The sequence below is a fragment of the Glutamicibacter sp. NPDC055354 genome (genome assembly GCF_053644955.1).
This window is the reverse complement of sequence record NZ_JBSHMB010000003.1, coordinates 286,564-343,837: the sequence shown is the minus strand read 5'-3', so window position 1 is coordinate 343,837 and position 57,274 is coordinate 286,564. Positions and strand designations below refer to the sequence as shown.

55 protein-coding genes, 4 tRNA genes and 2 riboswitches (2 of these 61 running past the window's edge) are annotated in these 57,274 nt (G+C 60.5%); of the genes, 24 read left to right on the top strand and 35 right to left on the bottom strand.

What is annotated here, in order from left to right; genetic code table 11:
* Positions 1–1,340, top strand: the 3' portion of a protein-coding gene (locus ACWICV_RS14885) for a peptide MFS transporter (protein WP_105658644.1). Its footprint begins 118 nt before the window's first position; 1,340 of the gene's 1,458 nt are visible here — the last part of the coding sequence; the start codon falls outside the window, past its left edge; it ends in the stop codon at positions 1,338–1,340.
* Between the two features lie 63 nt (positions 1,341–1,403).
* On the opposite strand, the gene ACWICV_RS14880 is transcribed toward ACWICV_RS14885, so the two are convergent.
* Entirely contained in the window at positions 1,404–1,742 is a 339-nt protein-coding gene (locus ACWICV_RS14880; protein WP_105658645.1) for a DUF4190 domain-containing protein, read from the bottom strand.
* Positions 1,743–1,798: 56 nt separating this feature from the next.
* Here ACWICV_RS14880 and pgm point away from each other — a divergent pair, with 56 nt between their 5' ends.
* Positions 1,799–3,397 (top strand): phosphoglucomutase (alpha-D-glucose-1,6-bisphosphate-dependent), encoded by a 1,599-nt coding sequence (pgm, locus tag ACWICV_RS14875; RefSeq protein WP_332726969.1) that lies wholly within the window; start codon positions 1,799–1,801, stop codon positions 3,395–3,397.
* Here pgm and ACWICV_RS14870 read toward each other — a convergent pair.
* The 3 genes from ACWICV_RS14870 to ACWICV_RS14860 form a co-directional block, all read right to left on the bottom strand.
* Positions 3,394–4,842, bottom strand: coding sequence for an amino acid permease (locus ACWICV_RS14870; RefSeq protein ID WP_105658647.1), 1,449 nt, complete (start codon positions 4,840–4,842; stop codon positions 3,394–3,396). The two genes, pgm and ACWICV_RS14870, sit on opposite strands and share 4 nt — an antisense overlap.
* 79 nt (positions 4,843–4,921) lie before the next feature.
* Positions 4,922–6,355, bottom strand: coding sequence for an aldehyde dehydrogenase family protein (locus tag ACWICV_RS14865; RefSeq protein ID WP_105658648.1), 1,434 nt, complete (start codon positions 6,353–6,355; stop codon positions 4,922–4,924).
* 64 nt (positions 6,356–6,419) lie between these two features.
* Positions 6,420–6,650 (bottom strand): hypothetical protein, encoded by a 231-nt coding sequence (locus ACWICV_RS14860; protein WP_041648259.1) that lies wholly within the window; start codon positions 6,648–6,650, stop codon positions 6,420–6,422.
* Here ACWICV_RS14860 and ACWICV_RS14855 point away from each other — a divergent pair.
* From ACWICV_RS14855 to ACWICV_RS14825, 7 genes are all read left to right on the top strand, one after another.
* A complete protein-coding gene (locus ACWICV_RS14855; RefSeq protein WP_454091159.1) occupies positions 6,637–7,974 on the top strand; it encodes a hypothetical protein in 1,338 nt (445 codons plus the stop codon). The two genes, ACWICV_RS14860 and ACWICV_RS14855, sit on opposite strands and share 14 nt — an antisense overlap.
* Complete coding sequence (locus ACWICV_RS14850; RefSeq protein ID WP_105658650.1) at positions 7,971–8,339, top strand: GntR family transcriptional regulator; 369 nt, start codon at positions 7,971–7,973, stop codon at positions 8,337–8,339. Before ACWICV_RS14855 ends, ACWICV_RS14850 begins: the two co-directional genes overlap by 4 nt.
* Positions 8,340–8,373: 34 nt before the next feature.
* Positions 8,374–8,468: riboswitch (TPP riboswitch) on the top strand.
* Complete coding sequence (gene thiM / locus ACWICV_RS14845; RefSeq protein WP_454091160.1) at positions 8,458–9,252, top strand: hydroxyethylthiazole kinase; 795 nt, start codon at positions 8,458–8,460, stop codon at positions 9,250–9,252. It overlaps the preceding riboswitch by 11 nt.
* Positions 9,245–9,886, top strand: a complete 642-nt coding sequence (gene thiE, locus ACWICV_RS14840) for a thiamine phosphate synthase (RefSeq protein ID WP_105658652.1) — start codon at positions 9,245–9,247, stop codon at positions 9,884–9,886. The genes thiM and thiE overlap by 8 nt, the downstream gene beginning before the upstream one ends.
* Positions 9,883–11,307 (top strand): bifunctional hydroxymethylpyrimidine kinase/phosphomethylpyrimidine kinase, encoded by a 1,425-nt coding sequence (gene thiD, locus ACWICV_RS14835; RefSeq protein ID WP_454091161.1) that lies wholly within the window; start codon positions 9,883–9,885, stop codon positions 11,305–11,307. The genes thiE and thiD overlap by 4 nt, the downstream gene beginning before the upstream one ends.
* 27 nt (positions 11,308–11,334) lie before the next feature.
* A complete protein-coding gene (locus tag ACWICV_RS14830; protein ID WP_105658654.1) occupies positions 11,335–12,618 on the top strand; it encodes a uracil-xanthine permease family protein in 1,284 nt (427 codons plus the stop codon).
* A 215-nt stretch (positions 12,619–12,833) separates the two neighbouring features.
* The gene (locus ACWICV_RS14825; RefSeq protein WP_454091162.1) at positions 12,834–14,240 is read left to right on the top strand and encodes a sugar porter family MFS transporter; all 1,407 of its coding nucleotides are present in this window, start codon (positions 12,834–12,836) and stop codon (positions 14,238–14,240) included.
* 82 nt (positions 14,241–14,322) lie between these two features.
* On the opposite strand, the gene ACWICV_RS14820 is transcribed toward ACWICV_RS14825, so the two are convergent.
* On the bottom strand, positions 14,323–17,505 hold the full coding sequence (locus ACWICV_RS14820) for an HAD-IA family hydrolase (RefSeq protein ID WP_454091163.1): 3,183 nt from the start codon (positions 17,503–17,505) through the stop codon (positions 14,323–14,325).
* Positions 17,506–17,597: 92 nt separating this feature from the next.
* On the opposite strand from ACWICV_RS14820, the gene ACWICV_RS14815 reads away from it, so the two are divergent.
* Entirely contained in the window at positions 17,598–18,575 is a 978-nt protein-coding gene (locus ACWICV_RS14815) for a hypothetical protein (protein WP_332486985.1), read from the top strand.
* Between the two features lie 9 nt (positions 18,576–18,584).
* On the opposite strand, the gene ACWICV_RS14810 is transcribed toward ACWICV_RS14815, so the two are convergent.
* The 9 genes from ACWICV_RS14810 to uriH form a co-directional block, all read right to left on the bottom strand.
* Positions 18,585–19,304, bottom strand: a complete 720-nt coding sequence (locus ACWICV_RS14810; protein ID WP_332594765.1) for a glycerophosphodiester phosphodiesterase family protein — start codon at positions 19,302–19,304, stop codon at positions 18,585–18,587.
* A complete protein-coding gene (locus tag ACWICV_RS14805; RefSeq protein WP_105658659.1) occupies positions 19,301–20,095 on the bottom strand; it encodes an HAD family hydrolase in 795 nt (264 codons plus the stop codon). The genes ACWICV_RS14810 and ACWICV_RS14805 overlap by 4 nt, the downstream gene beginning before the upstream one ends.
* A complete protein-coding gene (locus ACWICV_RS14800; RefSeq protein ID WP_133833739.1) occupies positions 20,096–20,995 on the bottom strand; it encodes a PfkB family carbohydrate kinase in 900 nt (299 codons plus the stop codon).
* A gap of 9 nt (positions 20,996–21,004) precedes the next feature.
* Positions 21,005–21,670 (bottom strand): alpha/beta hydrolase, encoded by a 666-nt coding sequence (locus ACWICV_RS14795; protein ID WP_454091164.1) that lies wholly within the window; start codon positions 21,668–21,670, stop codon positions 21,005–21,007.
* 14 nt (positions 21,671–21,684) lie between these two features.
* Positions 21,685–22,473 (bottom strand): enoyl-CoA hydratase/isomerase family protein, encoded by a 789-nt coding sequence (locus ACWICV_RS14790; protein ID WP_105662190.1) that lies wholly within the window; start codon positions 22,471–22,473, stop codon positions 21,685–21,687.
* 42 nt (positions 22,474–22,515) lie between these two features.
* Positions 22,516–23,232 (bottom strand): LysR family transcriptional regulator substrate-binding protein, encoded by a 717-nt coding sequence (locus tag ACWICV_RS14785; protein WP_332594767.1) that lies wholly within the window; start codon positions 23,230–23,232, stop codon positions 22,516–22,518.
* Between the two features lie 88 nt (positions 23,233–23,320).
* Complete coding sequence (locus tag ACWICV_RS14780) at positions 23,321–23,752, bottom strand: universal stress protein (protein WP_038992696.1); 432 nt, start codon at positions 23,750–23,752, stop codon at positions 23,321–23,323.
* Between the two features lie 54 nt (positions 23,753–23,806).
* Positions 23,807–24,505, bottom strand: a complete 699-nt coding sequence (locus tag ACWICV_RS14775; protein WP_105658664.1) for a dienelactone hydrolase family protein — start codon at positions 24,503–24,505, stop codon at positions 23,807–23,809.
* Between the two features lie 87 nt (positions 24,506–24,592).
* A complete protein-coding gene (uriH, locus tag ACWICV_RS14770; protein ID WP_332498245.1) occupies positions 24,593–25,564 on the bottom strand; it encodes a uridine-preferring nucleoside hydrolase UriH in 972 nt (323 codons plus the stop codon).
* 150 nt (positions 25,565–25,714) lie between these two features.
* Between uriH and ACWICV_RS14765 the strand changes: the two genes are divergently transcribed.
* Positions 25,715–26,764, top strand: a complete 1,050-nt coding sequence (locus ACWICV_RS14765) for a LacI family DNA-binding transcriptional regulator (RefSeq protein ID WP_454091165.1) — start codon at positions 25,715–25,717, stop codon at positions 26,762–26,764.
* A 3-nt stretch (positions 26,765–26,767) separates the two neighbouring features.
* The gene (locus tag ACWICV_RS14760; RefSeq protein ID WP_166650740.1) at positions 26,768–26,935 is read left to right on the top strand and encodes a hypothetical protein; all 168 of its coding nucleotides are present in this window, start codon (positions 26,768–26,770) and stop codon (positions 26,933–26,935) included.
* Here ACWICV_RS14760 and ACWICV_RS14755 read toward each other — a convergent pair.
* A complete protein-coding gene (locus ACWICV_RS14755) occupies positions 26,924–27,460 on the bottom strand; it encodes a YdeI/OmpD-associated family protein (RefSeq protein WP_105658667.1) in 537 nt (178 codons plus the stop codon). The two genes, ACWICV_RS14760 and ACWICV_RS14755, sit on opposite strands and share 12 nt — an antisense overlap.
* A 78-nt stretch (positions 27,461–27,538) precedes the next feature.
* Between ACWICV_RS14755 and ACWICV_RS14750 the strand changes: the two genes are divergently transcribed.
* Positions 27,539–27,994, top strand: a complete 456-nt coding sequence (locus tag ACWICV_RS14750; RefSeq protein ID WP_105658668.1) for a DUF523 domain-containing protein — start codon at positions 27,539–27,541, stop codon at positions 27,992–27,994.
* An 84-nt stretch (positions 27,995–28,078) separates the two neighbouring features.
* Here the strand turns inward: ACWICV_RS14750 and ACWICV_RS14745 are convergent.
* A tRNA-Leu gene (locus tag ACWICV_RS14745) sits at positions 28,079–28,162 on the bottom strand.
* 283 nt (positions 28,163–28,445) lie between these two features.
* Here ACWICV_RS14745 and ACWICV_RS14740 point away from each other — a divergent pair.
* Genes ACWICV_RS14740 through pknB form a run of 7 tightly spaced genes read left to right on the top strand, consistent with a single transcriptional unit; the run spans position 28,446 to position 37,704 of the window.
* Positions 28,446–29,261, top strand: a complete 816-nt coding sequence (locus ACWICV_RS14740) for an FhaA domain-containing protein (protein ID WP_181148929.1) — start codon at positions 28,446–28,448, stop codon at positions 29,259–29,261.
* Entirely contained in the window at positions 29,258–29,737 is a 480-nt protein-coding gene (locus ACWICV_RS14735) for an FHA domain-containing protein FhaB/FipA (protein WP_105658670.1), read from the top strand. Before ACWICV_RS14740 ends, ACWICV_RS14735 begins: the two co-directional genes overlap by 4 nt.
* A 3-nt stretch (positions 29,738–29,740) precedes the next feature.
* The gene (locus tag ACWICV_RS14730) at positions 29,741–31,135 is read left to right on the top strand and encodes a PP2C family protein-serine/threonine phosphatase (protein WP_402472071.1); all 1,395 of its coding nucleotides are present in this window, start codon (positions 29,741–29,743) and stop codon (positions 31,133–31,135) included.
* Positions 31,132–32,529: an FtsW/RodA/SpoVE family cell cycle protein gene (locus ACWICV_RS14725; RefSeq protein ID WP_400289682.1), complete on the top strand. Its 1,398-nt coding sequence runs from the start codon at positions 31,132–31,134 to the stop codon at positions 32,527–32,529. Before ACWICV_RS14730 ends, ACWICV_RS14725 begins: the two co-directional genes overlap by 4 nt.
* Positions 32,526–33,986, top strand: a complete 1,461-nt coding sequence (locus tag ACWICV_RS14720) for a peptidoglycan D,D-transpeptidase FtsI family protein (RefSeq protein WP_400289684.1) — start codon at positions 32,526–32,528, stop codon at positions 33,984–33,986. The genes ACWICV_RS14725 and ACWICV_RS14720 overlap by 4 nt, the downstream gene beginning before the upstream one ends.
* Positions 33,983–35,788, top strand: coding sequence for a protein kinase domain-containing protein (locus ACWICV_RS14715; protein WP_434690004.1), 1,806 nt, complete (start codon positions 33,983–33,985; stop codon positions 35,786–35,788). The genes ACWICV_RS14720 and ACWICV_RS14715 overlap by 4 nt, the downstream gene beginning before the upstream one ends.
* Entirely contained in the window at positions 35,785–37,704 is a 1,920-nt protein-coding gene (pknB, locus tag ACWICV_RS14710) for a Stk1 family PASTA domain-containing Ser/Thr kinase (RefSeq protein WP_400289687.1), read from the top strand. The genes ACWICV_RS14715 and pknB overlap by 4 nt, the downstream gene beginning before the upstream one ends.
* 9 nt (positions 37,705–37,713) lie before the next feature.
* Here the strand turns inward: pknB and ACWICV_RS14705 are convergent, their stop codons facing one another.
* Together ACWICV_RS14705 and ACWICV_RS14700 are read right to left on the bottom strand one after the other, a co-directional pair.
* Complete coding sequence (locus tag ACWICV_RS14705) at positions 37,714–38,358, bottom strand: anthranilate synthase component II (protein WP_400289688.1); 645 nt, start codon at positions 38,356–38,358, stop codon at positions 37,714–37,716.
* A 175-nt stretch (positions 38,359–38,533) separates the two neighbouring features.
* Positions 38,534–39,307: a class E sortase gene (locus ACWICV_RS14700; protein WP_400289689.1), complete on the bottom strand. Its 774-nt coding sequence runs from the start codon at positions 39,305–39,307 to the stop codon at positions 38,534–38,536.
* A 221-nt stretch (positions 39,308–39,528) separates the two neighbouring features.
* On the opposite strand from ACWICV_RS14700, the gene ACWICV_RS14695 reads away from it, so the two are divergent.
* Positions 39,529–39,786 (top strand): cell division protein CrgA, encoded by a 258-nt coding sequence (locus tag ACWICV_RS14695; RefSeq protein ID WP_105658678.1) that lies wholly within the window; start codon positions 39,529–39,531, stop codon positions 39,784–39,786.
* A 59-nt stretch (positions 39,787–39,845) separates the two neighbouring features.
* On the opposite strand, the gene ACWICV_RS14690 is transcribed toward ACWICV_RS14695, so the two are convergent.
* Together ACWICV_RS14690 and ACWICV_RS14685 are read right to left on the bottom strand one after the other, a co-directional pair.
* Positions 39,846–40,163 (bottom strand): DMT family transporter, encoded by a 318-nt coding sequence (locus ACWICV_RS14690; protein ID WP_105658679.1) that lies wholly within the window; start codon positions 40,161–40,163, stop codon positions 39,846–39,848.
* An 11-nt stretch (positions 40,164–40,174) separates the two neighbouring features.
* A riboswitch (guanidine-III (ykkC-III) riboswitch) is annotated at positions 40,175–40,240 on the bottom strand.
* A 5-nt stretch (positions 40,241–40,245) separates the two neighbouring features.
* Positions 40,246–41,124: an ArgP/LysG family DNA-binding transcriptional regulator gene (locus ACWICV_RS14685; RefSeq protein ID WP_133833754.1), complete on the bottom strand. Its 879-nt coding sequence runs from the start codon at positions 41,122–41,124 to the stop codon at positions 40,246–40,248.
* 76 nt (positions 41,125–41,200) lie between these two features.
* Between ACWICV_RS14685 and ACWICV_RS14680 the strand changes: the two genes are divergently transcribed.
* Entirely contained in the window at positions 41,201–41,818 is a 618-nt protein-coding gene (locus ACWICV_RS14680) for a LysE/ArgO family amino acid transporter (protein WP_400289691.1), read from the top strand.
* Positions 41,819–42,299: 481 nt separating this feature from the next.
* Here the strand turns inward: ACWICV_RS14680 and ACWICV_RS14675 are convergent, their stop codons facing one another.
* Positions 42,300–43,019, bottom strand: a complete 720-nt coding sequence (locus ACWICV_RS14675; protein WP_332594768.1) for a rhomboid family intramembrane serine protease — start codon at positions 43,017–43,019, stop codon at positions 42,300–42,302.
* 237 nt (positions 43,020–43,256) lie between these two features.
* Positions 43,257–43,802 carry a peptidylprolyl isomerase gene (locus ACWICV_RS14670; RefSeq protein WP_105658683.1) on the bottom strand — a complete coding sequence of 182 codons (546 nt, stop codon included), beginning with the start codon at positions 43,800–43,802 and terminating at the stop codon, positions 43,257–43,259.
* Between the two features lie 171 nt (positions 43,803–43,973).
* Here ACWICV_RS14670 and ACWICV_RS14665 point away from each other — a divergent pair, with 171 nt between their 5' ends.
* The gene (locus ACWICV_RS14665; protein ID WP_105658684.1) at positions 43,974–44,180 is read left to right on the top strand and encodes a hypothetical protein; all 207 of its coding nucleotides are present in this window, start codon (positions 43,974–43,976) and stop codon (positions 44,178–44,180) included.
* A 6-nt stretch (positions 44,181–44,186) separates the two neighbouring features.
* Here ACWICV_RS14665 and ACWICV_RS14660 read toward each other — a convergent pair whose 3' ends face one another.
* Both ACWICV_RS14660 and ACWICV_RS14655 read right to left on the bottom strand, forming a co-directional pair.
* Entirely contained in the window at positions 44,187–45,053 is an 867-nt protein-coding gene (locus ACWICV_RS14660) for a DMT family transporter (protein ID WP_105658702.1), read from the bottom strand.
* A gap of 129 nt (positions 45,054–45,182) precedes the next feature.
* Positions 45,183–46,154: a bile acid:sodium symporter gene (locus ACWICV_RS14655; protein WP_434689995.1), complete on the bottom strand. Its 972-nt coding sequence runs from the start codon at positions 46,152–46,154 to the stop codon at positions 45,183–45,185.
* A 109-nt stretch (positions 46,155–46,263) separates the two neighbouring features.
* Here ACWICV_RS14655 and ACWICV_RS14650 point away from each other — a divergent pair, with 109 nt between their 5' ends.
* Positions 46,264–47,406, top strand: coding sequence for a glycosyltransferase family 4 protein (locus tag ACWICV_RS14650; RefSeq protein WP_286134352.1), 1,143 nt, complete (start codon positions 46,264–46,266; stop codon positions 47,404–47,406).
* A gap of 67 nt (positions 47,407–47,473) precedes the next feature.
* On the opposite strand, the gene ACWICV_RS14645 is transcribed toward ACWICV_RS14650, so the two are convergent.
* From ACWICV_RS14645 to dnaA, 11 genes are all read right to left on the bottom strand, one after another.
* A tRNA-Ala gene (locus tag ACWICV_RS14645) sits at positions 47,474–47,546 on the bottom strand.
* Between the two features lie 95 nt (positions 47,547–47,641).
* Positions 47,642–47,714, bottom strand: a tRNA-Ala gene (locus ACWICV_RS14640).
* Between the two features lie 7 nt (positions 47,715–47,721).
* Complete coding sequence (locus tag ACWICV_RS14635) at positions 47,722–47,841, bottom strand: DLW-39 family protein (RefSeq protein WP_219844366.1); 120 nt, start codon at positions 47,839–47,841, stop codon at positions 47,722–47,724.
* A gap of 31 nt (positions 47,842–47,872) precedes the next feature.
* Positions 47,873–47,946 (bottom strand) — tRNA-Ile (locus ACWICV_RS14630).
* A 122-nt stretch (positions 47,947–48,068) separates the two neighbouring features.
* Complete coding sequence (locus ACWICV_RS14625; RefSeq protein ID WP_133833758.1) at positions 48,069–48,677, bottom strand: DUF3566 domain-containing protein; 609 nt, start codon at positions 48,675–48,677, stop codon at positions 48,069–48,071.
* The gene (gene gyrA / locus ACWICV_RS14620) at positions 48,674–51,301 is read right to left on the bottom strand and encodes a DNA gyrase subunit A (protein ID WP_400289696.1); all 2,628 of its coding nucleotides are present in this window, start codon (positions 51,299–51,301) and stop codon (positions 48,674–48,676) included. Before gyrA ends, ACWICV_RS14625 begins: the two co-directional genes overlap by 4 nt.
* A 57-nt stretch (positions 51,302–51,358) precedes the next feature.
* Positions 51,359–53,362 (bottom strand): DNA topoisomerase (ATP-hydrolyzing) subunit B, encoded by a 2,004-nt coding sequence (gyrB, locus tag ACWICV_RS14615; RefSeq protein WP_454091272.1) that lies wholly within the window; start codon positions 53,360–53,362, stop codon positions 51,359–51,361.
* Between the two features lie 343 nt (positions 53,363–53,705).
* Positions 53,706–54,263, bottom strand: a complete 558-nt coding sequence (locus ACWICV_RS14610) for a DUF721 domain-containing protein (RefSeq protein WP_400289698.1) — start codon at positions 54,261–54,263, stop codon at positions 53,706–53,708.
* Positions 54,256–55,419 (bottom strand): DNA replication/repair protein RecF, encoded by a 1,164-nt coding sequence (gene recF, locus ACWICV_RS14605; RefSeq protein ID WP_400289700.1) that lies wholly within the window; start codon positions 55,417–55,419, stop codon positions 54,256–54,258. Before recF ends, ACWICV_RS14610 begins: the two co-directional genes overlap by 8 nt.
* A 58-nt stretch (positions 55,420–55,477) precedes the next feature.
* Positions 55,478–56,605, bottom strand: a complete 1,128-nt coding sequence (gene dnaN / locus ACWICV_RS14600; protein ID WP_105658692.1) for a DNA polymerase III subunit beta — start codon at positions 56,603–56,605, stop codon at positions 55,478–55,480.
* Between the two features lie 466 nt (positions 56,606–57,071).
* Positions 57,072–57,274, bottom strand: partial view of a chromosomal replication initiator protein DnaA gene (gene dnaA, locus ACWICV_RS14595; RefSeq protein ID WP_105658693.1) — the final stretch only. Its footprint extends 1,234 nt past the window's final position; the window shows 203 of its 1,437 coding nt (coding positions 1,235–1,437); its start codon lies off the right edge, out of view — the gene reads right to left on this strand; the stop codon is at positions 57,072–57,074.

The following is a 57,274-nucleotide window of genomic DNA, read 5'->3' as shown; positions in this document are numbered from 1 at the left end:
AGGGCTTGCTGGCTTACTACATGTACTACTCGGTCACCGACGGCGGCCTGGGCATGGACCAGGGTCTGGCTCTGTCGCTGGTCGGCGCCTACGGCGGCGCTGTCTACCTGTCCACCATCCTGGGCGCGTGGCTCTCCGACCGCCTGTTCGGCTCGGAACGCGTCCTGTTCTTCTCGGCTATCGCGATCATGATCGGCCATATTGGCCTGGCGCTCCTGCCCGGCTATGCCGGACTGGTTATCGGCCTGATCTTCGTTGCCGTCGGTTCCGGCGGCCTGAAGGCCAACGCTGTAGCCCTGGTGGGCTCCCTGTACTCCAAGGAAGATCCGCGCATCGATGCCGGCTTCTCCCTGTTCTACATGGGCGTGAACATCGGCGGGCTGCTCGGCCCACTGCTCACCGGTTGGCTGCAGGTCCAGTACGGCTTCCACATCGGCTTCGCCGCTGCCGCGGTCGGCATGGCTATCGGCCTGGGGATCTATGCCCTTGGACGCAAGAAGCTGCCGGACTCCGGCCGCATCCCAAGCAACCCGCTGCCTGCCTCTGAGCGCAACCGCTATGTGGTCATCTTCGCTGCCGTGATCGTTTTGATCATTGCCGCTTTCGCATCCAAGATCGTGACTCCGGAGAATTTGGCAAGCACCATCGCCTACGTGGTGATCGCCGCTTCGATCATCTACTTCGCGTTGATCCTGCGCAGCAAGAAGGTTGACGCCACCGAGCGCAAGCAAGTCTGGGCATTCATTCCGTTCTACATCGGTTCGGCTGCCTTCTGGGCCCTGTTCCAGCAGCAGTTCACCTTCATTGCCGCTTACTCGGATCAGCGCCTGGACCGCCACCTGGGCAGCTGGGAAATGCCACCGAGCTGGGTTACCTCGATCAACCCGGTCTTCATCATCATCTTCGCCGGTATCTTCGCCGCATTGTGGACCAAACTGGGCAAGCGCCAGCCACGCACTTCAATGAAGTTCGGCCTGGCACTGGTGGTTGTGGGTGCGGCCTTCTTGCTGTTCATCCCGCTGGAATCCTTCGTGAAGACCCCGCTGCTGGCGCTGGTCGGCATCCTGCTGCTGTGCACCTTTGCCGAGCTGCTGCTCTCGCCAGTGGGCCAGGCAATTGCCACCAAGCTGGCTCCGGCCGCCTTCGGCACCCAGATGATCGCCTTGTTCTTCCTGTCGGTTTCGCTGGGCACCACCCTGTCGGGTGTGCTGGCCGGCTACTACACCGAGGGCAACGAGATCCCGTACTTCATCGCCATGGGCGGCACCGCTGTTGTCCTGGGTATTGCCATGATGGCAGCTACCCCGGCCTTGAAGAAGCTGATGGGCCCGATCCTCTAAGCGTTCGAGCATGCGAAAAGCGGTTGGTTCATTTGAACCAACCGCTTTTTTCATGCCCGGGGGTTATCGAAGAAGCCCTTGTGAGAAGGTCACGTTGTCGTAATACGAGTCGTAGCCGAACCCGGTTGACAATGCCCAGAAGAACCAGATGGCTACCGCATAAATGACTATGGCTAGTGCCAATCCAATCCATGAGGTAATTAGCCCGGCCAGGCTCAAGCCCCGGGAGCTGGGTTCACGCCGGTAGGCCAGGTGCCCGGTAATGACTCCGGCCAGCGGAACAAGGATAATGACAGTGAAGCCTAGCAACGACAAGATGCCAAGCACCAGGGAAGCCACCGAGAGGCCGGCGGATTCAGGCGGTCGTTGGTAGGGGTTCTGCGGATACTGGTAGTAGCTCATTTGCCTACCATTCTTCTACGAAACTGCGATAAGCGCATCAATCTGAAAGGCAATCTGTGGCACACCTCCGAGCTGGCCAGCCAGCCCAAGAATCAGACCTGATCAATTTGCAGGAGGTACTCGATGCCTACAGCACCCTGGTTCCTTCCAGCGGCAACCCCGACCAGGCCGTCATTTTCGGCACCTCGGGACATCGCGGAAGCTCCCTGAACACCACCTTCAATGAAATGCATATCGCTGCGATCACCCAGGCCGTGGTCGACTACCGCAACGGTGCGGGGATCACCGGCCCGATGTACGTGGGCAAGGACAGCCACGCACTCTCCGCGCCCGCATACCGCACCGCCCTTGAAGTCTTGGCAGGCAACGGCGTCACCGTGCTCGCCGATGACGGACTGACTCCCACTCCAGCGGTCAGCCACGCAATCCTGGTACATAACGCTAGCGGCGGCGAACAGGCCGATGGCCTGATCATCACCCCATCGCACAACCCGCCAACCGACGGCGGCATCAAGTACAACCCGCCGCATGGCGGACCGGCAGAATCCGGAATCACCGGACCCATCGCTGCACGGGCCAACGAATTGCTGGCCAGCGGAGCGGTCAAGCGCGGCGAGCCGAATGCCCGGCCTTTCGACTTCCGCGAACTGTACATCGCCAATTTGGCTGAAGTCATCGACTTCAAGGCCATCGCCGAGTCCGGCATTTCCATTGGCGCAGATCCGCTGGGCGGGGCTTCGGTGCACTACTGGGGCGAAATCGGCCGCCGATACGGCCTGAACCTCGAAGTGGTCAACGAGTCCGTGGATCCGCGCTTCGGCTTCATGACCTTGGACAAGGACGGGAAGATCCGCATGGATTGCTCCTCCGCCCATGCAATGGCCTCCCTCGTGGCCAATCGCGAGAAGTACGACATCGCGACCGGCAACGATGCCGATGCTGACCGCCACGGCATTGTCACCCCGGATGCCGGCCTGATGAATCCGAACCACTTCCTGGCCGTGGCCATCGACTACCTGCTCACCCACCGTCCGCAGTGGCCAGGTGATGCCCAGATCGGCAAGACCCTGGTCTCCTCGGTGCTCATCGACAAGGTGGTGGCTTCCCACAGCCGGACCCTGCGCGAGGTACCGGTGGGCTTCAAGTACTTCGTTGAACCGCTGGCTTCCGGCAGGGTCGCTTTTTGCGGCGAGGAATCGGCCGGGGCGAGCTTCTTGGACTTCTCCGGCAAGGCGTTCAGCACCGACAAGGACGGCCTGATGCTGGCCCTGCTGGCCAGCGAGATCCGCGCAGTAACCGGCAAGAGCCCCAGCCAGCTGCATGCCGAACTGGTAGAGCGCCACGGCCCCAGCTTCTACGACCGCTTTGACGCGCCCGCAAACCGCGAGCAGAAGGCCGTACTGGGCAAGCTGGACCCATCGATGGTCACCGCTACCGAACTGGCATCGGATCCGATTACCGCCAAGGCCACGCAAGCGGCCGGCTTCCCCATTGGCGGCTTGAAGGTTTCCAGCGAGCACGCATGGTTTGCCGCGCGCCCATCGGGCACGGAAGACATCTACAAGATCTATGCAGAATCAACAAAATCACCCGAGCATCTGCAGCAGGTGCTGGCTGAAGCTCGGGTGATTGTTGATGCTGCGCTAGCTGGCTAGTGCAGCTTTGCGGTCCATGGATCGATGGCCACGGCTGGCTGCTTGCGGGTAGCCAGCCAGTGGCCCAGCCAGAGCAGCAGGAAGATCGGCAGGCCAATGTAGCTCGAAGCCATCTGCAGCAAGTTTCCATCCACGATCGCCTGGTAGTTCTGGCCGACGATCACCACGATCAGGATCACGAAAGCCAGGATCGGTCCCAACGGGAACAGTGGCGCCTTGTACGGCAGGTTCGCGAGATCCTGCCCGCTGGCAATATATGCCTTGCGGAATTTGTAGTGGCACACTGCGATACCCACCCAGGCAATGAAGCCGGAGAGACCCGAAACGTTCAGCAACCAGGTATATGCCGAACCCTGGCCGACAATCGCGGTCAGGAAGCCGAAAAGGCCTACCGAGGCGGTTAGCAGCATTGCCGGCATGGGAACGCCGCGCTTGTTCAAGCGGGCGAAGATCTTTGGAGCCTTGCCGTCCAACGCCATCGAATAAAGCATGCGCGCAGAGGCATATAGGCCGGAGTTGCCTGCGGAGAGGATAGCCGACAGGATCACCGCATTCATCAGTGCCGCGGCGAAGGCTACGCCCGCACGTTCGAAGACCAGGGTGAATGGCGAGGTGGTGATATCCGATGCCTCGGAAGAGAGCAGGGATGGATCCATATACGGGATCAGCATGCCAATGACGAAGATCGCGCCGATGTAGAAGAGCATGATGCGCCAGAAGATCGCCTTGATGGCGCGTGGGATGTCGCGCTGGGGGTTCTCGGCTTCACCGGCGGCCACGCCGATCAGTTCGGTTCCCTGGAAGGAAAAACCGGCGATCATGAAGACCGAGACGATGGACAGCCAGCCGCCAACAAATGGCGCTTCGCCATCGGTCCAATTGCTGAAGCCAGGGGTGGAGTCGCCCAGGATGCCGAAGATCATCGCGACACCGCAGATCAAGAAGACCACCACGGTGATGACCTTGATCGCGGCCAACCAGTATTCGCCCTCGCCAAAGGCCTTGGCGGACAGCGCATTCAATCCGGTGAGCAGCACCAGGAAGATGGCCGCCCAGATCCATCCCGGGGCATCAGGGAACCAGTAGGACATGATGATGCCAGCTGCCACCAGTTCGGCAGCCACGGTAATGGCCCAGTTGAACCAGTAGTTCCAGCCGATCGCGAAGCCGAAGTGGCGGTTCACGAAGACCGTTGCGTAAGTCTGGAAGGAGCCGGCGACCGGAAGCCGGGCGCTCATTTCTCCCAACGACTGCATCAAGAGCAGCACCATCATGCCGATCAGCGCGTAGGCCACCAGCGAGCCACCGGGGCCAGCTTGGGCAATGGTGCCGCCGGACGCGACGAATAGTCCGGTACCAATCGAGCCGCCAATGGCAATCATCTGCATATGGCGAGCTTTGAGGCCACGCTTCAGACCGTCCTGGGACGGTGCGGGCTCAGTCATGCGTTACATCTCCTGATGCTTGAAAATTTCCAACCTATCAATCCAAGCACCCTGACAAGCCATAAAGCTATGAACCGCGCTACAGTAAGCGATCAATAATCTTTCGCTTGGCCCATGAATATGGAGGATATATTGCGCTCAGGGTATCAACGACGGTTGTTTTGTTGAATTCCGAGCGCATCTGCGAAAGCCGTTCGAACCCGTGCTTGCCGTGGTAGGCCCCCATTCCGCTCGGTCCCACACCGCCGAAAGGCAGGGTTGGAACGATCATCTGGGCCAACGGAGCATTATGCACAATGGAGCCGGCTCGCACCCGATCAGAGAAAATCGACTGCAGGCGCGGGCTTTCGCTCATCAGGTAAGCGGCCAGCGGCGACGGCCGCCGGGCAATGAATTCGAGGGCTTCCTCGAAGGTTTCCACTTCGATCACCGGCAGGATCGGACCGAAAATCTCTTCGGTCATCAAACTTCCCTCGAGGTCCACATTGCGCATGATGCTCGGCGCGATGCGCAAGGTATCCTCGTCGTACTCGCCGCCGAAAACCACCTCGCCTTGCTCGAACATCGACAGCAGCCGCTCAAAGTGCTTGCGGCTGACGATGCGGCCAAAGTCCGGATGGGTCAGCGGTTCCTTGCCGTAGAAGCTGGTGATGGCCTGGCCCAGGCGCCTGATGAGCTCAGACGAGTCGCCCACGCTCAATACGTAATCCGGCGCCACGCAGGTCTGGCCGGCATTCATGAACTTGGCGTAAGCCAAGCGCTTCGCGGAAGCCAACGAATCGTTCTCCACCACGGCCGGCGATTTTCCGCCCAATTCCAAGGTGGTAGGCGTCAGATGCTTCGCGGCCGCGGCAGCCACGATCTTGGCCACGCGTTCGCCGCCGGTGTAGAAAATGTGGTCCCAGCGGGCGGCAAGCAACTCGGTGGAGGTATCCACGCCGCCTTCAACTACCGCGTAAACCCGTTCGTCGAGGTAGACCGGGAGGAACTTGGCCAAGGCGCCTGAGGTCGCAGGAGCCAGCTCGGATGGCTTGATGACCGCAGCGTTGCCGGCAGCAATGGCCGCGACCAGCGGTGCGAGCACCAGCTGAACCGGATAGTTCCAGGCTCCGATAATCAGCACGACCCCCAGCGGGCGCGGCTCGACCTTGGCCATGGCTGGCTGCAAGGCCAGCGGAACCTTGACACTGGTGGAATCCATCCACTCAACGAGGTGGCGCTGGGCGAAATCTATTTCCGCGCGCACCACGTCGATTTCGGAGAATTTGGCTTCGGTGGCACTCTTGCCCAAGTCCTCGGCCAAGGCCTGGACGAAGTCTTCCAGATGCTCTTCCAGCATCTTCTCCAGTGCCTTGAGCTGCTGCAGGCGGAAGCGTCGCGGATGCGTGATCCGCGTGTCCGCAGAACGCCGCAAATGACTCAGAACTGTTGCTATGCGCGATGGATGCTCGTCCACCGGAGGTGCGGAATCACCGACCGGTTCGGGCAACGGAGTGGAAGTAAACAGACCCATGATTTGAGCGTACGTCACTGGGACTATTTTTCATCGTTTAATTCGCCAGAGGATTCAATATGTATCAAATAGTTGATACATTGATTTCCATGAACCAGTTCTCGGCGAGCGCCATATCCATCGCTTTCGTTGCCGCAATCATCTGCGTTTGGTTGCGTTCGGTGGCGCACAGGCGTGGAACACCAGCTATCGACCGGGCCCGATCCCACTCGTTCTGGTGCGCATTGATCGCATTCTTTGCTTCAACCTCATGGGATTTGTCTGAGACCTGGCGCGTTTCAATGACCGAGCCCAATTCAGGTTCGGCTCTCGCTGAAGCACTCACTCCGGGGATCTGGGTTCTTCTGGTTTACCTCATCGGCTTGTTCACTTGGCCCAAGGAACTCCAGCCAGTGCGCACCGCTTCATTAGAGGCCCGCAGCCTGACAACTCCGTTTCCCAAGGCCCTAGGGGCTTTCGTTGGGCTTTTGCTGCTGATCGCGGTCGGCTCCCTGTGGCCGGCGTCCAAAGTCGAAGGGCTCGTTGGCGTTCCGGCCTCGGAATTCACGACCTTTGATTTTGACGGCATCTATTCATACACGTCGGAGGGTCCGTATGATGGGCGGTTGCCGGGCACACAGATGCTCCCGGTATTCATCGTGGCCCTGGCAGGGATCGTCGTGGCCGCGGCTGTGATTACCGTAGTTATCCTGAAAAAACCTGCCTTGGCCGGCATCTCGGTCGAAGACAACCAAGCGTTGCGCACGGTCTGGCTCAACCGCTTGATGCGCAATATCGGCATCGTCTTGCTGGCCTTCACCGTGTCGGTGGTCAATTACTCGCAGGCTAATTCGCCGGATGGACAGTACGAGTTCGTTAGCTATGGCGCCCTTGCGGTAGCCCTCACGTTGCTCTTCTGGGGACCGCGCTCTACATTCTCAGCTCAATCCACCACCAGGGAACGGACCGCCTTCTCGCGTTTGCGTGATCAACTATTCACCTTGCAATACGTAACTGCAGCACTCACCTTACTCAGCGTTGCAATCGGCTGGTCATTCTTGCCACTGGATGACGAGCTCCAGATGCCTACCAATGAGCGAACTACGTGGATCTTAATGATCTTTGCCGGTGCGGCTTTGATCTATGCCGTTCTCAATGCGCTTTATCTCAGCTACGTCAGCACGGTGGCCCGGCAGGCGTCTGCAGCAACCAAGTACCACGCACCCTTGCCCTTGTGGTCCTACATCGCCGCTGGCTTGCTGTTTGCCACCAGCACCTATTTTCTGCTCGATCCGCCACTGGACTATTTGTGGGGCTTCGCACCTCCAGGCAAGACAATGGTTGCAGGCTTGATCCTGCTGTTGCTGGCAACCCATCTTGGATTCGTCTGGTTCTCCCGCCGGGCGATTATTCCCTGGGCTGTCTCGTCGGCCGAAGAAATCTGGTACCGCAAGGTCCTGGAACTGCGTTCAATGCGTGTTATCACCAGTGCAGTGGTAGCCATGCTGCTCATTGGCTACGGATTCCCGGCCGGGCTGGGACTCTTTGCATTGCTTATCTTCGTTGTCCCAGCAGTCATTTTCCTAGAGCGCCCCGGTAGCGCCTTCGTGCGGGAACATCAGCCGGCAGCTACTTCATGAGCACGCAGATCAGTGTTGACCTCCAAGCAGCTACCCCGCCCTATGAGCAGATCCGCTCGCAGATTGCTTCACTGATCTCCTTGGGAGATCTGCCCTCGGGGAGCAAGCTGCCTACTGTGCGTGCGCTGGCCACGGACCTCGGCGTCGCTGCCGGTACAGTGGCGCGCGCCTACAAGGAGCTGGAAGCCGAAGAGCTGATCACCTCCCGGCGCCGTGCCGGCACAGTGGTCAACGAGCGGCCGCAGCCGGTGGATACCAGTGAAGATCTCCTGGCCGCCGTGGATCACCTCTGGGCGTTGGCGGCCGCGCAGAAGGTGGATGCGGCCACGCTCAAGGCCTTGGTGGCGCGGCGCGAGCGTAAGTAACTTGTCCTCGGAACCGGTTGTGCGTACGCTCTATGGCAGTGACACGGGGTGTCGGATCAACCGACTGAGATAAGACCCGTAGAACCTGATCTAGTTCACGCTAGCGGAGGGATGTCGCATGGCTTTGCATGCAGTTGCCCAAAAATACCGGCAACAATCACCTTTGGTTTTTTGCCTGACCAATACCGTCGTATCCAATTTCACCGCCAATGTCCTGCTGGCATCCGGGGCTTCCCCGGCCATGACGGATCTGCCCGGAGAGACCGGCCCATTCGCGCAGGCAGCTTCAGCCGTATTGGTGAATTTGGGAACTCCAAGCACTGAACAGCTGACCGCCATGGAAGAAGCTGTGCAGTCGGCGAGCGCTGCAGGCACCCCCTGGGTCCTGGATCCAGTGGCAGTGGGAGCGCTTCCGGTGCGCACGGAGTTTGCCCGGCGCATTGTCCGGCAACGCCCGACCCTGATTCGCGGCAACGCCTCGGAAATCCTGGCCCTGGCCGGCCGGCAATCTGCTTCGCGCGGTGTCGATGCCTTGGATGAGGTTTCTGCCGCCTTGGCGGCGGGACGCGAACTGGCCACGGAAAACGACTGCGTAGTGGCCATTTCCGGCCAGGCTGACGCCATCATCGACGCCACGCGTACCGTCTTGGTGCATACCAACGGAATTGGCTTGACCCGGATGACAGGTGGCGGCTGCGCCTTGGGCGCGGTCTGCGCCGGAATGGTTGCGGTCCACGATGACCCGTTCGAGGCCACCATCGCAGCCCACGGTTTCTATGGCCTGGCCGCGGAAAAGGCCCTGGCTGGCAGCTCCGGTCCGGGCAGCTTCGCAGTTGCCTTCCTTGATGCGCTGTCGGCTGCCGATCCCGGGGAACTGAAAACTTTGAAGTACGAGGAATTGAACCATGCATAATTACGGCGCTTATCTAGTAGCCAACACTGCCAGCTGCACCCCACGCAGCACCCTGGAAGTTATCGAGGGCGCCGTCGCCGGAGGGATCGGGTGGATCCAGCTGCGCGCCAAGGATGAAAGCGCCCGGGAATTCTTCGAGCTGGCCTGCGCGGCTGCCAAGCTCACCGAGGGCAAAGCCCAGTTGCTGATCAATGACCGCATTGACGTCTACCTCGCGGCACGGGCTGCTGGCGCAGCAGTGAACGGCATCCATATCGGGCAAAAAGATGTGCCGGTACAGCTGGCTCGCCAGATCATTGGCGAGGGCATCATCGGCTTGAGTGCTTCCAGCGATGAGCAATTGGCCCAGGCGAACAAGGACGCCTCGGTGATCGACTACCTCGGTGTAGGAGCCATCCGCGCCACTCCGACGAAAAAAGACCATCCTGTTCCCCTGGGGCTGGACGGCTTTGCGCGAGCCGCTGCCTTGGCCAAGCTGCCCTGCGTAGCGATCGGCGCAATTACCCAAGACGATGCCGCCGCGATCCGCGCCGGCGGCGGCGCAGGCCTGGCCGTGGTCCGCGCCATCTGCAACGCCGAAGATCCGCAACTTGCCAGCGCGCAGCTGGTCGCAGCCTGGGAGGCCTCGAAATGAACATCCTATCCATCGCAGGCTCCGATCCTTCCGGCGGCGCCGGAATCCAAGCGGATCTGAAGGCCATTGCCGCCAACGGCGGCTACGGAATGTGCGTGATCACCGCTTTGACTGCGCAAAACACCCATGGGGTATCCGGAGTTCAGGCGATCAGTGGCGATTTCGTCCTCGCGCAGCTCGAAGCCGTGAGCACAGATATCCGCATCGATGCGATCAAGATCGGGATGCTGGCCAACGCCGAGGTGATCCGCGCAGTCACCCGCTGGCTGGAAACTGTTGACGCCCCCGTCGTGCTGGACCCGGTCATGGTGGCGACCAGCGGGGATCGCCTGCTCGACGACGAATCCGCCCTTGATTCGCTGCTGGATCGCGCCACGGTGATTACCCCGAACCTGCTGGAGCTGGCCAGCTTGCTGCGCGAGCCTGTGGCCCCTTCCTGGGACGAAGCCCTGCGCCAGGCCCAGCGGCTGGCTGCCAAGCACGACACGCTGGTTCTGGCCAAGGGCGGGCACCTGGCCGGGGCGGATTGCCCCGATGCCCTGGTGTCGGCGGGCGGGGTGCAACTGGAGCTGCACGGCCCGCGCCATGCCACCAGTAACACCCACGGCACCGGCTGCACCCTTTCCAGCACTCTGGCTACCCGCTTCGCTGCCACTGGAGATTGGATCGCCGCGTTGAAGCAGTCCAAGTCCTACCTCTCCAAGGCCATCGCAGCGGCCGACCAATTGCAGGTGGGCAGCGGCCACGGCCCGGTCAACCACTTCATCGACTTCTTCGGCACGGCAGATCCCATGGGCGACTGGTGGCAGAAGATCCAGCCGATCCGCGAGGAAATCGACCAGCTGGATTTCATCACCCGGCTATCCGAGGGCACCTTGGACCGGGATGACTTCCACTACTACATCGTCCAGGATGCGCTGTATCTGCTGCGTTACGCCAAGGTGCTTTCGCTGGCCAGCTCGATGGCGCCGGATCTCGGTGCCCAGCGTTTCTGGTCGCGTGGCGCCAACGGCATCCTCGATGGCGAGCTGCAGCTGCACGGCAGCTACCTGGACGAGTTCGCTGATACGCCCAGCGCCACCACGCTGAACTACACCAACCACCTGGCCGCCAGCCAGGAGAGCTACGGGGAGCTGATTGCCGCGATCCTGCCTTGCTACTGGCTGTACCAGGACATCGGCAAGCGGTTGTCGGCAGCCAACCATGCCGAGCATCCTTATCGGCAATGGCTGGAAACCTATGCATCCGAGGAATTCGATTCCGCCACCGAGCAGGCCATCGAAATGGTCCGCCAGGCGTTCGAGCAGGCAGATCCGCAGCTGCGGGCCCGCATGGAGGCCGCTTTCATCCGCTCGGCGGAACATGAGCGCTCTTTCTTCGCGCAGGCGCACGAGAACCGAGTAGACTTCTCTACGGCCTAAAACCCGCAGGGCCCGGGAAGAGGAATCATGAGTTGGAGCATTCACGGCAACGGCAGGACCATCACCCCAGGTGAGGTAGTTGCCCCGGATGAGCGGCTGCATTGGCCGCAGACCGTTTCCATCGGAGCCCAGCACATCCTGGCGATGTTCGGCGCCAGCATCCTGGTGCCAACCATCACCGGCTTCCCGGTCACCACGACCTTGCTGTTCACCGGCCTGGCCACCGTCATCTTCTTGCTGATGACCAGGAACAAGGTGCCCAGCTACCTCGGCTCGTCCTTTGCGATGATTGCTCCGGTGCTCTCGACCACCCAGTCGCACAGCATGTCCGGCGCGCTGGGCGGCATCGTGATGACCGGGGCCTTGCTGTTCGTTGTCGGGCTGATCGTGCAGAAGACCGGCACCGGCTGGATCCACGCCCTGATGCCGCCGGTGGTCATGGGCACCATCGTGGCGCTCATCGGCCTGAATTTGGCCAGCGCAACGCTGGTTCCCATGACCGAGTTCCCGCTGACCACTTTCCTCACGGTGATCTTTACCGTGGTCGCGACCGTTGCGTTCAAGGGCCTGCTGGGCCGGCTGTCGATCCTCATGGGACTTCTTTGCGGCTACCTTGTTGCACTGGCCCAGGGGCAGGTGAGCTTCAAGGCGGTTGCTGCCGCAGAGTGGATCGGACTGCCAGAATTCCACACCCCGACCTTCCACTTCGACACTGCGCTGATGTTCCTGCCTGCGGTGTTCGTGCTGATCGCCGAGAACATCGGCCATGTGCGCACCGTTGGCGTGATGACCAATCGCGACCTGTCGAAGTTCAACGGCCGTGCGCTGATGGCCGATGGCGCTGCCAGCGTGCTCGCCGGTTTCGGCGGCGGTTCGGCCACGACCACCTATGCCGAAAACATCGGCGTGATGGCCGCTTCGCGCGTGTACTCGACCGCGGCCTATTGGATCGCTGCGATTGTGGCCGTGGCCCTGGCCTTCCTGCCGAAGTTCGGCGCATTGATCGGCACCATTCCAGAAGGCGTGATCGGCGGCTTGGGCATCGTGCTCTACGGCATGATCGGCATCGTCGGCGCGCGCCTGTGGATCGAGGCGAAGGTGGATTTCGGCAACCCGATCAACTTGATGACCGCCGGCACCGGCCTGATTATCGCCATTGCGGTGACCAAGGAAATCGCTTTCGGCCAGCTCCAGCTGGGCGGCATCGCCCTGGGCTCGATCGCCACCTTGGTGGTCTTCCACCTGATGAGTATCGTCGCCAAGATGCGCGGCAACGATTTGGCGGACTCGCAGAAGCCTGCGGATAGCTAGCAAATAAATTCCCCGCAGGCCGGCATCGCGATAACTCGCAATGCCGGCCTGCTTTTTTGCCAAGAATTCGGGAGCTGGCCAGTCATCAACCGGCGACGCGCACTGGGCCTCCCCCGGTCTTGAAGTAAGGACTCCTTCCAATTTGTGATCGATCTCCCATAAAAAATCGGGAAATCGGGATTCTGCGGCTCTCGAATCCGATAGCATGGCTCATTGTGACTGCGACTACATCAGACGGAAAACTCTCCGCGCGACTCATCTTCATCGCCCTCGGGGCGGCATTGGGTGGGTTCGTTTTCGGATATGACTCATCAATCGTCAACGGCACCGTGGACGCTGTCGAGCACGAATTCGGGCTCAACGCGGTAACCATCGGATTCACCGTTTCCTGCGCCCTGCTCGGCGCAGCACTGGGAGCCTGGATAGCGGGTGTGGTCTCCGAACGCGTGGGACGCGTGCGCACCATGCTCTTCGCCTCCATCCTCCTGGCAGCATCAGCCATCGGCTGCGGCCTGTGCTTCGGCGTAACCGACCTGATCATCTGGCGCATTGTCGGCGGCATCGGCGTGGGCTTCGCCTCGGTGATCGCCCCTGCCTACATTGCCGAAGTCTCCCCGGCCGCGCATCGCGGACGCCTGGGCACCATGCAGCAGATGGCCATCGTGCTGGGCATCTTCGTGGCCTTCCTGGTCAGCGCGCTGCTGGTCTTCGTCATGGGCTCGGCGGATGCCGTCGGCTTGTTCGGTCTGACGGCCTGGCGCTGGATGTACCTGTCGCTGCTGGTTCCAGCAGTGCTCTACGGCCTGCTCTCGCTGCGCCTGCCCGAATCTCCCCGCTACCTGGTCGAGCGCGGCCGCTTCGTTGAAGCAGCTACCGTGCTGACCCGCGATATGGGCATGAACGCCGGCACCGATACCGAAAAGAAGATCGAAGAGATCCGCTCCACCGTGCACATCGAGCGCCGCCAGGTCTTCAAGGACCTGCTGGGCCGCTTCGGCTTCCACCCGCTGGTGTGGGTCGGCATCCTGCTCTCGGTCTTCCAGCAGTTCGTCGGCATCAACGTGATCTTCTACTACTCCACGACGCTGTGGAAGTCCGTCGGCTTTGCCGAATCGGATTCCTTCACGATTTCGCTGATCACCTCGGCGACCAACGTGCTGGCAACGATCGTGGCGGTGCTGCTGATCGACGTGCTGGGACGCAAGCTGCTGCTCACCATCGGCTCGGCCATCATGACCGTGTCGCTGGGCATGATGGCGGTAGCGTTCGCGCAGTCGGTCACCATCGACGGCGCCGTGTCGCTGCCGGGCAACTGGGGCATCGTCGCCCTGGTCTCGGCCAACCTGTTCGTGGTCGGCTTCGGCGCCACCTGGGGTCCGGCCGTATGGGTATTGCTCGGCGAGATCTTCCCGAACTCGATCCGCGCCATGGCACTCGGAGTGGCAGCCTCGGCGCAGTGGATCGCCAACTTCGCCGTTTCCACCACCTTCCCGGCCCTCGCCGAGGCAGGCTTGGCATTGGCCTACGGCATCTACGCATTCTTCGCGCTGCTTTCCCTGATCTTCGTGATCTTCCTGGTCAAGGAAACCAAGGGGCGCCAGCTCGAGGAGATGACCCTCTAGGCACCACCCGCTGGGCATTGCGGATTGCGCAAAGGAGGCAGGAACCAAGATGGTTCCTGCCTCCTTTTGCGTGCCCGGATGCTTACCAGGCCTTGTTGGGCACATCCACGCCGACGTCGCTTTGCAGCGAGAGCACATGCTCCAAGCTTGGCCGCCCTTCCAGCGTCGGGCCCTGGCCGGCGAGCGCCACGCTGACTGTCTGCCCCGGCTGCAGATCCACCTGCTGGCCGCGCACCCAGATCGGACGGGAGAAGGCTCCGTGCAGGGTGAAATCAATGGCTTCAGCCCGCAAGCCCACGGAAATCCTCATGCCCCGCCACCCGAGGTTGAAGCGCAGGGCCCGCCATTTCTCCGGGAGCCGCGGATCAAAGCGCAGCTGGTCGTCATCGTCGCGCAGTCCCGCGAAGCCGTAGATCAGCGCCGACCAGACGCCACCGGTCGATGCCACATGCACGCCGTCAGCGGTATTGCCATGCAGGTTTTCCAGATCCACGTTCAGCGCGTGCTCGAAATACTCCCAGGCAAGATCGCGGTAGCCTACCTCGGCGGCGAGAATCGACTGCACTGTCGCCGACAGTGTCGAGTCGCCCGTAGTCAGCGGGTCATAGTAGTTGAAATCCGCAAGTTTCTGCTCGGCGGTGAAATCGCTGGAACGCAGCCACAAAGCCAGCACCGCGTCGGCTTGCTTGATGACCTGGAAGCGGTAGATCACCAGCGGATGGTAGTGCAGCAGCAACGGCCGCTTATCCGCACCGGTATTGGCCAGGTCCCAGACTTCGCGGTTCAAGAAATGCTCGTCCTGGGGGTGGATTCCGACCGTTTCGGAATACGGGATGTGCATGCAATCAGCGGCCTTGAGCCACAGGGCGATCTCCTCGTTTTCCAATGAGTGCCTGCTGGCCAGTTGCGCGAACTCGCGCGGATGCTCTTGGGCCATTTCGGCCAGCAGCTGGGCGCTGCGGCGCAAATTGAAGCGCGCCATGACATTGGTGTAGAGGTTGTCGTTGACTACCGCGGTGTACTCATCGGGCCCGGTGACCCCATGGATATGGAAGCGCTCATTGCCCTGCTCGCCACGCCAGAACCCCAGCGAGGCCCACATGCGCGCAGTTCCCACGAGGATTTCGGCGCCGCCGGCCAGCAGGAACTCGTCATCCTCCATGACCCCGAGGTACCGGTTGAGCGAATACACCACGTCGGCATTGATATGGTACTGCGCAGTGCCAGCCGGATAATAGGCGCTGGCTTCCTCGCCGTTAATCGTGCGCCATGGGAAGAGCAGGCCTTCCTCGTTCATGATCAGCGCCCGCCGGGTCGCTGCAGGAATCATCGAGACCCGGGCGCGCAGCGTGTTGCGCGCCCACTGCTGGTTCGTATAGGTCAAGAACGGCATCACATAGATTTCGGTATCCCAGAAATAGTGCCCGGAATAGCCGTTGCCGCTCACGCCCTTGGCGCTGATGCCCAGGCCGTCGGCACGTCCGGCAGCTTGGGCGAGCTGGAACAGGTTCCAGCGGATCTTGCGCTGCAGCTCGGGCTCATCGCTCTCCACCACCACATCGCTGCGGTCCCAGTAGTCGGCCATGAAACGGCGCTGGGTGCGGAAGTGCTCGTCAATCCCCAACGGCACCAGGTGCTCCAAGGCCCGCTCAGAACGCAAGAGCATCTCCTGGGCAGGATGGCGCCGCGAGGAGTGGTAGACCGCGTACTTGGAGATGCGCACGCCTTGCCCGGCTTCCAGCCTGGTGCTGATCACTTCATCCGCGCGGTCATCGTCCACCTTGCGGACCACGGACAGCTCCGCCTGCGCTCCGCCAGTGGTGGCCACCTCGTGCTCCACCATTGCTGCTACCGACATCCCGGATCCGAAGACCTGGTACGAGATGCCCAGCCGGGCGCCATCGCGGTGGGTGCCCGCCGGATGCAGCGGGTTGGCCCTGGCTTCCTCGCTCTTGCGCGGATCGGCAGGAACCCCGGCATCGGTTTCCTCCGGGGAAGCCACCTTCCGGCTGGAGCGGTACCCGATGACCGAAGACTGGATCAGCACCTGCGCCGGGGCATCGAGCAGGCGCACATGCACGTCCTGCAGCGCCACGTGGCGATCCGTGAAGGAAATCATTGAGCGGGCAGTGACGGCTACCCGGTGCCCCTCGGCAGTTCGCCACAGGGTGTGCGCGGTCAGCGTCCCGTCAAGGAAATCCAGGCGCAGCTCATCACGCAGCATCTCCGTGCGGCCGACTTCCAGGGCTTCGTCATTGATGAACACGCGCATGGTCCGGAAATCCGGGGCGCTGATCATGGTCTGCCCGGTTTCGGCCAGCCCGAAGGCGCTCTCGGCATGGCGGATTTCCCAGGTCTCATGCAGCCCGTTGATGAATGTGCCGCCTCCTTGGTCCCCCAGACCCAGTTGCGCAGCCCGTGCACCCAGAAAACCGTTGCCCAAGGAGAAAACGGTGTCTTCGGCGCCATCGCTGTCACGCTGGTTCCCGCGCCACAGCGACCAGGAGTCCTCTTCCCAGGCCTTGGCTGCTTGCTCGGAGACCAGTTCGGAAAGGTCATGAACCACAAAATGGGCCCCTGCATCCAGCAAGGCGGCCTCATTGCCTTCGCGGGCCACGCCGATGACTCCGAAGCCTCCGGCACGCGCTGCCCTCACCCCGCTGGTGGCATCCTCGATGACGGCGCATTCTTCCGGACGCCAACCCAGATCGGCGGCGGCAGCCAGGAACGTGTCCGGGGCCGGTTTGCCCGCCAGCCGGCGCGCAGCAGCTTCCTGGCCGCCCATCACCAATGGGAAATGCTCGGCCAGTCCTGCGGCAGCCAATACCACGCGGGCATTGCGCGAGGAGGACACCACCGCGACGTCCAGCCCGGCATCCAGCACCTGTTGCAGGTAGGCCACGGAGCCGGCATAGGGGTCGATCCCGTCGCGCTGCAGCACTTGGGTGAACTTTTCGTTCTTCATATTGCCCAGCGCGCAGATGCTGCCTTCCCCCGGCAGATCGCTTTCAGCCCCGCGGGGCAAGCTGATGCCGCGGGATTCGAGGGTGGCCGCCACCGCGTCATAACGCGGACGGCCGTCAAGCAGGTTGAAATAGTCCTCGGAAGTGTATGGGGCCACGCCCGGGTGCTTGTCGAAAAAGGTGGTGAAAAGTTCTTCCCACGCCTTGCGATGCAGCAACGCGGTAGGAGTGATCACGCCATCCAGATCAAAGAGGACGGCCTTGTAATCACGATGTCGGTACTCAGGACGAAAAGCGTTCACAATCGAAATCCTTCGAAAGAGGAGCGAATTACTGGCCGTAGTCCTTACCGTAGCAACTGAACGCGCTTGCTTCGACATACTACGATAAGAATGTGGCTCAGTGGATAGATGTATGGAATAGCGAAGACTGGCGTGAGGCAACCGCCGAGTGGATCGATGCTGCGTGCGAGGCATATGGCATTCAGCGCACCGCAGGACCGGATTTTTGGCCCGCAGATTTGCACCAGATCCAGGCGGCGGTTCAGACCGGTGCCGCAGATCTGATCTTCAGCGCCAACGCCCCGGGGCTGGCTTCGGAACCAGCGACCACGGTCGCTGCCGGCCAGCTGCTGCCCGATCGCGTGGTGATGCCACTGGCTATCGACCGGATCGCCGGCTACATGCTCAGCCCGGATTTCGGGCACACCCTGGCGGATCTGGGCGATTCGGTGGAGAACTGGGAGCTGGCCATGGCCTCGCTCGGTTCCTTCCAGGTCGCGCTGATGGGCCACGAGGAAGAATTCTTTGATTCCGGGGTCACCGTAGTGGACCCGCAGTTCCTGCCCGAGCAGTACGAGCAGGCGCTGATGATGCATGTGTCCCTGGACCCGGCACACCCGCTGTACCTGGAGGGATCCATGGCGGACAAGATGGTTTCTCATCTCGATGAGTTGAGGAGGGCCACCGCTGCCCTTCATGCCGGTGCGGTGCCGTTGAGCATCGAGCACGGCAACTTCGATCTGTCGCAGGTGGTGGTTCCTGCCGAAGCCGGAGACCACGGCCGCATCCTGAATCTGTCCTCCGCGCACTGGGCTCACCCCTTCTCATCCCTGAACACGCCGCTGGCCGCCATGTGCGAAGCGTGGGATTGCGATACCGGTGATGAGCGCGTGATGAAGGTGCTTTTCGCGTACCTGGACCAGTTCTCTGCCTACGGCTCAGCAGATGAGCTGTACGACCTGATTAATCCAGCCTGCCTGGTTGCGCCGCTGTCGCAGCACGAGACCTGGTTGCGCCTGCTCCTGGATGCCAGCGACGAGCAACTGCAGGAGCACGCCGAGACCGTTTTGGGAACCCTGGATATCTCCTAGGGCCGCAGTTCAAGAGCCCAGAACCCTGGCCAGCAAGGCCGCGTCATCGCTCATGATGGCGTCGGCCTTGCGCTCCATCAGCAGCCGCATGGTCGGCTCGTCGTTGATGACCCAGACATGCACCTGGGCGCCGGCTCGGTGGACCGCCTTGATGAATCGACGGGTCGCTACCGGCAGCATGCCCTGGTTCAGCGGCACCTGGACCGCCCAGAAGCCTGCCAGCAGCCGCTTGGGAACCCAGCCCAGCAGGTGGGCGCACAGCCAGATGGCGACAATTTCCCGTTGACCCGGCGAGCGCCGTATCGGAGCGGAAAGCAGGTGGCCGACCGCGGCGCTGCGTGCCGTGGAGAAGGACGCTAGGGCAATTTGCCGATGGGCTTTCCTGCGCTCGATGAGCTCGGCCAGCGGGCCGATCACGTGCTCGTCCTTGACGTCCAGGTTCAGTGTGGCGTGCGGGAACGCATCGAGCAGTGCATCAAGCGTGCACAGCGGTTCCCCTCCGGCCCGCACCATTGCCAGCTGCTCGTCGGTGAAGTCGTTGAAATTCCCGCTCGCGTCGGTCACCCGGTCCAGGCTCTGGTCATGGAACAAGTAGACCGTGCCGTCGGCTGAGGCGTGCACATCCGATTCCAGATGGGTGATGCCCAGGTCTGCGGCGCGCTGGAAGGCTGCCAGCGTGTTTTCCTCGTTGCCCGTGCGTACGCCGCGGTGCGAAAAAGCGTAGGTCATTTCAGCAGGCCTTCAATGACCTGGGCTACCCCGTCATCGGCCAGCGAGGGTGCCCGGAAGCGGGCGGAGGCCAGCGCCATGGGGTGTCCGGAGGACATGGCGTAGCCGTGGCCGGCGTATTCGAGCATCTCGATGTCGTTGGGCATGTCGCCGAAGGCCATCACTTCAGCTGCGGCAATTCCCAGGCGCTGGCAGTATTCATGCAGCGTGGTGGCCTTGTGGATATCCACATGCGCCATTTCCAATAGGGAAACGTCGAAGGCGGAGTGGGTCACCGATACCAGTTCTGCCAGCTGCGGCTCAACCGAGGAATAGAACTTGTCTATCGGCAGGTGCTGGGAGCGGGCAAGGAATTTCACGATGCCTTCGGAATCAATTGACTCGCTAGCCAGATCCAAGACTGCCTGCACCCCGAAGTTGTGGTGGCGGTCGGCAAAGCCTTCACCCAGGTGCAGCCCCTTGGTGGTCTCGGCAGCGAAGGACGCGCGCGGTTCCAGCTCCAGGATGATTTCGCTCGCCCGCCGCGCGGTGGCCGCGCTGAGCGTGCGCGACCAGATCACTTCGTCCTGTTCCAGGTCGTAGAGCACCGCGCCATTGGAGCAGATGACCGTGCCCATCCCGCCGAAGGCTTCAATGATCGGGCTCAGCCAGCGGAAGGGGCGTCCGGTGACGAAGACTATCTGGATGCCAGCGTCGCGGGCTTGGATGAAGGCACGTTGGGTGCGTTCGGAGATGGTGCCGTCCTTGGCGACAATGGTGCCGTCGAGGTCCGAGGCGATCAGCTTGATCATCTACAGCTCCTGGCGGCGTGGCGGGTTCGCCCCGGCACGCTGCACGGTCACCGCGGCGGCCAGGGCCGCGAATTCCAGGGCTCGCGAAAGCTCCGCAATCTGCAGCTGGTTCAGCTTTTCGCGGTTGGCCGCGCCAATCAGTCCATGTTCGGCCAGCCAGCACAGCAGCGCGGCGGTGAAGGTATCGCCGGCACCCACGGTATCGGTGACTTCCACCGACGGCGCAGTGAATTCGGCGTCGCCGGCGCGAACGACGCCCCAGGACCCGCGCGAGCCTGCGGTGGACACCACGATCGCCGGCCCCATGTCCAGCCAGGCACGGGCCGAGTCCTGGACCGAGCGCATCGGGTACAGCCACTTCAGGTCGATGCCGGAGACCCGCACCACGTCGGCCTGGCCGACGAATCGCTCGACTTCGGCCACGGTCTGCGAATGGTTGGTGACCAGCGACGGGCGCAGGTTCGGGTCGTAGCTGATGGTGGCATGGGTGCGCGCGGCCGAAAGCAGCGGCAGCAGTTCTCCGGGGCTGAACAAGGTGGCGATGGAGCCGGTGTGCACCAGCTCGGCATCCTGGGCCAGCTCCGGCCCGATGGTCGGCATCTGCCAGTAGGCGTTGAACGCGAAGGCCGCGCCGCCGGCCGGGTCGAGGATGCCATGGGCAATGACGGTGGCCTGGTCATCGGCTCCGCCCAGGTATGCCACGTTGTTGTCCTTGAGGTAATCCTCGATCTTGCGGCCCTTGTCATCGGCGCCCCAGCGGGAAATCAAGGTTCCCGGGTACCCCAGGCGGGAAAGCGCAACCGCGACGTTCAACGGGCTGCCGCCAACGAACTCCTGGGCTGGGGCAATGCCGGAGGCCAGGACGTCAACGAGGGCCTCGCCGATCACGGTCGGGTTCATGCTGCTCCTTCAGTAATGCAGTGGGGACAGGGCACGCACGCAGGCAGCCCATTGGCTGCTGTGCGGATCGATCCAGGTGTAGTGGTCTCCCGCGAACAGCGAGAAGCTGTGCTCCTGTCCGAGCGCAGCCGCTTTCTGGGCTGCGATACGGGCAATTCTTACCGGAACATCGCCATCGTCCCGTCCATGAAAGATTACGACACGGGCATGCATTGGCCATAATTCCACCGGATTGCAGGCGCCCAATGACGCGCCTGAGAGCATCTCGTCCACTGCGCTGCCGCTGAGCTTCAGGCGCTGCGCCGTTTCAAGGTCCAGGACCCCGGCCTGGCTGATCACCTGGGAGACCCGTGCATCATGGGCGGCCAGCACGCAGGCCAATTGCGCTCCGGCTGAATGGCCGATCAGCGTGATCGGCCCTTCTTCCTTGACCAGGCCCAGCGCGAGCCGGGCATCGGCCAGCATTTTCGCCGCGCTGCCCGGCCCACGCCGGTATTCGAGGTTGTAGGCAGGGATCCCGCGGGCGGCGAGATCCTCTGCCAGGGGCACGCCAAGGCTAGCGGTGTACTTTTCACGCCAGTATCCGCCGTGGATGATCATCACCGCTCCGCGAGCGGTGGTGCGTTCCGGCTTGTAGAACTGGACCTGCTGGTCCGGGTGCGCCCCGTAGTGCATGGTCGGCGCCCCGGCTAGTTGCCCGGGAAAACCGCGGCGCGCTTTTCGACGAAGGCGGCACGGCCTTCCACCGAGTCGGCGGTTCCGAAGGCCTGCTGGAAGGACTGCGCTTCAACCAGCAGGGCGTCATGGGTGTTCAGCGCGTCCATGTCCACCATCGCGGCCTTGGCATTGCCAACGGCCGTCGGTGCCACCTTCGCGATCTCCTCGATGGTGGCCACGGCCTGGTCAATCAGTTCCCCGGCCGGGACAACGCGGTTGGCCAGGCCAATGCGCAATGCTTCCTCGGACTTGATGCGGCGGCCGGTGAAAACCAATTCACGGGCCATCGCGTTGCCGACACGTCGCGGCAGGCGCACCATGCCGCCAAAGCCGGGCACCAGCCCGAGGTTGACCTCCGGCTGGCCAAAGCTGGCCGTCTCGGAAGCGTAGATGAAATCGCAAGCCAGGGCTAGTTCGCAGCCGCCGCCCAGGGCGAAGCCGTTGACTGCGGCGATCACTGGAACCTGCAGCTTCTCCAGGCGTTCGGTGACCGCGTGCATCTGGCGCCCGTAGGCCAGCGCCGCCGCCGGGTCCATTTCGCGCAGCTGGACGATATTGGCGCCGGCGACAAAGGACTTCTCGCCGGCACCGGTGAGGATCACGCCGCGGTATTCATAGCCGGTGGCCTCGAACCAGTCCAGGAAGGCTTCAAGGTCGTTGACGACCTCTTTTGCCAGCGCATTCAGCGACTTCGGCTGGTTGACGGTCAGGATGAGGGCCGAGCCCTGGGTGCTCAGGCTGAGGGTATCGAATTGCTTCATACCCCTAACTCTCTCACGTAACGCGCGTCACGTATTGGATTGTCAGCGGTGCTTGCGTGGCTTTGCCTTGGCACCCTGCGGCTTCTTGGATGAGCTCTTGGCCTGCTGTTTTGCCTTGGCTTGGGCTTTCGCCTTGGCCTTCTTCTGCTCATTGATGCGCTTGGCCTTCTGCTCCTGGTTGCGCACCGAACTCTGGCGCGAGGAGCTGGCGGTACGTCCGCGCACAATGCCGATGAATTCTTCGAGCAAGGCGGTGTCTTCGGTGGCGGTAGGCCAGGCGATGCCCACCTGGGTTGGCGAACCGTCGTCAATGAAGCGGACCACCACGTCCTTGCGGGCGAAGAGCCGGGCAATGGACTGCGTGGTGCGCAGCACCTGGGCTCCGGAAGCGACAACTTCCATCGCTACCGGAATGCCGCCCACGGATTCCGGGTAGTCGGCCAAGTCGAGTTGCGGGAAGGACTCTACGGTTTCCAGCGGAACGGATTCTTCGAAGTACTCCACGTCGTGGTCTTTGCCCGCGCAGACCACTTCGAGTTCCTCGTAAAGCGGGATGACGTGGCGCGTTGCGTCCTTGGGCGAGTCCCCGCGATAGCGCACGAATACCGCGTCAGCCTCGCCATGGGCCAGCAGATCCAGGATTTCCCCCTCATCCAGACGCCAGGCTTTCAGCTCGATGGCAGGATAGCGTTCCTGGAAGCGGTCCATCCATTTGCCGGGGGTGACGCCGGTTGCGTAGGCGATTCGAAGTTTCTGCACGGGTTAAGCCTACGCTCTGCCGGGTTAAATGGCGCAGGCGGGCACCGGTGAACCGGTGCCCGCCTGCGTCCGCGCAAGCCTGGGAGGCCTACTTGTCGGTCTTGACGACCAGAACGTCGCATGGTGCCGAGTGGGCCACCGAGGAAGCTACCGAACCGAGCACGCGGCCCAGGCCCTTCATGCCCACGTTGCCGACAACGATCATCGAAGCCTTGCGGTCCTCGGCGTCGGAGATCAGCACGTCACCTGGCTTGCCGTGGCCGGCAGCAGCGGTGATCTTGACGCCTGGCACAGCGTTCTTCACGTCGTTGGCTACGCGCTGGGCGAGCTTGCGGGCCTGCTCTGCGTCATCCAGGATCCAGGTATCGGAACCGATGGAAACGACCTCGGTGTTATCCGAAGCGTGAGCGGTGATGACCACCAAGTCAGCGTCGAGCTTGACGGCGAGTTCTGCAGCGCGGCGGGCTGCGCGCTGTGCGGTTTCGGAACCGTCTACGCCTACGATGATGGTTTCAGACATATTGTTCTCCTTATATGAGTGATGCATTAAGTGATGGGTAACACTTTATGGCCTTCAGGCCACTTTAGCCTGCAAAAAGTCCACGGCGCGCTGCCATGCGATGGCAGCCTGTTCGGGATCGTAGTTGCCGGCAGGGTTCTCGTCGTTGTGGAATGCGTGATCGGCGTCGTAGTAGAAGTACTGGACTTCCGCGCCTGATTCCTGGCGAATCTGCTCTTCCTGAGCCTTCGCCTGAGCCGGCGAGTACATCTGGTCCAGGTTCGCGTAGTGGCCCTGGATGGCCGCGCGGACTCCGGAAAAATCGTTGGGCACACCCTGGCCGACGCCATAGAAAGGCACGGCCGCGGCAATTTTCCCGCCTTGCTGGGCAGCCATCTGCAGCACGAAACCGCCACCCATGCAGAAGCCGATGACGCCCAGCTTCTCGCTGGTGACGTGCTCATTGGCCAGCAGGTAGTCCACGGCACCGCTCAGTAGCTGGGCCCCGGCGGCTTCCGGGAGCTGGGACATCATCTGCCCGGCTTCTTCACCGTCGTGGGTGATCCAACCGCCATAGAGGTCAGGAGCCAGAGCCACGAAGCCCTGCGCGGCCAGCCGGTCGGCGACGTCGCGGATATGGTCGGTCAGACCCCACCATTCCTGGATCACGATGACCCCAGGGCCCTTGCCGGACTCCGGCAAGGCGAGATAGCCATGCGCTTGCGCGCCTGAAGAAGGGAAAGTCACGTTCTGGTGCGGGGTTTTGTCCGCCATGGTGCCTCCTGCTCTGCGTGTGACTCCAGTTTATGCAGGTCTGGACGCCATTGGCATTGACCTGCCCCACATTGCGCCAAAGTTGTTCTATTTTCCGAGCGTGGCCTCGCCGATACGTTCCAGCGCATCGACCACCAGATTCCAGAAGCCTTCGTGGTCCAGGTCCACCGCCACGGAAGTATTGCAGTCGGCGGAAGCCGGCGCGCGGAAGTCCGTGACGGTCATTCCCAAGGTCAGCTCGCCACGCAGCTCAACGCTGACCGGGGCCTTGACAGTGCGCACGATATCCGGGTCGATCACGTAGGCCACGGCGCATGGGTCATGCACTGGCGGTGCATCGAAGCCCTGGTGGTCTCGATAGGCCCGGGCGAAGAAGTCCATCAGCTCGCGCACGAAGGTCGATGGGCCGGTGCCAATCTTCTCTATGCGTTCAACCACCTCGGAGGTGGCCAACGCCTGGTGGGTCAGGTCCAATCCGACCATCACCACCGGCCAGGCCTCGTTGAAGACGATGTGCGCAGCTTCAGGATCGATCTTGATATTGAATTCTGCCACCGCCGACCAGTTGCCGGTGTGGTAGCCGCCGCCCATCAGCACCACTTCGCGCACGCGTTCAACGATGCGCGGTTCCTTCCGGGCCGCCAAGGCGATATTGGTCAATGCGCCGGTGGGCACCAAGGTGATTTCACCGGGTTCATGGCTCATCACCAGGTCGATGATGACGTCCACGGCGTGGCGCCCATCGAGTTCGATGCCCGGCTCCGGCTGGGCCGGCCCGTCCATCCCGGAAACCCCGTGGACGTCTCCCGCGGTTTCCACTTCGCGCACCAGCGGACGGGCGCAGCCGGCCGCGAAGGGAATGCCGGTAATGCCGGCGATGGTACCCACGGCCAGCGCGTTGGCAGTGACCTTATCCAGGGTCTGGTTGCCGGCCACGGTGGTCACGGCTAGCAGGTCGATCTTGGGATTGCCATGGGCAAGAATCATTGCCACGGCGTCATCATGACCCGGGTCGCAGTCCAAAATGATCTTGCGCGGGGCATTGCTGTCCTGGGTCATGGCTTCTTCCTTCGCTCTGCCAGTTGTGGGCCGGTAGCTAAGTCGTGGGGGCGGATAGGCATCCTTTGATAATTCTTTCGTGTCCCCATACTATCGTCAAGCGCTTAACGCAAAGCTGTCGCGTGTCACAACTCCGACTACGATGGAGCCATGAAGAATGGTGAGAAGTCCGGCAACTCGCGCGCTCCACGCCGCGTGACCGCAGCGATGGTAGCCGAACACGCCGGCGTTTCCACCGCAACGGTCTCTCTTGTTGCCAACGGGAAGTCGGCGGGCCGGGTCTCGGCCGCGAATGAGCAGCGCGTGCGTGAATCAATTCGCGAACTGGGCTACTTCGTCGACAGCATCGGCAGCTCGCTGGCCAAGGGCGTCAGTTCGCTGGTGGTCCTGGTGGCCCCGGATATCTCCAACCCCTTCTTTGCCAAGGTGATCGCTGGCGTGCGCTCGGTATTGGCTAGCGACTACCAGCTCCTGCTCTCGGTCACGGATGCCGGCGTCTCCCCCAGCGCCAGCGAAACGAGGAAGATCATGGGCCTCCGTCCGGCCGGGCTGCTGGTCCATGCCCCAAGCCAGGATTTCCTCGAGGAAATTTCGAGCAACCTCCCGCTGGTGGCCCTGGATGCCCCGGGCATCGATCCATCGATTCCTGCCGTGAATATGGACGTCGCCCAGGGAGCGCGGGAAGTCGTAGCCCATTTCGCTGCACAGGGACACACCAAGGCCGCCTACCTGGATGCCAGCACCGGCACCGAGACCCTGGCAGTGCGCCGCGAGGCCTTCCTGGCGGCGGCAAGGGAGTACGGCATCGAAGTGCTGCCATCTTCTATTGCCAGCTCGATGATCGACGTCACTGAGGCTTCAGCAGCCTTTGGCCAGCATTGGCCCAAGTGGCATGAATCGGGCGTGACCGCACTGGGCTGCGCAACCGATAACCACGCTTTCGGCGTGCTGCATGCTTCGCGCATGCTTGGTATCCGCATTCCGCAGCAGCTTGCGGTGGCCGGATTCGACGACCTTCCCTACTCGGCAACGTCCAGCCCTTCCATCACTTCCGTGCAGCTCAACGCCCAGGAAGGCGGACGCCAGGCCGCATTGAAGCTGCGCGCGCTGATCGATGGAAAGACCCCTGACCCACTGCAGACAATGCTGCCCAGTTCGTTGATTGTCCGCGGATCGACGCTGGGCAACAAAGGAGACTAACCGGTGAACATGCATAAATGGCCTGCCAAGGTCACTGCCGCCATCGCCCTGCTGATTGCCTTGGGGCTGATCGTCATGTCCAGCGGAGTGCTGGGCCTCATTACCGGCCCGGCAACCCCACCGGGCACCGGCATCGAATCCGCCGCGCGCAGCTGGGTGCTACTGGATTAGCTTTCCGCTCTTCGAAACTTCGGGATCGGTGCATGAGGACAAATCAAAGCAGCACGGCCGGCGCTTGCCATCACGCAGCTTGGAAATACTGGCCTCCACTCGGCGTTCGCGCGTGGAAGGGTTCTTGGTCGCACCGATCCAGCGTACCCATTCCCAGCGGGCCATGGCAGTGAGCCCTGCCCACATCTCATCCAGATCCCCAGCCTCGCCCAGGGCGCTGGCCAGGTCTTGCGGAATCCCTGTTTCCGGCCAGGTTCTAGCGACCCGGGCGGTCAATTCCACTTGATCCCCCGCCTCGGCCAACAGCTGGGGCGCGCCCTGTCCGTCGAGGGCCAACCAGTGGCCTCGGCGCCCGTCGGGATCTATTACGACCACGTGGCCTTCATGCGCCTGGAGAAGTTCCACCGCAACCTGTCCGCGGCTTGGCAACTTGTCGCTGGATTCCTGGTCGAGCCTGATTATCTTCCGATCGTTGACCAGATCTGCAGTTCCATTCAGTTCGAATATCTCATTGGATACCGCCATGGGAATTCCCCTTCTCCGTTGTCCAAGGGCAGTCTATGGCACGGCGGCATTGCGCTTCCACGTGGCTAGACTGCTGTTATGACCCAACCTCCGCTGCTCGTTAGTTCCTGCCTGGCCGGCATCCCTTGCCGCTACAACGGCAAGGCGAAGGCAAACCCTGCCATCGTCGAGGCCGTGGCACGAGGAGAAGCCGTTGCGGCCTGCGCTGAGGAATTGGGTGAGCTCCCTACTCCGCGTCCGCCAGCGGAGATTGTCGGTGGCGATGGCCACGACGTGCTGGAAGGCCGGGCCTGCGTGATCGACATCAACGGCGAGGACATCAGCGGGCAGTTCATAGCTGGTGCCCAGAAGGTTTCGGATCTAGTCCAGCACCAGAGAATCACCGAGGCGATCCTGCAGGATCGCAGCCCCTCGTGCGGCTGCGGCACCATCTACGATGGCTCGCATACCGGAAAACTCGTTGCAGGCGATGGCGTACTGGCCGCCCTGCTCAAGCGCCGGGGCGTCAATGTCAGCGCGCCACCGGCAAACTGACACACCCTGCAAGATAACGATTCAGTTGCTCTTTTAAACAAAAAATAACCCTCGATCCGAAGATCAAGGGTTATTTTCCATTTGTGCGCGAGGGGGGACTTGAACCCCCACGACCTTGCGATCACTGGCACCTGAAGCCAGCGCGTCTACCAATTCCGCCACTCGCGCATATTCTGTTTTCGTTGCCATCGTTCTTTGCAACAAGAAATAGCTTACACACTCATTTTCCGTTCACCTAATCGAAACCCTGATTTGTGGTTAGGGACACATGGGAAACCTTTTTGGGGCATTTATCGTTGATATTGACGCACTTGAGCCGCTCAAGGATTTTTCGGCATTTGCACAGCTGAAAACAGTAAGATCGAATATGAAGTTCTGTGTTCACAGCTTGGACGGCGTGAATGCAGGCTCCCAATAACCAGCCATGGACCCTAAGGAAGGAGCACGAATAATGGGCTTTCTCGACAATGTCGAACGCGGCTTAGAGAAGGTCGTCACTAGCTTCTTTCGTGGCACCAGCACCGCAGATCTCAAGCCAGTCGAACTGACTACCGCGCTACGCAATGACATGGACCGCGGAATCATGCCAATCAGCGAGGGCCGCAGCCTTGCAGCCAATGACTTCGTTGTCTCGCTGAGCACCAAGGACTACAACACCGCGCAGGGTTGGGGGCGGGGCGTCGTCAACGAAATGGCAAAGGTCACCGCCGAGCATGCGGCAGCCCAGGACTACTCGGTCCACGGCGATATCACGATCCATTTTGTTTCCAAGGACGATTTCAAGCCCGGAGAAATGGAGATTGCCAGCTCGGTCAAGGAGTCCAGCTCGCGCCCAGCAGCCTCGGCTCCGGTAAAAGAGCGAGCAGCAGCGCCCGCAGCACCATCCGCCACCCCGCCGACAACCGCACAGCCACGTCCATCGGTCCGTCCGATTGCAGAGATCCCCAAGAAACCCATGCAGAAGCAGGCAATTCTTGAGGTCGCTGGACAGCGCTACGCCCTGCATCACCACTCCATCGTGCTGGGCCGTTCGGCCAGCACCGATATTCCCGTGGATGATTCCGGCGTTTCCCGCCAGCATGTGCGCGTCGAAACCCGTGGCAAAACCAGTTTCGTCGTCACCGATCTGGGTTCAACCAATGGAACCTACGTGGACGGCAAGAAGATTTCGGAAGAAACCCGTATATTTGACGGTTCGATCATTACTATCGGACAGACAAAAATCGTCTTTCGGCTGATTACCTCGAACAACGGAGGCCGCGCGTGAACGACCTGGTTCTAAGCTTGTTCCGATTGGGCTTTTTGGTCCTCATCTGGCTGCTCGTATTAAGCGTTGTCGGATCGATGCGCCGCGACTTGGCCATCGGATCGCGGGCCCGCACCGGCAAGCCCAGCGCTCGGGAACTGAAGAAGAATCCTGAGCTGGCGGAACCAGAAGTGCCTGCGCGCAAGGCCGCCACGTCATTGGAAGTTGTTGAGGGCCCACTGGCCGGCAGCAGCATTCCCCTCCGCGGCCAACCGATCATGTTCGGGCGAGCTCAGGATGCCACCGTCGTTCTCGATGATGACTACGCTTCAGGACGCCATGCCCGCCTGTTCCCGCAGGGATCGCGCTGGTTCATTGAAGATCTCGGCTCAACCAACGGCACCTTCGTGGGTGACAACCAGCTCTCACGCGCCCAGGCAGTGGAGCCCGGCCAGCGAATCCGCATCGGAAAGACTGTCCTGGAATTGAAGCCCTAGCCTATGGCCCTCAAACTAAAATTTGCTGCGAAATCCGACGTGGGGCGGGTTCGCAAGAAGAATGACGACTCCGCCTACGCCGGTGCGTACCTCGCGGTGCTTGCCGATGGCATGGGCGGACACGTCGGCGGTGACGTGGCGTCAGCCTCCACCGTGCTTGATTTGGTGCATCTGGACCACGATGGCACCGCAGATCCGCAAAATGCCCTGCCGGATGAGATCCAGGCCGCCAATTTGGTGCTGAATGAACTCGTCGGCGCCAACCCGAAGCTTTCGGGGATGGGCACCACCGTCACTTCCCTGCTGCTATCGGGAAGTAACCTGCACATGGCACACATCGGCGACTCCCGCGCCTACCGCTTGAAGCACGGGGTCTTCGAGCAGATCAGCAAGGACCACACATTCGTGCAGCGGCTGGTCGACGAAGGCCGCATCAAGCCGGCCGAGGCCGAGGTCCACCCGCATAAGAACGTGCTCTTGCGCGTGCTGGGCGACTCGGATGCCTCCCCGGAACTCGATGTCGACCAGTTCGAGGCAGAACCCGGCGAACGCTGGATGCTGTGCTCTGACGGACTCACCGACGCGGTGCCGGTTCCGGTAATCGAGCAGATCATCCGCACTACCGCCGACATGGATGAAGCGGTCAATGACCTGGTTGCCATCACCTTGAAGAATGGTGCGCCGGATAACGTCACCGTGGTGATGTTCGAGGTTGTCGAAAACGCTGTCGTCGAGGGCGAAGCGCCTGCCGAACCAGAACCCGCACCGGATACCGGCCAGCTCACCATTGCCGCCGAAGGCGATGTCGAAGCCAGCGCTTCGTTGCTCCGCCATGAGATTTCCCAGCGTCCCCACCTGCTGGTGGGCGCCGCCCAGCTTGCGACGCAAACCGGCCAGATCCCGGTGGTGACCCAGCACACCGGCGAACGCCGTGCAGCTGCCTTGCTGACCCACCGTTCCCCGGCGGCCGGCGAGGTGCTGGATCCACTGGACGCGCCGGTGCAGCAGCGCCGTTGGATGATGCCGATCCTGCTGACCTTGACGGCCTTCTTCGTCATTGCCCTGGGCGTCTGGGGATACATGTGGACCCAGACCCAGTACTTCGTGGGCACTGTCGATGGAAAGGTCGCAATCTACAAGGGCGTTCCCCAGGAGCTTGGACCGATTTCGCTCTCCGAGGTCGATACAGTCAGCAAGGTGCCGCTCGAAGCCCTGCCGGAGTATTCACGCCACCGCGTTGAATCGACCATCTCGGCAGAGAACCAGCAGCATGCCCAGATGATCATCCAGGAACTCCTGGTCACCGCGAAGCAGAACTGCCCGGTCACCGTTCCCGGATCCGCGGATTCCGCCAACCAGCTCGAACTGCCCGCCTACTGCCAGGAGATAATGCAATGACCGAAGTGCAAACCGCACCGGTGCCACGGCGCAATCTCGAGCTGCTGCTGGTGCTGCTGGCCCTCTGTGTGGGCGGTGCCGCGTTCTATCTGGTGGGCAGCTCCACCGAGGATGTCGACAACACCGACTTCTACGTGCAGATGGGCATCCTGGCGGCACTATCCCTGACGGTTCATGTGCTGCTGCGCATCTTCGCTAAATATGCCGATCCGGTAATACTTCCGATTACGATCGCGTTGAACTCCCTCGGCCTAGCTATGATTCACCGCATTGACCTGGCTAAAGGAACGTCCCAGTCGGCGCGCCAGCTGCTCTGGACCGCCATTGCCATAGTCATTGCTTCGGTAGTTCTCTGGGCTATCAAGGACCACCGCCTGCTGCGTCGGTTTACCTATATCGCACTGCTGCTATCGGTCGTATTGCTCTTGCTTCCGCTGGTTCCCGGACTGGGTGTCACGATCAACGGTGCCCGCATTTGGATCCGCATGGGCATGTTCTCGCTGCAGCCAGGCGAACTCGCGAAGATCACCTTGTCGATCTTCTTCGCTGGCTATCTCTCGTCGAACCGCGACTTGATCCTGATGGCTGGCCGCAAGTTCGGACCGCTGCAGCTGCCCCGCCTGCGGGATATGGCTCCGATGGTTATCGCTTGGCTGCTTTCCATCGGCGTGCTCGTGGTGCAGCGCGATCTGGGTTCCGCGATCCTCTTCTTCGGCCTGTTCATCGTGATGATCTATGTGGCAACCGCGCGTATTTCCTGGGTGCTCATTGGCGCCTTGATGGTTGTTGCCGGCGGCATCGTCGCGGGCCTGACCATGGGCCACGTAACCCGCCGCCTGGACGTTTGGCTCAACGCCTTTGACCCTGCGATCTACCAGGCCAAGGGTGGCAGCATGCAGATCGTCGAAGGCTTATTCGGCATGGCTGACGGCGGCTTGTTCGGCACCGGCCTGGGCGCTGGTTCCCCCTACCGTGTTCCGCTGGCCAACTCCGACATGATCATTGCCTCCTTCGGCGAAGAAATTGGCCTGATCGGCGTGGCCGCGATCATCCTGCTCTACATGCTGCTGATCTCCCGCGGCTTGCGGGCCGCCTTGGGCTCGGCCGATACCTTCGGCAAGCTACTAGCTGCAGGCCTGTCCTTCACCCTGGGCCTGCAATGCATCGTTATCATCGGAGGCGTCACCCGGCTGATCCCGCTGACCGGCCTGGCAACGCCATTCATGGCCGCCGGCGGCTCATCGCTGCTGGCGAACTGGATCATCATCGCGTTGCTGCTCCTGATCTCCCACAACTCGCGCCGCCCGAAGACTGGCGGCGTAGGACCAACCGATGAATTTGCAAGTGCCAGCACGACCCTTACCTCCAGCACCAAGGCGGTGACGAAAAAGTGAATCATGCAATCAAGCGCGTTTGGGTTGCGCTAACCGTCCTGTTCGTCATCTGCCTGGGTGGACTGAGCTACATCCAGTTCTTCGACGCCAAGCCGCTCTCCGAGAATGCGCTGAACAAGCGCGAACTCTACCGCGAGTTCGACCTGCCCCGCGGCGCGATCCTGGTCGACGGCAAGCCGATTGCCGAATCCGTTCCGACCGATGATGGACAGTTCGAATTCCAGCGTGTTTACCACGACGCGAAAACCTACGCCCACCTGACTGGCTACTATTCGCTCGCGAATGGCACCACCCAGCTCGAATCGCAGCTGAACGACTGGCTGACCGGCACGAGCTCGGATCTGCTCTTCGACCGCTTGTCGGCCATGTTCACCGGTACCCGTTCCGAAGGCGCCTCGGTTGAGCTGACCATTGACGGGCAGTTGCAGAAGACTGCCTTCGAAGCGATTCCTGACGACTTGAAGGCCACGATCATCGTGACCAATCCGAAGACTGGCGACATCCTGGCGATGGCTTCCAAGCCAAGCTACAACACCAACCAGCTGGCGGTGCACTCGACCTCCCAGGCGGCCCAGAATCTGAAGGACATCAGCAACATCGACGGCTTGAGCCCCTACCGGAACCCGGCCATCAGCAATCCGGTGACCCCAGGTTCCTCGTTCAAGATCCTCAGCACCGTTGCGGCCCTGGAATCGGGCAAGTTCGATATGGAAACCCCCATCGACAATCCGGTGTCGGTGAATTATCCGCATTCGACCGCTAAGATGAACAACTTCAATGAGGGCATCTGCGCGCGGGATACCCGGGCAAGGCTCGAGTTCATCTTTGCCCAGAGCTGCAACACCCCGTTCATGGAAATCAGCCAGACCGTCGGCAAGGATGCCTTCACCGAGGTTGCCGAGCGCTTCGGCTACGGGCAGCAGTTGAGCATCCCGCAGAATGTTGTTCCAAGCGAGTTCCCTTCTGCTGAGGCCAATGAAGCGCAGATGGCGCAGATGGCAATCGGCGAATGGGAAAACAAGGCTACTCCGCTGCAGATGAACATGGCCGCCATGGCCATCGCCAATGACGGCGTGATCATGAAGCCGAATTTGATCGGCAAGGTCATCGCGCCGGATCTTCGAGTTATCGAGGACCCGAAGCCGGAGAAGTTCTCCACGGCCACCACCCCGGAAGTTGCCGAACAGCTCACCGAGCTGATGGAAGGCCCGGTTGTGAGCGGTACGGCCATGAATGCCCGCGTTCCAGGCGTGGATTTCCGAGCCAAGACCGGCACCTCGCAGCGACCGTCAGAGAACGGAGTCCGCATGGTGAACTCCTGGATGACCGGTTTCGCACCGGCCGATGATCCGCAGGTTGCCATCACGGTCAATATTCAAGACGTAGATTACAACACCGGCCACAACACGGCAGGTGCACTTATGAAGACGATGTTAGAGGCGGTGTTCAACAAGTGAGGCCAGTAACCGGCACCACCTTGGGCGGTCGTTACAAGCTGACCGACCGCATTGCGATCGGTGGCATGGGCGAAGTTTGGAAGGCACGAGACCAGGTCCTAGGACGTCTGGTAGCGATCAAGATCCTCAAAGAGGAATACACCGATAATGAGAGCTTCCTGACGCGTTTCCGCGTGGAAGCACGCCACACCGCGCTGCTGAACCACCCTGGCATCGCTGGCGTCTTCGACTACGGCGAGGAACAGGGCTCCGCCTATCTGGTGATGGAACTGGTTCCCGGCCCGCCGCTGTCCACCATTATCGAGCGCGAGCGCAAGCTCGACGTGGACCGTACGCTCTCGCTGATCGCGCAGACCGCCCGCGCGCTGGCAGCAGCCCACGAGCACGGCCTGGTGCACCGCGATGTGAAGCCGGGTAACATCCTGGTGATGCCTTCGGGCGTCGTGAAGATCACCGACTTCGGCATTGCCCGGCTTGCTGACCAGGTTCCGCTGACCGCCACCGGGCAGGTAATGGGAACCGCCCAGTACTTGGCCCCGGAACAGGCCACCGGGCAGATCGCCACCGGCAGCTCTGACATCTACGCTTTGGGCGTGATCGGCTACGAGTGCCTGGCAGGACGCCGCCCGTTCACCGGCGAATCGCAGATCGCCATCGCCTTGGCACAGGTCAACGATGCTCCCCCGGCGCTGCCGGACACCATCCCGGCACCGGTACGCCAGCTGATCATGTCGATGCTGGCCAAGAACCCGTCGGATCGCCCGAAGGACGCAACGGCGCTGGCGAAGGCCGCCGATGCACTGCGCTCCGGTGATACCAATACCGCGACCTTGGCCGTTCCCGGCATGCTAGCCACCGGTATCGCCACCGACGCAACCCAAGTGGTCAACATGGGTAACGACGCCACCCAGGTGGTGCCGCGTGCTGATTCCGCGCCGACAATGACCAATGCGATGCCAACTGTGGTGGAACCTGCCGGCGCTACCAGCGGTTTCTCCGGGTCCAGTGCCGCAGCCGGCGGATTCGATGACGAGGACGTGGATACCCAGGATCCGGCTGGCGAGGCCGGGGCCAAACGCAGCCCTTGGCTGATCCCGCTGATCGTGATCATCGCGCTGGCCGCCGTGATTGCCTTGCTGGCGTGGCTGATCCCTGCCATGAGCAGCGACAAGGACAATCAGCCGACGGCTTCGGTCACGCAGAGCACCGATGCTTCCCAATCCCCTTCTCCGACCGAGGAATCCACCGATCCTTCGGAGGAAACCACCGAAGCATCGGAGACCTCCGAGTCCTCTTCCCCGACCCCGAGTGAAACCGTGACCTACGTAGAGGTTCCGGCCTCGCTGGTGGGCCAGGATATCGACACCGTGACGGCAGAGCTTGAGGGCAAGGGCCTGGTCGTTGACGCGACCCCGCAGGAAACCAACGAGTACGACCCACGCGAAGTCATTTCGCTGAACCCGACCGGCAGCGTCGAAAAGGGCGAAACCATTTCGATTACCTACGCCATGGCTCCTGAAACCGTTGGCGTGCCTTCGGTAACCGGCATGGGCTACGAAGCCGCGCAGAAGCGCATCCAGGACGCTGGGCTGGCCGTGGCCAAGGGCGAGGAACGCCATGACTCTTCGGTCGCTGGCACGGTGCTTGCGCAGGACGTTCCAGCCGGCAGCGAAGTAGAGCCGGGCACCACGGTGACCCTGGATATTTCCATGGGCCCAGAGCCCGAAGCATCCGAGTCCGCTACCCCGTCGGCATCTGAATCCCCAGAAGCTGCAGAGCCGGACCAAAGCGAAGCGCCATGAGTGAAGTCGAAGCCTTGCCCCCCGGCTTGCCACGATTGATCAACGATCGCTACGAGATCGAATCGCTGGTAGGCCGCGGCGGCATGGCGGATGTCTATCTTGCCACCGACCATGTGCTTTCGCGCAAGGTCGCGGTCAAGGTGCTGCGCCCGGATACCGCAAGCAACCCCATGGTGGTCAATCGATTCCGCCGTGAAGCCAAGGCCGTCGCGGGCCTGAGCCATCCGAATATCGTTGCCGTCTACGACACCGGCGAGCTGCCTGCTACCGATCATAGCCGTGAGCGCTTGCCCTTCATGGTCATGGAATACGTGACCGGCCGGACCCTGAAGCAGGTGATCGCTTCGGGCGATGTCGACGCTTCCTTCGCTGTGCACGTCACCCGCGGCGTATGCAATGCCCTGGATCATTCGCACAATAACAATGTCGTCCACCGCGACATCAAGCCGGCCAACGTGATGGTGACCGATGCCGGCCACGTGAAGCTGATGGACTTCGGCATAGCCCGTGCCTTGGACACATCGGCGACAATGACGCAGACCGCCGCTGTGGTGGGAACCGCCCAGTACTTCTCTCCTGAGCAGGCACGCGGCGAACAGGTCGATTTCCGTTCGGATATCTACTCTGTTGGCTGCCTGTTCTACGAGCTGATGACCCAGCGCCCCCCGTTCACCGGTGATTCGCCGGTTTCGGTCGCGTACCAGCACGTTGGCGAGATTCCGTCAGCGCCCAGCGAGGTCAAGCACGACGTTGACCCGATCTTCGACCCGATCGTTTCCAAGGTTCTGTCCAAGGAACGCGATGACCGTTTCCAGAGCGCAGGCGCTTTCGCGGCTGCGTTGGAAGATGCACTGAACGGCATTGAATTCCATGATGACGAACCGGCACCATCAACCTACACTTTGCCGATATACGGCATGCACGGCGAGACTGAAACCGGGTTCATCGCGCAGTCAGCGCCAGGCACCAGCCAGCACCCGGTCTTCGTCGAAGATGAGGCTCCCGAAGCTCCTGCACGGCACAAGTCCAACCGCGGCCTGATCATCCTGCTGACCATCATTGCCCTGATCGCTGTGGGTATCGCCAGTTTCCTGGTGATCCGCTCGATCCAGGCCGAGGCTGAAAAGCGTGCCCCAGTTGCTGTGCCCAAGGTCCTGGAGATGTCCGAAGACGACGCACGTGAATTGCTGCGCGATTCCACCTTCCAGGTGCGTGTAGAGCGGGAATTCAGTGATGAAGTAGAGCAGGGCAAGGCGACCCGAACCGACCCGGCAGAAGGGTCCATGGTTTCCAAGGAATCCACGGTTGCGCTATTCATTTCCGATGGTTCGGAACAGCGCACGATTCCCAAGGATCTAGCGAACCAGTCCGAGACGGCTGCCCGCGATGCCCTGCGTGAAGCTGGCCTCGAAGTGGGTGAAGTCAGCCGGGAGAACTCTGCAACCATTCCAACCGACTGGGTTATTGGCACCAGCCCGGAGCTGGGCTCCAAGGTGAAGGCCGGCAGCGAAGTCGACCTGATCCTTTCTACCGGCATGGTGACCGTTCCGGTCGTTACCGAGATGAGCCGTGAGGAAGCTGAAGAGAAGCTCTCTGCGGACGACATCGGGTTGGAGGTTCAGTTCGATGAGGTGGCAACCGACGACTACCCTGAGGGAACCCTTTTCAAGCAGTCCCCCGAGGCCTCCGAGGACGTGGCTCAGGGAAGCCTGGTGAAGATTTCTGTGGCCAAGGCTCCGCCGGCACCAGAACCAAGTGAAGAACCATCGCCCAGCGAGACCGAATCTCCAGATTCAGAAGAATCCGATGATCCGTCCGACAGTGCTTCGCCTACCAGTGACGCTCCGGCTCCTTCCAATGGGAACGGCCCGCCAGATCGGATTAACCCGCCACGGGAAAACGGGCGCGACCGATAGGCTGCTAGGCTACTCTCCGCTGAAGAGCGGGCTCAGGGTCGTGGCCTTCTTGGCTGCCCCCTGAAGTCCTACGAATTCCAGCCAATTGCCCAGCATCTGGTATCCCTGCTCGGTCAGCACCGACTCTGGGTGGTACTGCAGGCCCCATAGTGGTGCTTCCCGGTGCGCCAGCCCCATGATGACTCCCCCGGCGGTAGCAGCGATGATTTCAAGCTCAGCAGGGATGCTCTCGCGTACGGCTGCCAGGGAGTGGTAGCGCGTTGCGGTGAAGGGGTTGGCTACCTGGTTGAAGACCGGGTGGTTTTCGTGGCTCACCAGCGAGGTCTTGCCGTGCATTAGTTCTTCGGCGTGCGTGACCGTGCCGCCATAAGCTTCAGCGAGCGCCTGATGCCCAAGGCAGACACCGAGCATTGGCTTGCGCTGCTGCCCGCACCACTTGATCAGATCGATGCTGACACCCGCTCCTGCAGGCTCGCCCGGGCCCGGGGAGATCAGTACACCGTCGTATTCCGCAGCCAAATTGGTTGCTTCCCCAACGCTCAAATCGTCGTTGCGGTATACGGTGGTTTCCGCGCCCAGCTCCTGCAGGTAACCCACGAGGGTGTACACAAAGCTGTCGTAGTTATCTATCACGAGGATCCTGGTGCTGCTCACGGGGTGCTCTGGCCAATCGTTGAATCGGTGAATGGGCTGATGTACTGGTTCAGCCATGGGAAAACGTACATCATCAGTAATAGCACGATCGCGGCAATGAGAATCAATGCTTCAAAAATACGAAGCCACAAAGGGCCGGGCAGATTTCTAAATATCCAGGCGTACATCTCTTCTCCTAGCTCGTTGCGTCGATGACCATGTCACGGATTTCCTTCGGCGGACCTGCATCCAGTGGACGCCAATCGGTGAGTTCCGAATACGCGATCATGCGTTGCTGGGTCGAGTACTTCGGATGGCAGGTGGTCATGGTCAAGATGGACTTCGTTGGTTCCACTCCCCACTGGTGCGGGGTAGGCAACAGGACATCGCCATTGGATGGAGCCACAATCTCGGTGGCATACCAGGTGTAGGTGTAATACCCCTGTGCAGTCTGCAGATAGATTTTGTCGCCGTCTTGCAGCTTGTCAATATCCCAGAAGACCTGGCCATGGGTCTGGCGGTGGGCCGCGACGGCGAAGTTGCCCAGCTCCCCCGGTTGCTGCGTGCTCGGGTAATAGCCAATGCCGAGATTATCGATCACGTGGTCTTCCACGCCGTAGGTCACCGGGTGGTGCGATCCGCTAGCGCCAAAGCGCGGGAAATACATGATCCCGAAAGTTTCTCCGGGAGCCACTTCCGTGACCGGAGCCGGACCGTAGTTCTTCTCCTCTTCCTTCTCGTCGCCTTCCGGCACCACGACCTCGCCGAGTTCTTGCACGAGGTTTGCGGTGACTTCCTTCTGGGCCTGGGCCGAATCGATATTCGTCCACCACAGTTCCCACACCACGTAGAGCATCAGCAAGATGCCAAGGGTGATCAGCAGTTCGCCAAAGAATCCGGCAATACGGTTTCCTGCCGACGGTCGTCGGTGCTGCATGCGACGTCCCTGCGCAGTGGCTGATCGGTTCACGGCGGTCTGGCTCCTTAAGGGAAAGAAATGCGCGAAATAGGTCAACTAAGATGGGTCGATACTGGCCAAAACCCAGAGTTCCAGCGGGTAACGGCTAGTATGGAAGCTACGTAGGAATGCACTAAGCAGTTCTCAGCATTCTTGCACCCAAGCCTACCGGGAAGACCTGAAGGTCACCCACATTTACTACATTAAGCAGATGAAGCCGAGGGAGCATTCGAGTGCCGGAGTCAAAGCCACGACGCAAGAAGAATTCACAGCCGCAGGAGACGCGCCAGAGCGCCCATGCCATCGATAAGCCGATGCCAGGCTGGTACAAGCCAGTCATGTTCGGACTGATGCTTCTGGGCCTGCTATGGATCATCGTTTATTATGTTTCGCAGACCCTGTACCCGATTCCGAATATCGGCGGTTGGAACATCGTTGTCGGCTTCGGTATTGCGATGGTCGGCTTTTTCATGACAACGGGCTGGAAATAGCCGTATCGCCGGCCCCTGCTGAGGGGGCCGGCGAAGTTGTTTAATGGCGGCTTTTGATATTAGTGGCTGACGGCTTTCAAGCCGATGATGCAACCAACCAATCCGAGAATGAAGACCATCTTCAGTACGCTGAAGGCTTCCTGCCCGGTGGCCATCGAGTAAATGACGGCAAGCGAGGCTCCGATGCCTACCCAGATGGCATATGCAGTGCCGACGGGAATTTCCTTCATGGCGTAGGCCAGTCCACCCATGGACACAACCAGCGCCGCGAAGAAGACGATGGTCGGAACGAGTTTGGAGAACCCCTCGCTCATGCCAAGAGCGATGGCCCATACCGCTTCGAATAGTCCGGAAACGATCAAAATTACCCAATGCATGCCAGATACTTTCTGGCCGTCTTGTCGCCCTCCGGGTACGGCTCCCTCGTCCGGGTCCAAGCAATGATTGCTGGTGACCACCTCAGGCTAGCAAATGCAGGCCTTGCTGTCTCGCGGCTGTGACCAAAATGCCACCTATCCTCGCGAGGATCTGCGAGTCCACAGCCCAGCGCTGAAAATACAGTGGCACATCGATAAACCATTGCTCGTTGAGTACCTGCAGCCCGCTGGCTTTCTGCAGCTGCGTTTCTGGAACCATCCCCCACCCCATCCCCGCTTCTATGGCCGCAACGAACTGCATGGAATCTGGAACATGGTGGACTTGGCCTTCCGGCCGCGCTTTAGCCCCGGCAACCCGCTGGAGCATCTCATGCTGCAAGGGATCCTCACGATCGAAGACCACCATCGGAGTGCGAATGAGCTCTTCCACGGCCCCAGTTGGTACATGGCGTTGGACCACCGAAGCTTGCGCGGCTGCGCGATAGCGCAGTGCACCCAGTTTGTCACTTATGCAACCCTGGATATTCTCCTCCGCATTGGTGACCACGGCGCTGACGCGACCGGTTCGAAGTAGCTCCAGTCCCCTGTTTTCATCGGTACGCACTATTTCACAGGAGAGGTCTTCGAACTTCGCGAGCTCGTAGAATACCGGACCGAACCAAGTGGAGAGCGAATCCGCGTTGACTCCAATGGCGATCGGGATCGGATTTTCGGAGGCTATCTCTTTGGAGAACTCTGCACTGAGCAGCGTCATCTGTCGCGCATAGCGCAGAACTTTAAGTCCATGCTCGGTAGGCCTAACCGGGCGACTGCGGACGAGCAGGACTGCGCCCAGGCGGTTCTCCAAGGCCTTGATGCGCTGGCTGACGGCCGAAGCGGTCACTCCCAGATCAATCGAGGCATCATCGAAGCTTCCCGCATCAACTACCGCAAGCAGGGTTTCGAGGTGTTCTACATCCATGTTCACATTAGGAACTCTAATCTAGAATCAGAAACTTAAGTTCGACGCAGATCAGCTAATCTCTTACAGTTTCTACATGCTCTCTGGATCCTTGTTCTTCGGCTTTACCACTGGCCTGTCCCTCATCGTCGCCATCGGTGCGCAAAATGCGTTTGTGCTGCGCCAGGGAATCAGGAAAGAGCATGTTTTCATCACCGCTTTGGTGTGCTCATTATCAGATGCGATCCTGATTGCCGCCGGAGCCAGCGGCATGGGAGCGCTTGTCGACCGAGCGCCCTGGATATTGGTGATTGCGCGAATAGGCGGTTTCATCTTCCTGGCAAGCTACGCGATTTTCGCTTTCCGCCGAGCACTGAAGCCCGAGGCGCTGAAAGTCTCAGGGCTCCCCGGTGCAACAACAGCCGTCTCGATCATCGGAACGACGTTGGCCCTCACCTGGCTGAATCCACATGTCTATATCGACACGGTACTGCTTCTTGGTTCAATTGCTACTTCCCAAGCCGCAGGCGCACCCTATTTCGCCACTGGTGCGATCATTGCCAGCGTCACTTGGTTCTTCGCACTTGCCTACGCCGCACGCTTCCTTGCCCCGCTCTTTGCCAACCCCAAGGCGTGGCAGGTACTTGATGTACTTATCGGAATCGTCATGCTCATCTTTGCCAGCATGCTGATCCTGCCAGTTCTCACCAAGTAATCCACAGGCAAACACTCTTATCCACAATGACTGTGAACAACTTTTACAAACAGTTGTTCACAAAGTTATCCACAGCTGGGGAGAACTTGGGTGGAGTTCATGATTTTTCGGATAAAGTACAGGTCGACGGAGATATTGGAAACTGAAATGACATGCTTGTAAGTTATTAACACTGTGGATTCCGGCTGTGGATAAGGCGTGATTCCGCATATTGAACCGTGATTCTCATGATTCGTTTAAACTTTCGAACCCGAAGTTATTAACAGTCGGTGGATTCGTATATGCACTATCTACAGGGGTTGTTAAAAAGTTATCCACAACTGGGGACAAGGTTGTGAGTATTGGGTACTCGAAGGCGAATATCCTTGATATCACGGGGCCTAGGGGCTGTTAATAACCACTAGGCCTCGAGAGTTACACGCTTGTAAGTTATTAACAGTGTGGATAAGCAGTGTGGATAACTGTATTGCCTCTTTTCGAACTATCCCAAGGGCCACTTCACTGCTTCCGTGGAGAGGTAAAGGGCTGCCAGCAACGCAATCGACAAGGCCGTGAGTAAAAGTATCTGGGTACGCGCACGCTGTGGATTACTTCGCGGGATCAGCACAATGCAGCAGGCTGCGAGGATACCCAATATCGCTCCGCCCAGATGCCCCTGCCACGAAATACTGGGAATGACGAAGCCGAGAACGACATTCAGCGCCAGGATAATTCCCATGGAGCGAAGTGCCTGCTTATTGGAACGGAACACTACGAAAGTTGCGAGGAACAAGCCTGCCAGTGCGCCCGAAGCGCCGAGCGTGGCGCTGATCGGGTTGCTCAGCAGGAGAACGCCCAGTGAACCGCCAAAAGCGCTGAGCAGGTATAGCCAGGTGAAGCGCAGCCGTCCCATCCTTGGTTCGAGCATGGTGCCGAAGATGTAGACGCCGTACATGTTCATGGCAAGGTGCAAGAAGGAGCTCGTGGAGTGGGCAAAGGCGCTGGTGATCAGGCGCCATGGCTCATAGGCGGCCAGAGCCGGCGCAAGTACAAGCTGATTGGTGAATCCAGGGATGATCCACTGCAGCAGATACACCAGCACGTTCAGGCCGATGAAAGTGTAGGTGATAACAGGAGCACCGGATCGAGCCCGGCCACCGAATTGGGTCTTCTGCCGCGGCAGGTTCTTATTGGCTTGCGCGACGCAGTCTACGCATTGCACACCTACAGGCGCAGAGACCTGGCACTGCGGGCAGACCGGACGTCCGCACCGGTGGCATGAAACATAGGACACCGTCTGCGGGTGTCGATAGCACGTCGGAGTTGCTTGGCCCTCTGGGAAAACCTGTCCAAAGGACATCAGTACCTGCCTTGAGTTGGGGGAGAAGGATTAAATACTCGAGGCCCCGACAATGCCGCTAGGGAATCGTCGGAGCCTCGGGTTGGTGCGCCTGTGTTGTTACAGGGTCTCGATGTCGACCGAGTTGATAACGACGTCTTCCAGTGGCTTGTCACGGCCATCGGTAGCAACGGCGTTCAGCGCGTCAACGATCTTGCGCGAGTCAGCGTCAAGGACTTCACCGAAGATGGTGTGCTTGCCCTGCAGCCAGGTGGTAGGAACGGTGGTGATGAAGAACTGCGAACCGTTGGTTCCGCGGCCCATGCGGATGCCCGCGTTGGCCATGGCCAGCTTGTAAGGCTCGTTGAAGTTCAGTTCTGGGTGGATCTCATCATCGAACTGGTAGCCTGGGCCGCCGAAGCCCTGGCCCAGTGGGTCGCCACCCTGAATCATGAAATCAGAAATGATGCGGTGGAAGATGGTTCCGCTGTACAGCGGGGTGTTGGTCTTCTTGTCACCGGATTCTGGGTGTACCCACTCCTGCTCACCGGTCGAGAGGCCAACGAAGTTCTTTACGGTCTTTGGCGCGTGGTTGCCGAAGAGATCGACAACGATATCGCCCAAAGTAGTGTGAATCGTGGCTTTATGAGTTGCGTTTGCGGTCATGCCTTCATTCTTCCATGATCTATGCTCGACCCGCCAAATACTGACGTACGCGTTGAGAGAAAATTTGGACCATTCTTAGGTTGCTTGTCCGATACTGCTGGCCACTGGGCATAGAACTGCCTAGTCTTGAACTGTCGGATAGCGTGAATTTTTTCGGATCGGGAGCAATGCATGAGCAAGAAGAGCAAAGCAGGAAAAGTACTAGCCGTTGGCTTGATTGCGGGACTTGTCGCAGTGCTGGTAGCCGTGTGGAAGGCCTCGAAACCAATTGAGGATCCATGGGAAAACGAACCACTTCCTGCACAACCGCACGAGCCTGTTGAATCGCGTGAAGCCAGCGTGGAAGAAATCCGCGAAATCCTCGAAGATGACAAATAAAGCCGTCTAGGCTGCTTTTGGTTGGGCTTGCCCTCGAATCACGAGGGCAAGCCCAACAAGTATCACGGCCAACCCGGCATAGGTAGCGATAGGAACTACCTGCCCCAAGAACATTGCCGCTAGGATTGCCGCGCCAGGAATCTCGAGCAGAATCAGCGTCGAGACCGTGAGCGGACCGAGCACGCTGAGCAAATGATTCATGGCGGTATGGCCAAAGATCTGCGCGCAAAGCGTCAGCAGAATGATCGCCATCCATCCTCGGGCGTCGAAACCCCAAATCGGCGTTCCAGTCAGGAAACAAAGGATTAGCAGCACTGCGGCGGTAATGGCATAGCAGCTCGAGGCATACGTTGTAGTTCCCAAGGTCCTGCGAGCCACGGATCCGGCCAGCGTGTACACAGCGGCCAAGACGCCACCGGCTAGTGCCAAGAGGTCGCCAATGATGGCATCACGTCCCAGCCCCATGTCGAATCCCGTGATGATGATTGCACCAAGCAGCGCAATGCCCATGCCAAGGAAAACCTGCGTTCGATATTTGGTTCCGCGAAGAACCTGGTAAATCGCGATCCAGACACCTTGGATGCACACCAGTGCCGTTCCAGCAGCCACGCTGGTTAGTCGCATCGAATACATGAAGCACACGAAATGCAGTGCGAGAGCTACACCTGCTACCCCGGTGAAGAACCATTCTCGCCCGGTCATCTGCAGATAAGCTTTGGAGTTCTTTCGCAGTGCCGGTGCGCTGAGCGCGGCCGCCGCAGCTCCATTGCGCCAAAAGGCCATGGAGAGAACCGGGACACCAGGGAAGGCGGCAATAATGGGGCCAGATGCCGAAATCCCGAGAATTCCGACCAAGGCAAGCAAGATGGTCACCAACCAAGATTACAGTTTCCCAGCGCATGGGCTTCATTCGAACTTGGAACGTGCCGGATCCGGCGAATACTTGGACAGATCAAGATATTCTTATGATGGAATACTTTTATCTGTGCCCGCACTCTCGAGCTATTTAGCGTCTTTTCTCCGCCAATAAGCTGCGATCAATGCGCCGGACAAGTTATGCCAAACAGAGAATACTGCACCTGGCAGAGCGGCTTCAGGCGAGAAGTATTGCTTCGCTAGCCCACCGGCGAGGCCTGAATTCTGCATGCCGACTTCGATGGCGATTGTTCGCCGGGAAGCTTCGGGAACGCGCAACAGGACACCCATGGCATACCCCAAAGCCAGGCCCAGGGCATTATGCAAAATGACCGCAACCAGGACCAGCAGGCCAGCAGTCAAAATCGTTTGTGCACTGCCCGCGACGATGACCGTCACCACGAAGGTGATGGCTAGTACCGACAGCCATGGCAGCACACCATCGATCTTCGCCACGTACTGGTTGAACAGCATACGCAGGACGATGCCTAGGACCACAGGGATCAGTACGATCTTGATGACGCTGACGGCCATGGATCCAGCATCGACTGGCATGTACTGGCCAGCCAGCCACAAGGCCAGCGCCGGGGTCAGCAGCGGTGCGAGCAAGGTCGACACGGAAGTCATGGCAACGGACAGGGCGACATTGCCTCGAGCCAGGTAGGAAACCACATTCGATGCCGTGCCTCCTGGTGCGCAGCCAACCAGGATCAGGCCGGCGGCCAAGGCAGGTTCAAGCTGCAGCAGCGTGGCGACCAGCCAGCCCATGGATGGCATCAGGATGAACTGCGCTGTGACACCGCCGAGCACCGGCAACGGGTTCTTGAACACCAGGGCGAAGTCTGGCAAGGTCAGCGTCAGCCCCATGCAGAACATGATCACCATCAGCAGGGGATTTATCCATCCGGAAAACCCCACGAACGCTTGGGGAACAAGCATTCCGCACAGTCCGCCCAGCAAAATCAGCACAGGGAAGAGCAATACCGCGATGCGGGAGTCTTTTTCGTTCTTGTTGGCATTTGCCGCCGCGGCGGAAGGGCTGGACTGTTCATAGGGCACCTAGGTATTTTGCCACTAAAGAGTTGCGGCCACAACGAGACAACTGAAGTTAATCCACTGCCCTTGTCATATTCACTTGCGTGTAATTGACGAAAAGCATGCTGAAGATGTGAAGGTAGCAATCGTCGCTGAATCGTTCCTTCCCCATTTCAATGGGGTCACCAACTCAATCCTCAAGACGCTGGATCACCTCAGGCAGACTGGCCAGGAGGCCGTGGTCATTACCCCTGCAGGCTCGCTGGCAGGGGAGCTGTCAGGCCATGGCGTGCCAAAGCTCTATCAGGGCTTCAAGATCCTCACAGTTCCGTCGATGCCTTTGGCAAGCTATCCCGAGGTTCGGGTAGCTGCCACCAGTGTGGCGCGCCTGCGCAAGATGCTGGCTCGAGAGCGCGTCGACGTAGTTCATCTGGCTAGCCCGTTCATCCTTGGATGGCAGGCTCTGCGCGCTGCACAGGAACTCGAATTGCCCACCGTGGCGCTGTATCAGACCGAGGTTCCCAGCTACGCGGCACGCTACAAAATGCCGTGGCTGACGCAGAGGCTCTGGGAGCACGTCAGAGCGATCCACACGGGTGCGGACCTCACTCTGGTTCCAAGCACGTTTTCCTACCACCAGCTCGAATCTCTGGGCGTTCCGCGGCTTGCCATTTCAGGCAGGGGAGTAGATACAGCGCAGTTCACGCCAAGACGGCGAAGCGAGCAGTTCAGGCAGGCGGTTGCCCCGAATGACGAGGTAGTCATTGGCTACGTCGGCCGGCTGGCAGCAGAGAAGCAGGTCGCGGACCTGCAGGCCCTGGCGAGTCTTGAGAATACTCGGCTGGTGATCGTCGGTTCCGGCCCACTCGAGGACGAACTGCGCAGCCTTTTGCCCAACGCCCACTTCACCGGTTTCCTTTCCGGGGAACGCTTGGCCGAGGTCATGGCTTCGATGGACATCTTTGTGCATCCTGGCGCCTCAGAGACCTTTTGCCAGACCATTCAGGAAGCCATGGCCTGTGGTGTGCCTGTCGTGGCCGTAGGCCGTGGGGGACCGCTGGATCTGGTGGATTCCTCGCGCACGGGCTGGCTCTATCAGCCAGGAAACCTTAGTGAGCTGCGCAGTCGGGTCAGCGACTTGGCCTATGACGATGCCAAACGGCTGGCTTTTGCCAGCGCTGCGCTTAGCAGTGTCCAGGATCGGTCCTGGCACAGCATTGGCGAGCAGCTTATTGGACACTATGAGCATGTCCGGATGGCCCGGATCCGGCACTAGCGAAATAGAATTTTCTTCTGGATACGCAAAAGGCGGAAAGTTTTCACTTTCCGCCTTTTGGCAAATGTGGAGCCTAGGAGAATCGAACTCCTGACATTCTGCTTGCAAAGCAGACGCTCTACCAACTGAGCTAAGGCCCCGTATTCAATTTTGAAGTTTCCACTCCAAGATCAATTCATCCGAATCAATCAAAAAGAATTAGCGGAAAGTTTTCACTTTCCGCCACTTTCTTTTGTGGAGCCTAGGAGAATCGAACTCCTGACATTCTGCTTGCAAAGCAGACGCTCTACCAACTGAGCTAAGGCCCCAAAAGCTTTAGGAAACTTTATCGGCTACCTGATGCCAGGTTTCCTTCGTTTCCGACGAAGCCTTCGCTTTCTTGACCAAGACTACTGCAGCAGCCGCGATCGATGCGAGAACCAGGAACTTTTTCATTACTCCCTCTTTCTCTCCAGCAAGGTTTCCGTGGGCGTACCAAGACTTGAACTTGGGACCTCTTCGTTATCAGCGAAGCGCTCTAACCGCCTGAGCTATACGCCCTTGCTTTTGTTTTTGTTCCCTTCGGAACGAAATAAAACTTTACCGGTGTTCTCCCAAAGATACAAATCGAGCCCGGGTGTCATGCATCACAGCATGAATCCCGGGCTCGACTTGGGGTGTTCCTAGTCGTCGGTGAGGGTCACTCCGGCTCCGCCGACCAGTGAAGCAGCAATGTTGTACAGCACCGCGCCAAGCATGGAGACCACGGAAATTACCACTACGTTCACCACTGCGATGATCGTCGCGTAGGAAGCCACCTGGCCCAGCGACATGGTGTCGCGCAGGTCGAAGTTGCCGTCGGCGCCAATGGCCTCGCGCATCAGCTGGTTGAACGCATCAAAGGTTCCGGTCAGATCCAAGACAGCCCAGATGCCCACGGCGGCAACCACGGTGATCACACCGAAAGCTACCGAGAGCAGGAAGGCCAGCTTCAGAACCGAGAAGGGCTCCACCTTGGAAACCAGCAGGCGGGCCTTGCGGACCTTTGCCTTGGGCGCTGGACGAACCAGGCGATCCTGGCCATTGGCCGGACGCTGCTGGCTGGTTGGGCGCTGCGGCGCTCCTGTCGGGCGCTGGCCCGCTGGACGCGCTTGGCCTGTTGCTGGTCGTGCGCCGGCGCTAGCCGGACGGGCGCCAGTACCGGTCGGAGCCGGACGCTTTACCTGGGTAGGTCGCGGCGCTGCGCTCTTCGGGGCACCGCCGCTGGGGCGTGGCGTCGAGGGCGTGCTCATGCGTTACCTCCGTTAGTGTCGTCATCGTTTTCCGCGCCGGATTCGTTTTCTGGCACAGCCGATGACTCATCGATCGTGTTTTCTGCGTCCAACGTTACGGCATCTTCCTCCAAGTTCTCTTCGAGCTCGGTCTCAGAGTTCTTGGCAACCGCAAGGATCCGGTCCTTCTTGTCCGGCTTGGCGAAGATGACGCCCATCGTGTCGCGGCCCTTCGAAGGAACCTGTGAAACGGCCGAGCGGACCACCTTGCCCGAGCCCATCACCACCAAGACCTCATCGGTCTCGTCGACGATCAGCGCGCCAACCAGCTCACCGCGTTCCTCGTTGAGCTTGGCCACCTTAATGCCCAAACCACCGCGGGATTGCACACGGTATTCCTCCACGGTGGTGCGCTTGGCGTAGCCCTCGTTGGTCACGGTGAAGACATAGGAGCCTTCGCGGACCACATCGGCTGCCAGCAGCTCATCGTCTTCGCGGAACTTCATTCCGGTCACGCCCGAGGTTGCACGGCCCATGGGGCGCAGCGCGGTATCGGTGGCGGTGAAGCGGACCGACTGGCCCTTGCGTGAGACGAGCATCACGTCATCGGATTCACTGACCAGCTGCGCGGAGACCAGTTCATCGTCCTCGCGCAGGTTGATCGCGATCACGCCGGCGGTGCGGTTGGTGTCGTAATCCTCCAGGCGGGTCTTCTTCACCAAGCCGTTGCGGGTAGCCAGCATCAGGTAGGCCGCATCCTGGTAGGTGCGCAGGTCCAGCACCTGGGCAATGTGCTCATCCGGCTGGAAGGCCATCACGTTGGCTACGTGCTGGCCCTTGGCATCGCGGCCGGCCTCGGCCAGCTCGTAGCACTTGGTGCGGTAAACCCGGCCGTGGTTGGTGAAGAACAGCAGCCAGTTGTGGGTCGAGGTGACGAAGAAGTGCTCCACCACGTCGTCCCCGCGCAGGTTCGCGCCCTTGATGCCCTTGCCGCCACGTGCCTGCGAACGGTAGTTGTCGATGCGGGTGCGCTTGACGTAGCCGCCGCGGGTGATGGTGACGACCATTTCCTCTTCGGGAATCAGGTCTTCGACGCTCATGTCGCCGTCGTAGCCCATCAGCACCTTGGTACGGCGGTCGTCGCCATGCTTGTCGACGATCTCGGCCAGTTCTTCGGAGACTATCTGGCGCTGGCGTGCCGGATCTGCGATGATCGCCTGGAATTCGGCGATCATGCGCTCGAGCTCGGCATGGCGATCCTGGATCTTCTGGCGCTCGAGGGCGGCCAGGCGGCGCAGCTGCATGTCGAGGATGGCGCGGGACTGCGCCTCGTCGATGTCCAGCAGTTCCATCAGCCCGTCGCGCGCCGCCTCGGTGGTAGCCGAGCGGCGAATCAGGGCGATGACCTCGTCCAGGGCATCCAGGGCCTTGAGCAGGCCGCGCAGGATGTGGGCTTCTTCCTCGGCCTTCTTCAGGCGGTATTCGGTACGGCGGACGATCACTTCGATCTGGTGGGTGACCCAGTGGCGGATGAATCCATCCAGCGGCAGGGTGCGCGGCACCCCGTCGACGATCGCGAGCATGTTGGCCGAGAAGTTGGACTGCAGCTCGGTGTGCTTGTACAGGTTGTTCAGCACTACCTTGGCCACGGCATCGCGCTTGAGCACGATGACCAGGCGCTGGCCGGTGCGGCCCGAGGTCTCGTCGCGCATGTCGGCGATGCCGGCGATCTTGCCGTCGCGGACCAGTTCGGCGATCTTCACCGCGAGGTTATCCGGGTTGGCCATGTACGGCAGTTCGGTGACCACCAGGCAGGTGCGTCCCTGGATTTCCTCCACGTTGACCACTGCGCGCATGGTGATCGAGCCGCGGCCGGTGCGGTAGGCATCGGCGATGCCCTTGGTGCCCAGGATCATGGCGCCGGATGGGAAGTCCGGGCCCTTCACGCGCAGCATCAGCTCGGCGAGCAGCTCCTCGCGCGAAACTTCCGGGTTCTTCAGGTACCACTGCACGCCCTCGGCGACTTCGCGCAGGTTGTGCGGCGGGATGTTGGTGGCCATGCCCACGGCGATGCCGGAGGAGCCGTTGACCAAAAGGTTGGGGAAACGCGCCGGAAGAACCGTTGGTTCCTGGTTCTTGCCGTCGTAGTTGTCCTGGAAATCAACGGTGTTCTCGTTGATGTCGCGGACCATTTCCATGGCCAGCGGGGCCATCTTGGTTTCGGTGTAACGCTGGGCGGCGGCGCCGTCGTTGCCCGGGGAGCCGAAGTTGCCCTGGCCCAGGGCCAGCGGGTAGCGCATGACCCAGTCCTGGATCAGGCGGACCAGCGCATCGTAGATCGCGGTGTCGCCGTGCGGGTGGTACTGGCCCATGACTTCGCCGACCACGCGGGCGCACTTGTTGTACGAACGCTCCGGGCGGTAGCCGCCGTCGTACATCGCGTACAGCACGCGGCGGTGCACTGGCTTCAGGCCATCGCGCACGTCCGGCAGCGCACGGCCGACAATAACGGCCATGGCGTAGTCGAGGTACGAACGCTGCATTTCGGTCTGCAGGTCGATCTGGTCGATGCGACCGCCTTCTGGGACCGGCTCGATGATCTCGCCGTCCATTGGTGCGTTCTCAGGGGTTTGCTCGTCGCTCAATTTCTTCCCTTACAAGTCAAAAAGTCTTCGGTGGATATCTGTGGTGGCGGCGGCCGGCTAGATATCCAGGAAGCGCACGTCCTTGGCGTTCTGCTGGATGAAGTTACGGCGGGACTCGACGTCCTCGCCCATCAGCACGGAGAACACCTCGTCCGCGGCTGCGGCGTCGTCCATGGTGACCTGGCGCAGCGTGCGGTGTTCCGGATCCATGGTGGTGTCCCACAGTTCCGAGTAGTCCATCTCGCCCAGACCCTTGTAGCGCTGGATGCCGTTGTCCTTGGGCAGGCGCTTGTTCGATGCCTGGCCGGCGAGCAGCGCATCATCGCGTTCCTTATCGGAGAACACGTAGTCATGCGCTGCGTTGGACCACTTGATGCGGTACAGCGGAGGGGCTGCCAGGTAGACGTAGCCGTGCTCGATCAGCGGACGCATGAAGCGGAAGATCAAGGTCAGCAGCAGCGTGGTGATGTGCTGGCCGTCAACGTCGGCATCGGCCATCAGCACGATCTTGTGGTAGCGCAGCTTGGCCATGTCGAACTCTTCGCCGATGCCGGTGCCGAAGGCAGTGATCATCGCCTGTACTTCGGCATTGCCCAGCGCACGGTCCAGGCGGGCACGCTCCACGTTCAGGATCTTGCCGCGCAGCGGCAAGATGGCCTGGGTGTGCGGGTCGCGTCCGCGCTTGGCCGAGCCGCCTGCGGAGTCGCCCTCCACGATGAACACTTCGCACTCGGCAGGGTTCTTCGAGGAGCAGTCCGAGAGCTTGCCCGGCATGCCGAAGGATTCCATCGGCGACTTGCGGCGGGCGTTGTCGCGGGCCTTGCGGGCGGCCATGCGGGCCTGCGAAGCCAGTTGGGCCTTGCGGATGATGTCGCGGGCCACGTTCGGGTTGCGCTCGAACCAGTCGCCCAGTTCCTCGTTGACCACGCCCTGGACGAAGCCTCGGGCCATCGAGTTGCCCAGCTTGGTCTTGGTCTGGCCCTCGAACTGGGGCTCGGAGAGCTTGACCGAAATCACGGCGGTCAACCCTTCGCGGGCGTCCTCGCCGGTGAGGTTGTCGTCCTTTTCGCGCAGGATCTTGTTATCGCGTGCGTAGCGGTTGAGCAGGCCGGTCAGGGCCGCGCGGAAGCCCTCTTCGTGGGTGCCGCCTTCATGGGTGTTGATGGTGTTCGCGTAGGTGTGCACGGATTCGGCGTAGGCGCTGGTCCACTGCATCGCGATTTCCAGGCTGATGCCGCGGGCAGCATCTTCGGATTCGAAGGCAATGACCTCGTCGTGGACCAGTTCGATCTTCTTGGCGGCGTTCAGGTGCTTGACGTAGTCCAGCAGGCCGTCCTTGTACAGGTAGTCCACGGTGCGCGGCTTGACTACCTGGTTCTCGATTTCCTCCTCGACCTCGGCCTCGGGCTCTTCGTTGTCCTGCACGCGCTCATCGGTGAGGGTGATGCGCAGGCCCTTGTTCAGGAAGGCCATCTGCTGGAAACGGGCGCGAAGCGTCTCGAAATCGAATTCGGTGGTCTCGAAGATTTCCGGATCCGGGTAGAAGGTCTGGCTGGTGCCTGTCAGCTCGGTTTCTTCGCCCTTGGTCAGCTCCTGGACGGTGTGGCCGCCGTTGCCGAAGCCGATGCGCCACGCATGGCCCTGGCGGCGAACGATGGTGTCGACCTTCTCGGACAGGGCGTTCACCACGGAGATGCCCACACCGTGCAGGCCGCCGGAGACCGCGTAGCCGCCGCCGCCGAACTTGCCGCCTGCGTGCAGGATGGTCATGACAACCTCTACGGTTGGCTTGCCCTCGGTTGGGTGGATGTCTACTGGGATACCGCGGCCGTTATCTTCACAGCGCACGCCGCCATCTGCCTGCAGCGTGACGTTGATGGTGTCGCAGTAGCCAGCCAGCGCCTCATCGACGGAGTTGTCGACGACTTCGTAGACCAAGTGGTGCAGGCCTCGAGGGCCGGTGGAACCGATGTACATGCCCGGACGTTTGCGTACCGCTTCGAGTCCTTCGAGGACGGTAATATCCTGGGCGCCGTAAGTGTGTTCGACTTTGGAAGTCATCGATTCCGCGGGGGCTTGGCTTTCAGCCGGTTCCTGCGGTGAAGCATTTTCGGTAGACACGGGTGCTACGAACTCCTCGGATTTGGCGCGCGATTGCCCGCTGCGATGGATTCAGCGCGTCAGGCAATCATGGTCTGGAGGGACACCGCCACCGGGCAAGCCCGCAGCGGAGTCATTTCACTACCTCTAATTCTACCGCGTAGACCAAAATAAACGGTGACTTTGAGGCCTAAATCGCCCACCAAAAGCTGCTAATTGACGTTCTGAGGCAGTTGTGGCGATCAAGTGTGGGGGGATCCACCCTCCGGGTCCGTGAGTGCGCCATATGCCGTGCCAGCAATTTCTACCCGTATGTGTCGCGTGGACCCCGGCCGGCCACCGAACGCATGCCATGGCGCCAGGAGGGAGCATTAGGCCCGAGCACCTTGAGCACGGTGACGATCCCGGGACCCAACTCGGCATCGAATTTCTTCAGAATATCGTGGCTGAGCAGGCGCATTTGCGCAGCTCTCGCTGTTGTATCGCAGCGCATCACCACCACAGTGTCTTCAAAGGATTCCGGCTTGCAGTGCTTCGCGTTCTCCACGCCAATGATGTCGGGCCAGCGGCCGAGTACCGATCCGACCGCGACCTGGGTGTTCCAGCCGCGGGACTTGGACAAGCGGGAGACTACTTCGCCGATGGCGCGCGGATCGCGGATCGCGCCCTCGGCGGATTCCGGCTTTTCCGCGGCGAATCCGCGGCGGGCGGCTTTTCGCTTGCGCACTTTGTCCATGCGCGCCGCATCTATGCGCTTCTCGCCACGTTCTTCGGCGAGCTTTCGCATGCGGTTGAGCAGTGCTTTGGCCGCATCGATCTCTGGATCGAAGCGGTGTTCATCCCGTTCTGATGGCTCATGCATCGACAACCTGGCCAGGGGAGACCTGGAAGTAATGTCCCTTCAGTGCTTCTGGAACATCTTCGACAACGGCGGCGGTCACCAGAACCTGCTCGGCTCCGGCAACGATATGCGCCAAACGATCACGACGGGTGGTGTCCAGCTCGGCAAAGACATCATCAAGGATCAGGATGGGTCCAGAACCTGGGCGGGGATCGTCATCGCCGAAAACACGGTAGGCGGCAAGGCGCAGGGCCAGGGCAAAGGACCAGGTTTCCCCGTGCGAGGCATAGCCCTTGGCAGGGGTCGGTCCCAGGATCAGGGTCAGATCGTCCCGGTGCGGTCCAAAGAGCGAAATTCCGCGGTCGACTTCCCGACCGCGATTAACTTCAATGGCGTTCAGCAGCAGTTCCTGGATTTCTTCTTGGTCCAAGGACTCAAGATCCTCTGCCGGCAGGCTGTTTTCATCGAGTTCGCCCTCGAGCGAGGACCGGTAGACGGCGCGCGCTTCCTTCGCGCCATCGGCCAAATCCGCGTAGGCGGCCTGCATGTACGGGCGAATCAAGGCCAGGACGTCAAGGCGTCCGCGGATCAATCGAGCGCCCGTCAAGGCCAACTGCAGATCCCAGGCCTTGAGGGTGTTTTCCTGCGAGGTGCTCAGCTTGGACTTGCCGCGGATGGATTTGAGCAGGGCATTGCGTTGCTTCACGATGCGGTCGTAGTCGTTCTTGGTACCGGCGTCTACCGGGCGCAGGGCTACCAGAAGCTCGTCCAAGAATTTGCGGCGGTTGGACGGGTCGCCCTTGATCAGTGCCATGTCTTCCGGAGCGAAGAGCACGGTGCGCACCATGCCCAGGATCTCCCGAGCGCGAACCGGGTTGGCCCGGTTGATGCGGGCACGATTGACCTTCCCACTGGTGATTTCGACCTCGATCACCGTGGTTTGCGGGCCACGATGCACGGTGCCGCGAATCAGCGCGCGCTCAGAACCGAAATGCAGCAACGGGGCGTCATTGCTCACGCGATGCGAAGAGAGATTGGCCAAATAGCCAACGGACTCAACGATATTGGTTTTGCCGACGCCGTTGGGGCCGATCAGAACGTTGATCCCAGGGGCCAGGTGCACGTCGGCCTGCGCATACGAGCGGAAGCCCGTGAGTGAAAGCTGCGAGATATACACCGAGGTCCTGACAGAAAGAAGGTGGTGGATGGTTAAAGCCATCCACCACGAAATTGGCTTAGTTCGAGTTGGGCAACCGAACCGGCATCACGAGGTAGCGATACTGGTCCTGGTCATCCTCATCCAGCTTCTTCTGGCCGGTCAGCATGGCCGGCTTGGGCGCACTGGTGAAGGAGAAGCGCACGAAATCGGTATTGAAGGAGTTCAGGCCTTCGGACAAGAAGGTCGGGTTGAAGGCCACGACGATGTCTTCGCCGCGAAGAGACGCAACAATAGCTTCTTCAGCCTGCGCGTCTTCGCCGGTGCCGGCATCCAAGGTCAGCTGGCCATCGGTAAAAGCCATGCGAACTGGGGTATTGCGTTCGGCAACCACCGATACACGACGAACAGCTTCCATCAGCTCGCTGGTGCGAACGGTGGCATGGATTGGGGTGTCGCTTGGGAACAGCGAGCGGATCTTCGGGTATTCGCCATTGATCAGCAACGAAGTGGTCCGGCGGTTGGAGCTTTCGAAGCCAACCATTTCGCCGTTCTCGCTCATTGCAAGCTTCAGCTCGCCAGAGCTCGAGAGAGTCTTGGCAACTTCGTTGAGGGTCTTGGCCTTGATCAGGAAGGAGGTCGAGATTTCCGCCTGGTTAGGAGTCCAATTGAGTTCACGCAGAGCCAGACGGTAGCGGTCCGTGGCCAAGAACGTGATCAGGTCGTTTTCAATTTCAACCTTGATGCCGGTGAGAACTGGCAAGGTGTCGTCCTTGGACGCCGCAACGATAACCTGCGATACAGCTTCGGAGAATGCTTGGCCATCGATAGTGCCGGCGATAGCTGGAAGTTCAGGCAGGGTTGGGTATTCATCAACTGGCATGGTGGCCAGGTGGAATCGTGAACGGCCACAGGTCAGCGAGATCTTCGAGCCTTCGGTCTCCAAGGTGACCGTCGAGTTAGGCAGCGATCGGGTGATCTCAGCCAAGAGCTTGCCGGAAACCAAGATCGAACCCTGCTCAGAAATGTCCGCGGGAATCTCAATATGCGAGGAAATCTCATAGTCGAATCCCTCGAGCCGAACCAGGCCTTCATGGGTGGTGATGAGAATGCCAGCCAAAACAGGTGATGGTGGTCGCTGTGCCAGGGACCGGGCAGTCCAGGATACGGCGTCTGCCAATACATCCTTTTCAACGCTGAACTTCACGAAAAATCCGCCTTTCGGAACCCATAAGTCTTAAGTCAGGCCAAGAAGGTTGTTCCCTCGCCAAGTTCTTAAGCATAGAGCAGGTAATTGCACGTTTTATCCATCTAATCTTGCCACGCCCTGATAGCGCAACGTCTGCTCAATGAACGAAGTGTGGACGATGCAACAAAAAAATTGTTCTGCACAGGATTTGGCTCGAGGGTGTGGAGTGGACTCGTTATTTGGATGATTAAGGGTTTAAAGGAGAAGTGTTAATAACCCTTGTGGATACTGTGGATAAGGCCTGTAACCCCAGACCCGCCCACGATTGTGCATGTGAACAATCTGTGGTTGAACGTGAGACTCAGTCCCACCATCCTGTTGATACTCAGTTCCACGATTTTTAACGTCCACATGGTTTGCGCACTTATCCGCAGGTCTTCACCAAATCATCCACAGTCTTATCCACACCTGTGATTTCTCGCCGCTAGTGCTCCCGCTGGCTCTGCTTAATCCGGTTGGTTAGCTCGGTGACCTGATTAAAGATCGCTCGACGCTCGGCCATGAGCTCACGGATCTTACGATCTGCGTGAATCACGGTGGTGTGGTCGCGGCCGCCAAGTTCTGCACCAATCTTAGGCAACGACATGTCGGTAAGCTCACGCAGCAAGTACATGGCGATCTGGCGCG

Coding starts and splice junctions, on each gene's coding strand:
- ACWICV_RS14880 (WP_105658645.1), bottom strand. CDS start 1,742: ATGAGCTACTACCAGTATCCGCAGAACCCCTACCAACGACCGCCTGAA.
- ACWICV_RS14870 (WP_105658647.1), bottom strand. CDS start 4,842: ATGACTGAGCCCGCACCGTCCCAGGACGGTCTGAAGCGTGGCCTCAAA.
- ACWICV_RS14865 (WP_105658648.1), bottom strand. CDS start 6,355: ATGGGTCTGTTTACTTCCACTCCGTTGCCCGAACCGGTCGGTGATTCC.
- ACWICV_RS14855 (WP_454091159.1), top strand. CDS start 6,637: ATGACCGAGCCCAATTCAGGTTCGGCTCTCGCTGAAGCACTCACTCCG.
- ACWICV_RS14850 (WP_105658650.1), top strand. CDS start 7,971: ATGAGCACGCAGATCAGTGTTGACCTCCAAGCAGCTACCCCGCCCTAT.
- thiM (WP_454091160.1), top strand. CDS start 8,458: ATGGCTTTGCATGCAGTTGCCCAAAAATACCGGCAACAATCACCTTTG.
- thiE (WP_105658652.1), top strand. CDS start 9,245: ATGCATAATTACGGCGCTTATCTAGTAGCCAACACTGCCAGCTGCACC.
- thiD (WP_454091161.1), top strand. CDS start 9,883: ATGAACATCCTATCCATCGCAGGCTCCGATCCTTCCGGCGGCGCCGGA.
- ACWICV_RS14830 (WP_105658654.1), top strand. CDS start 11,335: ATGAGTTGGAGCATTCACGGCAACGGCAGGACCATCACCCCAGGTGAG.
- ACWICV_RS14810 (WP_332594765.1), bottom strand. CDS start 19,304: ATGACCTACGCTTTTTCGCACCGCGGCGTACGCACGGGCAACGAGGAA.
- ACWICV_RS14805 (WP_105658659.1), bottom strand. CDS start 20,095: ATGATCAAGCTGATCGCCTCGGACCTCGACGGCACCATTGTCGCCAAG.
- ACWICV_RS14800 (WP_133833739.1), bottom strand. CDS start 20,995: ATGAACCCGACCGTGATCGGCGAGGCCCTCGTTGACGTCCTGGCCTCC.
- ACWICV_RS14795 (WP_454091164.1), bottom strand. CDS start 21,670: ATGCACTACGGGGCGCACCCGGACCAGCAGGTCCAGTTCTACAAGCCG.
- ACWICV_RS14790 (WP_105662190.1), bottom strand. CDS start 22,473: ATGAAGCAATTCGATACCCTCAGCCTGAGCACCCAGGGCTCGGCCCTC.
- ACWICV_RS14780 (WP_038992696.1), bottom strand. CDS start 23,752: ATGTCTGAAACCATCATCGTAGGCGTAGACGGTTCCGAAACCGCACAG.
- ACWICV_RS14775 (WP_105658664.1), bottom strand. CDS start 24,505: ATGGCGGACAAAACCCCGCACCAGAACGTGACTTTCCCTTCTTCAGGC.
- uriH (WP_332498245.1), bottom strand. CDS start 25,564: ATGACCCAGGACAGCAATGCCCCGCGCAAGATCATTTTGGACTGCGAC.
- ACWICV_RS14765 (WP_454091165.1), top strand. CDS start 25,715: ATGAAGAATGGTGAGAAGTCCGGCAACTCGCGCGCTCCACGCCGCGTG.
- ACWICV_RS14755 (WP_105658667.1), bottom strand. CDS start 27,460: ATGGCGGTATCCAATGAGATATTCGAACTGAATGGAACTGCAGATCTG.
- ACWICV_RS14750 (WP_105658668.1), top strand. CDS start 27,539: ATGACCCAACCTCCGCTGCTCGTTAGTTCCTGCCTGGCCGGCATCCCT.
- ACWICV_RS14740 (WP_181148929.1), top strand. CDS start 28,446: ATGGGCTTTCTCGACAATGTCGAACGCGGCTTAGAGAAGGTCGTCACT.
- ACWICV_RS14730 (WP_402472071.1), top strand. CDS start 29,741: ATGGCCCTCAAACTAAAATTTGCTGCGAAATCCGACGTGGGGCGGGTT.
- ACWICV_RS14725 (WP_400289682.1), top strand. CDS start 31,132: ATGACCGAAGTGCAAACCGCACCGGTGCCACGGCGCAATCTCGAGCTG.
- pknB (WP_400289687.1), top strand. CDS start 35,785: ATGAGTGAAGTCGAAGCCTTGCCCCCCGGCTTGCCACGATTGATCAAC.
- ACWICV_RS14690 (WP_105658679.1), bottom strand. CDS start 40,163: ATGCATTGGGTAATTTTGATCGTTTCCGGACTATTCGAAGCGGTATGG.
- ACWICV_RS14685 (WP_133833754.1), bottom strand. CDS start 41,124: ATGGATGTAGAACACCTCGAAACCCTGCTTGCGGTAGTTGATGCGGGA.
- ACWICV_RS14680 (WP_400289691.1), top strand. CDS start 41,201: ATGCTCTCTGGATCCTTGTTCTTCGGCTTTACCACTGGCCTGTCCCTC.
- ACWICV_RS14670 (WP_105658683.1), bottom strand. CDS start 43,802: ATGACCGCAAACGCAACTCATAAAGCCACGATTCACACTACTTTGGGC.
- ACWICV_RS14665 (WP_105658684.1), top strand. CDS start 43,974: ATGAGCAAGAAGAGCAAAGCAGGAAAAGTACTAGCCGTTGGCTTGATT.
- ACWICV_RS14635 (WP_219844366.1), bottom strand. CDS start 47,841: ATGAAAAAGTTCCTGGTTCTCGCATCGATCGCGGCTGCTGCAGTAGTC.
- ACWICV_RS14625 (WP_133833758.1), bottom strand. CDS start 48,677: ATGAGCACGCCCTCGACGCCACGCCCCAGCGGCGGTGCCCCGAAGAGC.
- gyrB (WP_454091272.1), bottom strand. CDS start 53,362: ATGACTTCCAAAGTCGAACACACTTACGGCGCCCAGGATATTACCGTC.
- ACWICV_RS14610 (WP_400289698.1), bottom strand. CDS start 54,263: ATGCATGAGCCATCAGAACGGGATGAACACCGCTTCGATCCAGAGATC.